Here is a 56,795-nt window from a genome sequence, read left to right as displayed (position 1 = left end):
GCGTTGACGGGTGATGTCGTCGGTCGCCAGGCGGTTAGCGCCTTCGGCCAGATGCTCCTGAACATCGTGGTAGCTCTGCGACAGCTTCTGCACCAGATTGGCGGTGCTGTTGAAGTGAGTGATCACTTCGTTCTGATAGGTATCGAAACGCTCCTGAACGTCATCCAGCTGGCGCTGAGTCCCGTTAGGCACGGCATTGGGCAGCGCGCGCGCCACGAAGAAACCGATGATCACACCGACCACCAGGGCGATGGTCGGCAGCAACCAAACTAAGAGCGAGTAATCCACGAGTCCTTCCTCTATAAACGGCTTTGCTTTACGTTAACGGCTCGAACCTGCGCTGTATAGCGGCGACGCGTCGCCAGCCTGCCAGCCACAGACAATCAGCTAGACGAGTCGACCCAATTGAAGGTCACGGAGTTCATTCTTGCTCATGCGTGAGACCCCTGTATTCATCGATGGCCCGGTGGGCCAACTCGAAGCGTTGTACCTTGATCTGGACGAGCCCAAGGGCATCGCGCTGATATGCCATCCTAACCCGGTTCAGGGCGGCACCATGCTCAATAAAGTGATCTCGACCCTGCAGCGCACCGCGCGTGATGCTGGTCTGATTACGCTGCGCTTCAACTATCGCGGCGTCGGCGCCAGCGCTGGCAGCTCGGACATGGGCGAAGGCGAAGTCGACGATGCACAGGCTGCCGCAAAGTGGCTGCGGGATAAACATCCCGATCTGCCCATGACGTTGTTCGGCTTCTCCTTCGGCGGTTTCGTGGCGGCTACCTTGGGCGGGCGTCTTGAGGCTGAAGGCGAAACCCTGAAGCATGTGTTCATGGTCGCACCCGCCGTAATGCGGATTGCCAACGTAGAGGCGTTGCCGCAGAAGGGCGCGCTGACGCTGATTCAGCCGGAAACCGACGAAGTCGTTGACCCACAACTCGTGTACGCATGGTCTGACACGCTTCAGCGTCCCCATGAGCTGCTGAAAGTGGCAGAATGCGGGCACTTTTTTCACGGCAAGCTGACTGATCTCAAGGATCTGATTCTGCCGCGCCTTTCGAATTGATCGCAGCACCCAAATAAGCGACTAGCCATGACCACTCGTATCCTGACCGGTATCACCACCACCGGCACGCCGCACCTGGGCAACTACGCCGGCGCCATCCGCCCGGCCATCGTTGCCAGCCGCCAGAGCGACGCTGACTCTTTCTACTTTCTGGCCGACTACCACGCGCTGATCAAATGCGATGACCCGCTGCGCATTCAGCGCTCGCGTCTGGAAATCGCCGCGACCTGGCTCGCGGCAGGGCTGGACGTCGAGCGCGTCACGTTCTATCGCCAGTCCGACATTCCGGAAATTCCCGAGCTGACCTGGCTGCTCACCTGCGTTGCCGGCAAGGGCCTGCTCAATCGCGCCCACGCCTACAAAGCCTCGGTGGACAAGAACGTCGAAGCCGGTGAAGACCCGGACGCTGGCATCACCATGGGCCTGTTCAGCTACCCGGTGTTGATGGCCGCCGACATCCTGATGTTCAACGCCCATCAAGTGCCTGTCGGTCGCGATCAGATCCAGCACGTCGAAATGGCGCGCGATATCGGTCAGCGCTTCAATCACCTGTTCGGCAACGGCAAAGAATTCTTCGTGATGCCGGAAGCGCTGATCGAGGAAAGCGTCGCGACACTCCCTGGCCTGGACGGCCGCAAGATGTCGAAGAGCTACGACAACACCGTGCCGCTGTTCACCAGCGCCAAAGACATGAAGGAAGCAATATCCCGCATCGTCACGGACTCTCGTCTGCCGGGCGAGGCCAAGGATCCGGACAATTCGCATCTGTTCACGCTGTACCAGGCATTTGCTACCAAGGAACAGGGCGACGAGTTCCGCGCCGACCTGCTCCAGGGGTTGGGTTGGGGCGATGCCAAGCAACGCCTGTTCCAGTTGCTGGACGCGGAGCTGGGCGAGGCACGGGAGAATTACCATCGCCTGATCGAGCGGCCAACCGACCTGGAAGACATTCTGCAAGCGGGCGCCGAGAAGGCCCGTCGTGTGGCCACGCCGTTTCTGGGCGAGCTGCGTGAAGCGGTTGGCCTGCGTTCATTCCGTACCGCTGCGCAAACCGTCACGGCGACCAAGAAGAAGGCCAGCAAAGGCCCTCGCTTCATCAGTTTCCGCGAAGACGACGGCAGCTTCCGCTTCCGCCTGCTGGCGGCCGACGGCGAGCAACTGCTGCTGTCGCGCAGTTTCACAGACGGCAAGGCGGCCGGCGCCGTGACCAAACAGCTGCAGCAGGGCGGTGAGCTGGACATTCGGCCCGAAGGCGATGCCTTTACCCTGTGGCTGAGTGATGCCTGTGTCGCCGACAGCCCGGCGTTCGCCGATGCCGCCGCCCGCGACGCCGCGATCGAGAGCCTGAAACTGGCGCTCGCGCCACAACAGGATTAATTGCCATTCCAATGGGCCATCGCTACAGTGACGGCCCGTTTTTGCTCCCTTGCAAGCGACTATGACCCCTCTAGAACGATACCAAGCTGACCTGAAGCGTCCGGACTTTTTCCACGACGCCGCGCAAGAGAATGCGGTGCGCCATCTGCAGCGTCTGTACGACGATCTGGTCGCCGCCCATGACCGCAAGCCGGGATTGCTGGGCAAGCTGTTCGGCAAGAAAGAGGCCCCGATTGTGAAGGGGCTGTATTTCTGGGGCGGTGTGGGCCGGGGCAAGACCTACCTGGTCGACACATTCTTCGAAGCGCTGCCGTTTGAAGACAAGACGCGCACGCACTTCCACCGCTTCATGAAGCGTGTGCACGAGGAGATGAAAAACCTCAAGGGCGAGAAGAACCCGCTGACCCTGATTGCCAAGCAATTCTCTGAAGAAGCGCGGGTGATCTGTTTCGACGAATTCTTCGTATCGGACATTACCGACGCGATGATCCTCGGCACGCTGATGGAAGAGCTGTTCAAGAACGGTGTGACCCTGGTCGCGACGTCGAACATCGTTCCCGACGGCCTCTACAAGGACGGTCTGCAGCGTGCGCGTTTCCTGCCGGCGATTGCGCTGATCAAGCAGAACACCGAGATCGTCAACGTCGACAGCGGCGTCGACTATCGACTGCGCCATCTGGAGCAAGCCGAGCTGTTCCACTTCCCGCTGAACGAAGCGGCGGAGGAGAGCCTGCGCAAAAGCTTCCGCGCGCTGACTCCTGAATGCACCAAGGCCATCGAGAACGATGTGCTGATCATCGAGAATCGGCAGATAAAGGCGATCCGTACCTGCGACGACGTGGCGTGGTTCGACTTCCGTGAGCTGTGCGACGGGCCGCGTAGCCAGAACGACTACATCGAACTCGGCAAGATCTTCCATGCGGTGCTGCTCAGCGGCGTCGAGCAGATGAGCGTGACCACCGACGACATCGCGCGCCGGTTCATCAACATGGTCGACGAGTTCTATGACCGCAACGTCAAGTTGATCATCTCGGCGGAAGTCGAATTGAAAGACCTGTACACCGGCGGCCGCCTGAACTTCGAATTCCAGCGCACGCTCAGCCGGTTACTGGAAATGCAGTCCCACGAATTCCTGTCGCGGGCGCATAAGCCCTAGGTGGCAGCTGCAAGCTTCTAGCGGTAAGCCGCAAGTGGTCACACCGCCACTTGCCGCTTGAAGCTGCTTTCAGGCCGCCTGCTGAAACTGCTGCCGGTATTGGTTCGGTGACAGGTCGGTGTGTTGGCGGAACAGGCGCGCGAAGAAGCTGGCGTCGTCGTAGCCCACTTCATAGCTGATGGTCTTGATGCTCTTTCGTGAGCCTGACAGCAAGCCCTTTGCGGTTTCGATGCGCAGCCGTTGCAGATAATGCAGTGGCTTGTCGCCCGTTGCCGTCTGGAAGCGGCGCATGAAGTTGCGGATGCTCATGCCGTGCTCCCGGGCCACATCCTCGAAACGGAATTTGTCGGCGAAGTGCTCTTCAAGCCAGTGCTGAATCTGCAGGATGATCACGTCCTGGTGCAGCTTCTGCCCGCCAAAACCAATCCGTCCCGGTGCGTAGCTGCGCTGCACTTCATAGAGAATGTCGCGGGCGACGGTCTGCGCGACATGGGCGCCGCAGAAGCGCTCGATCAGGTAGATGTACAGATCACACGCTGAAATCGTGCCGCCTGCGCAATACAGGTTATCGGCGTCGGTGAGGTGCTTTTCCTGATTCAGCAGCACGTTCGGAAAGCGCTCGGCGAATTCGTTGAAGAACCGCCAGTAGGTGGTCGCTTCCTTGCCGTCGAGCAATCCAGCGTCTCCCAGCCAGAATACGCCGCTGGCTTCACCGCAGAGCACGGCGCCCCGTGCATGCTGCTCACGCAGCCACGGCAGGATTTGCGGATAGCGCTCGCGCAGGGTGTCGAAGTCTTCGACAAAGGCGGGAAGGATGATGATGTCGCTGTGTTCAAGCACGCCGTCTACAGGGATCACGACGTCGCTGAAACTGCGGACTTCCTTGCCGTCCGGGCTGACCAGTCGGGTTTCAAACGCCGGCTTGAAGCCCTGTCCCAACTGCTTGCCGTAGCGCAGGCTGGCGAGGTGAAAGAAGTCTTTGGCTTGCATGAGCGTGGAGGCAAAAATTCCATCGATCGCAAGAATGCTGACACGCCGCAACGGCGCGTTTGGTTGGATAGACATAGTCTTTTGTTCTTATATGGGAAAGTGGTCAAGCAACGGCGTGATCGTCTTATTTTTTGTCGGATGTGTCCAGTGTCGCCGTCAACCGGCTGCGCCTACGCTCTGCTGACGTTTTGTCCGACAATCCTTCGCATCAGGTGCAGCCATGCTTCCCAGAACACTCTTCAGCTCGGAGCACGAGCTTTTCCGAAATAGCGTGCGCAAGTTCTTCGAACAGCACGCTGCGCCCTTTCATGCCCAGTGGGAGAAGCAGGGCCACATCGACCGCACGCTGTGGAACCGGGCGGGGGAGCAGGGCATGTTGTGTTCGCATTTGCCGGAAGAGTACGGCGGCATGGGCGCGGACTTTCTCTACACCACGGTGGTGATCGAAGAAATTTCCCGCCTCGGCCTGACCGGCATCGGCTTCTCCCTGCATTCGGACATCGTCGCGCCGTACATCCTGCATTACGGAAGCGAGGCGCTGAAGCTCAACTATTTGCCCAAGCTGGTTTCGGGGGAGCTGGTCACTGCCATCGCGATGACCGAGCCTGGCGCGGGTTCCGACCTGCAAGGGGTCAAGACCACTGCGGTGCTGGATGGCGACGAGTACGTTATTAATGGTTCGAAGACGTTTATCACCAATGGCTTTCTCGCCGATCTGGTGATCGTGGTCGCGAAGACCGACCCCAAGGCAGGCGCGAAGGGCACCAGTCTGTTTGTCGTGGAAGCAGGCACGCCCGGTTTTGCGAAGGGCAAGCGACTGGAGAAGGTCGGCATGAAGGCGCAGGACACGTCGGAATTATTCTTCCAGGACGTGAGAGTGCCCAAGGAGAACCTGCTCGGTCAGGCGGGGATGGGTTTTGCGTATCTGATGCAGGAACTGCCCCAGGAGCGTCTGACGGTCGCCATCGGGGCCATTGCTTCCGCCGAAGCGGCCTTGCAGTGGACGCTCGATTACACGCGTGAGCGCAAGGCGTTTGGAAAGGCCATCATCGACTTCCAGAACACCCGCTTCAAACTGGCCGAAATCGCCACCGAAGTTCAGATTGGTCGTACGTTCATCGATCGGTGCCTGGAGTTGCATCTGGAAGGCAAGCTGGATGTGCCGACGGCAGCCATGGCGAAATACTGGTCAACCGACCTGCAGTGCAAGGTGCTGGATGAATGCGTGCAGCTGCATGGCGGCTACGGCTTCATGTGGGAGTACCCCATTGCCCGGGCGTGGGCCGATGCGCGGGTGCAGCGGATTTATGCCGGGACCAACGAAATCATGAAAGAGATCATCGCCCGGTCTCTGTAATCCTGTGCGGAACCGCAGAGGGGCCGTGTAAAGACCCTCTGCGGTTCCACAGTCAATCAGCGATCACGCAATCACCGATCAAGGCGCAGGATTCGGTTGATCCTTGTGAATCGCGTCAATGCCCGCCAGTACTTCATCCGACAGCACCAGTTCCGCGCTCGCCAGGTTGCTTTCCAGCTGCTCCAGCGTCGTTGCACCGATGATGTTGCTGGTGACGAAGCTGCGCCCGGTCACGAACGCCAGGGCCATTTGAGCCGGATCAAGACCGTGCTCGCGAGCCAGCGCAACATAACGCGCGCAGGCCGCTTCCGATTGCGGATTGAAATAGCGCGTGAAGCGGCTGTACAGGCTCAGACGGCCCTTGGCAGGACGGGCGCCGTCGGCGTATTTGCCAGACAACATCCCGAAGGCCATGGGCGAATAGGCCAGCAGGCCGCATTGCTCGCGAATCGCCACTTCCGCCAGACCCACCTCGAAGCTGCGGTTGAGCAGGTTGTAGGGGTTCTGAATCGACACCGGGCGCGTCAGACCATGGGCGTCGGACTCAGCAAGAAACTTCATGGTGCCCCACGGCGTTTCGTTGGACAGACCGACGTGGCGGATCTTGCCGGCCTTGACCTGCTCGTCCAGCGCTTCAAGCACTTCCAGCAGCGGGGTGAAGTGCTCCTCGCTGTGGTTGTAACCGAGCTTGCCGAAGAAGTTGGTGCTGCGCTCAGGCCAGTGCAATTGATACAGATCGAGGTAGTCGGTCTGCAAGCGTTTCAGGCTCGCATCCAGCGCTGCGACGATGTGATCGCGGTTGAATTTCAGCTGGCCGTCACGAATGTAATCAATGCCGTTGCCGGGACCGGCTATCTTGCTGGCGAGGATCCAGTCAGCGCGGTCGCCGCTCTGCTTGAACCAGTTGCCGATGATGGTCTCGGTGCTGGCGTAGGTTTCTTTCTTCGGCGGGACCGGATACATCTCCGCGGTGTCGATGAAATTGATGCCAGCGGCCTTGGCCCGTTCGATCTGCGTGAAGGCCTCGGACTGGCTGTTCTGCTCGCCCCAAGTCATGGTGCCGAGGCAGATTGCGCTGACATTGAGGTCGGTTCTGCCCAGTTGGCGGTAGTCCATTTGGCTCTCCTGTTTAAAAGAGCCATAAAAGCAGGTTGAAATTTTTTTCGCAATCTGCATAATTCCGCTCCTCTTTGTCGCTGGAGTGATGCCCCGCGCCAAAAGAAACCGCTGCGATCGAACGCGCTGACCCGAGCCCCCTATAGCGTTCGTGCCCGGCGGCCTTTGACTTGTCAAAGACCGTACTAATGAGTATGCTCCGCCGTCTATTTTTCAGGGCGGCCTTTGAGGCTATAAAGAATGAAAACTTTTACCGCTAAACCGGAAACAGTAAAGCGCGACTGGTTCGTCGTCGACGCTGCTGGTCAGACCCTGGGTCGTCTGGCCACTGAAATCGCGAGCCGTCTGCGTGGCAAGCACAAGCCGGAATACACTCCGCACGTTGACACTGGCGACTACATCGTCGTGATCAATGCCGAGCAGATCCGTGTGACCGGTGCCAAGACCACCGACAAGATCTACTACTCTCACTCCGGTTTCCCGGGCGGGATCAAGTCGATCAACTTTGAAAAGCTGATCGCCAAAGCTCCTGAGCGCGTGATCGAGACCGCGGTCAAAGGCATGCTGCCTAAGAACCCGCTGGGTCGCGACATGTATCGTAAGCTGAAAGTCTATGCGGGCGCTGCACACCCTCATACTGCTCAGCAGCCCCAAGAACTGAAGTTTTAACGGAATAGTTCATTATGTCGGCGACTCAAAATTACGGCACTGGCCGTCGCAAGACCGCAACCGCTCGCGTTTTCCTGCGTCCGGGCACCGGTAACATCTCCATCAACAACCGTTCCCTGGACTCGTTCTTCGGTCGCGAAACTGCCCGCATGGTAGTTCGTCAGCCGCTGGAACTGACTCAGACTGTCGAGAAATTCGACATCTACGTCACTGTCATCGGCGGTGGTGTGAGTGGTCAAGCTGGCGCAATCCGCCACGGTATCACCCGCGCTCTGATGCAGTACGACGAAACCCTGCGCGGTGCTCTGCGCAAAGCAGGCTTCGTCACTCGCGATGCTCGCGAAGTTGAACGTAAGAAAGTCGGTCTGCGTAAAGCGCGTAAGCGTCCGCAGTACTCGAAGCGTTAATTCGCTTCCGTTCAAAAAGAACGCTCAGTTTCTATACGAAGCTGGGCGTTTTTTTATGGCTGTCTTTTATTGATTCCGAGGGCCTGGTCAAGGAGATCTCGGATGCTGACGGGAGAGGGCGCCATGGGCAATGACGGCGTAAACACGGGCCGGCGTCGCTTCCTTGTGACGGCCACGTCTGTGGTGGGCGCAGCAGGGGCGGTCGGCGCCGCCGTGCCGTTCGTGGGCTCATGGTTCCCGAGCGCCAAGGCCAGGGCTGCGGGAGCGCCTGTCAAAGTCAACATCAGCAAGATCGAGCCCGGCCAGCAGATGATCGCCGAATGGCGCGGGCAGCCGGTGTTCGTTGTCCGTCGTACGCCCGAGATCCTTTCCCGTCTGGGCCAGCTTACCGGCAAGCTCTCCGACCCCGAGTCAAAGGCCTCCACCCAGCCTGGCTACGTCGATCCGGTGGTGCGTTCCATCCGGCCGGAAATCCTGCTGTTGGTCGGCATCTGTACCCATCTCGGCTGCTCACCGACGTTTCGCCCCGAAGTCGCCCCCGCTGACTTGGGCAAGGACTGGGTCGGCGGATATTTCTGTCCCTGCCACGGCTCCCGTTACGATTTGGCCGGACGCGTGTACAAGGCGCAGCCTGCACCGCTGAATCTGCCAGTGCCGCCGCATTCCTACGAGTCGGACTCAATCATCGTCATTGGCGTGGATCAGGAGGAAGCGTGATGAGCAGGCTCATGGACTGGATCAATGCGCGCTTGCCGGTGACCTCAATGTGGGAAAGCCACCTCAGCAAGTACTACGTGCCCAGAAACCTGAATTTTTTCTATATATTCGGCGCGCTGGCATTGCTGGTGCTGGTCAACCAGATCCTCACGGGCATCTGGCTGACGATGAATTACACGCCCACGGCAGAGGGCGCCTTTGCCTCGGTCGAGTCCATCATGCGCGACGTCGAATACGGCTCGATCCTGCGGTTGTTGCATTCGACCGGCGCGTCAGCGTTCTTCATCGTCATCTACCTGCACATGTTTCGCGGCCTGCTGTACGGCTCTTATCAGAAGCCGCGGGAGTTGGTCTGGATCTTCGGCATGCTGATTTATCTGGCGCTGATGGCCGAGGCGTTCACAGGCTACCTCCTGCCGTGGGGGCAGATGTCGTACTGGGGGGCGCAGGTGATCATTTCCCTGTTCGGCGCCATTCCGTTGATCGGCAACGACCTCGCACAGTGGATCCGCGGTGATTACCTGGTCTCCGGGATCACCCTCAACCGCTTCTTCGCGCTGCACGTCGTGGCGCTGCCAATCGTGATCCTCGGGCTTGTGGTGCTGCATATTCTGGCGCTGCATGAAGTGGGCTCGAATAACCCCGACGGCGTCGACATCAACAAGTACAAGGACGAGAACGGCAACCCGCTGGACGGCATTCCCTTCCACCCGTACTACACGGTCAAGGATCTGCTCGGCGTCGTGGTGTTTCTGTTCATCTTCTGCTCGGTGGTGTTTTTCTTCCCGGAGATGGGGGGCTACTTTCTCGAGCAGCCCAACTTCGAGCCAGCGAACCCACTCAAGACCCCGGAGCACATTGCGCCGGTCTGGTATTTCACGCCGTTCTACGCGATCTTGCGCGCCATCCCGGACAAGCTTCTCGGCGTCATGGCCATGGGCGCGGCCATCGCGGTGCTGTTCGTGCTGCCGTGGCTTGACCGCAGCCCGGTCAAATCGATGCGCTACAAGGGCTGGCCGAGCCGCGCGGGGCTAACGGTGTTTTGCGTGTGCTTCGTGACGCTCGGGGTGCTGGGCGTTCTTCCGCCGAGCCCCGGGCGCGCATTGCTGTCACAAGTCTGCACCTTCACGTATTTCGCCAACTTCATCCTGATGCCGTTCTACACGCGCATGGAGCGGACGAAGCCGGTACCGGACAGGGTGACCGGCTGATGAAAACCCTGCTCGTTGTCTTGCTCATGGCGCTGTTGCCGGCGCTGTCGTTCGCGGATGAGCATGGCGCGGGCCTTGAGAGCGTTGATATCGATGTGTCCGACAAGTCCGCCCTGCAGGATGGCGCGCGGACGTTCGTTGATTACTGCATGGGTTGCCACAGCGCCAAATTCCAGCGCTATGAACGCGTCGCGGACGATTTGGGCATTTCCCACGAGCGCATGCTGGAAAAGCTGGCACCTGCCGGAGCGAAGATCGGCGATCACATGACCATCGGCATGCAGCCGGCGGATGCGAAAACCTGGTTTGGCGCAGCACCGCCCGATCTGACCCTTGTCGCCCGCGTTCGCGGAACTGACTGGCTCTATGGCTATCTGCGTTCGTTCTACGAGGACCCGACGCGGCCCTGGGGCGTGAATAACACCGTTTTCCCCGGCGTGGCCATGCCCAACGTGCTGGAAGGGCTTCAGGGGCGTCAGAGGCTCGCCTGCAAGGAGGTTCAGCGCGTCGAGGATGGGGGAAAACACACCGACACGCCCCTGAATCACGAAGCCTGCGATCAGCTGATCATCGTGCCCAACACTGGCACGTTGACCGAAGCGCAGTTCGACGAGAAGGTGAAGAACCTCGTCACCTTCCTCGCTTACTCGGCCAATCCGGACAAGCTTCAGCACCGGCGCATCGGCACCTACGTGCTGCTTTACCTCGCCGTGTTGTTCATCCTGGCCTGGCTGCTCAAGCGGGAATTCTGGAAAGACATCCGTTGAGCAGGCGTCTGATTCGCGTGTCTCGGCCACCTGCTGCTGCGCTGTTTCAGGTAATGGAGGCAGAGCGGGTATAGTGGCGGGCTGAAGATTGCAGAATCTACCTTGAGTAAATGAGCTATCTTGTCGCCCGCGTTGAACACCCGAACATCGTGGACGTCGCCGAAAGCGCCCTCGCGGCGCATCCGTATTTCTGCTTTTTGAATATCTACAAGCGAGGAGGACCGCCATGGGCGTGACCAATCGGTTGGCCTGTTACTCCGACCCCGCCGACCACTATTCCCATCGCGTGCGCATTGTGCTCGCCGAGAAAGGTGTCAGCGCCGAGATCATTGAAGTTGTCGAGGGCCGTCATCCGCCCAAATTGATCGAGGTGAATCCGTACGGCAGCGTGCCGACCCTGGTTGATCGTGACCTGGCGTTGTACGAGTCGACGGTGGTAATGGAATACCTGGACGAGCGTTATCCCCATCCGCCGCTACTCCCGGTCTATCCGGTGGCGCGTGCCAACAGCCGCTTGCTGATCCACAGGATTCAGCGCGACTGGTGCGGTCTGGTGGATCTGATTCTGGACCCGCGCAGCAAAGAAGCCGCACGTGTTCAGGCGCGCAAGGAGCTGCGCGAAAGTCTGACCGGCGTATCGCCGTTGTTCGCGGATAAGCCTTTTTTCCTGAGCGACGAGCAAAGTCTGGTCGACTGCTGTCTATTGCCCATACTCTGGCGCCTGCCGATTCTGGGTATCGAATTGCCGCGGCCCGCCAAGCCGCTGCTTGACTACATGGAGCGCCAATTTGCGCGTGAGGCATTTCAGGCAAGTCTGTCTGGTGTCGAACGCGACATGCGCTAAGGCCTTAGGAGCCGTTTGATGAACTCCAGTCGCCCTTATCTGATCCGCGCGCTGTATGAGTGGATCGTCGATAACGATTGCACACCGCACGTACTCGTCAATGCCGATTACCCAGCGGTGCAAGTCCCGCAAGGCTTCGCCAATGACGGGCAGATCGTTCTGAACATCTCGCCAAGCGCCGTGCGCCATTTGCACATGGACAACGACGCGGTGAGTTTCGAAGGCCGCTTCGGCGGCGTTCCCCACAGCCTGTACGTGCCGATTGCCGCGATCATGGGCATTTATGCCCGCGAGAACGGGCAGGGCATGGTCTTCGACCTGGAGCCTGCTGTGGATGAAGACGAAGATCTGGACGTCGAAGACGACATGCCGCCACCGAACGACGAGCCACCACGCCCTACGGGCCGGCCGAGTCTGAAAGTGGTCAAGTAAGTCGCTTCTGCAGCAACGAAAAAGGCGATCCCGAGGGATCGCCTTTTTTGTGTGTGCCGATTGGCGGTTGCCCATCCAAGCCTGGTTCAGGTTCGCTGAATCGTGTATGTCACTTTGCGCTTTCCGTAGATTTCAATTTTGATGACCTCGTTGCTGACGCTGGCAGCTTCAGCAACTTTGATGAGCTTAGTCATGCTGTTGATCGCGCTCGTCTTCGACCGATATTTAAACCGTTCAATTTCGGCCACCGAGCACGCCCGATATGCAGTTCGGATCACGCCGCTTTTCTCTAGCAGATCAATTTTCTCTGGCGAAATCCATGAAATCAGCTCGACAATTTTGTCGATTTTTTCATGTAAATGAGCCACTGCTTGCTGCTCGTCCGTAACGCCGAAGCGCTTCCAGGCCGGCTCATGGTGGAACACTCGGTTACGAAAGTTGCGAACAAGCGAAACGCGGTTTTTGCACACCTGAAGCATGCTCGCACTCGTAGGCCATGTGCCTCTAAACACTTGTCCCAGATTCTTCGGCCAAATGAGATTGTTGCCCATGAATTCATTATCAAGGACGAATTCCCACGTGGAAAAATCGGCTTGTGAAACGATCTCTTGGTGATCGGGAGCGCCACCGCTGCCCGGTCGTTTCCCTTTTTCCCTTCTGGCGATCTTGAAGGCTGACTGGAAATTATTGGTCAAATATTCAACAGGCTGCGGAGTTTTTACGACTCCTGCGGTATAGCTTCTGTAGCGAAGTTTGCCTTTTTTCCACCAGAATTTACCGATGTCAGCCGTGAGCGCAGAGTCAATCGCATTCCTCAGCGTGACTTCAGCTGCACTGAGTAGGGGGTAGAGGGAAGCGCAGACATGGGAATTCCATAGGTAAGCGCCAACCAGCTCTACGTCATTGCTAACGGAGAAAACTTTGGCGTAGCTGGAGATTCGGTGAGAGCTGATGATTTGATCAATCAGCACGGGTCTGTACTGGACGGTGTGCGGCATGCTCGGCTTCCTTTCAGCGAGGCGCCTGTAAGAATGTGGGTTGACATAGATGTCACCCACCCATAGCATCACTCCCTAGGTTGGCAATGAGCTCCAATGGGCGAAAGCTTAAGACTTTTTGCAAAGACCACGAAACACCCACCCCGGCCTCGAGTCGGGGTTTTTGTTTCTGGAGATTTGCCAGCTCGCGTCTGCGCCGGTTCTATTTGCTTGCCATCCGGGTGAGTAGCGAACGCGTCTGGAGGCTGAGGCGGCTCCGACAGTCTGCCAGGGCTACCATCGATGTAGCCCCACTTCTCGTTAAATGCTGCTGGCACTCGGACCAAAAGCGCTGCAATAAAAAGCCCCCACGTGGAGGGCTTAAAAACCTTCGGCAAATCTGCCACACCGTCAGTCAATGTACTCAAACAGCTTCACGATCTTCTGCACGCCGCCGACGCCTTGCACCAGGTTGGTGGCGCGGGTGGCTTCGGCCTGGGTCAGCAGGCCCAGCAGGTAAACGATGCCGTTTTCAGTCACGACCTTGATGCGCGAGCCCGGGATGGCGCTGTCGGTGAGCATCTCGGTTTTGATCTTGCTCGTCAGCCAGGCGTCATTGCTGCGCGCCAGCATCGAGGACGGGCCGGTGACCTGCAGCTCGTTGTTGACCTTCTTGACCTTCTGCACCTGGCTGGCGGTTTGCTCCGCCAGTTGCTTGAGGTCGGCGCGCGGGGTCTGGCCGGCCAGCAGGACGATGCCGTTGAAGCTGGTCACGACGATGTGCGACGCGTTGTCCAGATCAGGGCTGGCCTTGGCGATGTTGACCGCGACCTTGGTCTCGATCAGCGAGTCGTCGATCTTGCTGCCGAAGGTGCGTGTACCGCGATCGTCATCGATCGGCGCTTCACGGCTAGCGTTGATCACCGAGCTGCATCCGCTGATGCCCAGGCAGAGCGTCAGGGCCAGCAGGCTAAGACGTTTGGATATCATTCTTCACTCCCGAACAGTTGGCTGTCGATCAAGTCGCAAAGGCAGTGGATCGCCAGCAGGTGGACTTCCTGAATACGTGCGGTGACTTTCGCCGGGACGCGGATTTCAACGTCCTCCGGCAACAGCAACGACGCAACGTCGCCGCCATCGCGACCAGTCAAGGCTACGACAATCATTTCACGATCATGTGCGGCCTGGATGGCCTGAATAATGTTCGCCGAATTGCCGCTGGTGGAAATCGCCAGCAGCACATCGCCCGGCTGACCCAGCGCACGAATCTGTTTGGAAAAGATTTCGTTGTAGCTGTAGTCGTTGGCGATGGAGGTGATGGTGGAGGTGTCAGTGGTCAGCGCTATGGCGGGCAGGCTCGGTCGCTCGCGTTCGAAACGGTTGAGCAGCTCCGAGGAAAAGTGCTGGGCATCGCCAGCCGAACCGCCATTACCGCAGGCGAGCATCTTGCCCTCGTTGAGCAGGGCGTTGACCATCACTTGGCTGGCTTGCTCGATGTGGGGTGCAACAACATCCATCGCCTGTTGCTTGGTGTCGATGCTGGCCTGAAAAAGCTGGCGAATTCGGGATTGCATGTCCATCTATGAAAACCTTAATAGGGGCGGCTGGTCGGGGCGGCGTCCGATAAGTCATCGGCGTCCCGGCACAAAACTGTGCAGCCCGCAAAGCAAAGAGCAAAAGAGCCAGTGTGGTTCGTTGGGTTGGTGCAGTAGGACCGGCTTTAGCCGGGAAGGCGGCCGATCTTACGCTGCAATCCCACGGAATCATCGCGTTTTCAGCAATCGAAAGCGTTGGTCAGCCAGTTAAGCGCGGGTGATGTGCCGGGAGCGCCATTGATCGCGACGACGTCGAAGCGGCACGGCGAATCGGCCCAGCGCACCTCGCTTTGCAGAAAGGACTGAGCTGCCAGCGTGAGCTTTTCCTGCTTGCGAAAATCGACGCTTTCCAGCGCACCACCCCAGCCGGCGTGGCGACGATACCGAACTTCGACGAATACTACTGTATCGCCGTCGAGCATGACCAGATCAAGCTCGCCGCGTTTGCATGACCAGTTGCGGGTAATCAGCCGCAACCCATGCTGTTGCAGGTGACGCAGGGCGTAGGCTTCGGCCTCGCGCCCTGCGGTTTGACGGGTCGTGCCTGAGGTCAAGGCGCGGTGTCCGGCAGGCGCTGGACCTTACCGTCTACGAACTCTGCCCATGGCAGTTGACGCTCGATGCGTTGGCCCTGGCCGATCGCCAGGCTGCCGGACAGGCCGTCGATGCGGCTCTCAGGCAGCGTTTTCAACTGGGTCAGTCGTGGCGCCAGACGATACGCGTCGATGCCCATGGCGTAGAGGCGGCCAAGGCTGCCGGAGGCTTGTGGCCATTGCGACGTCACTTGCTGGCGCAGTGGGTCGTTGGCGTTCAGCAGCCACGGGGTTTCGCAGAAGCGCACGCCGTTCAGGTCGTTGTACATCGCCGGGTCGCCGCTGTTGGTGAACAGGTGCGAAGTGGCATAGACCGGAACATCGCCAGCGTACTGGAAGACCATGGTCGGCTTGATCTGCTGAGCCTGTTGAGGCGTTGCAGCGAGGAACATGAAGTCCACATCCTGGCGACGGGAAGGCTGAGCAGCCATCTGCGTGCCAGTAGCGCCTTGCACGCGCTGGGCGCGACCTTCGCTGTTGCGCAACTGGAACAGATCGGCAACCTGTTGAGCGAGTGCGACCGGCTGGTCGATGCGCTCAGCACCCAGCAAGGTGCCGCCTTTGGCCTGCCAGCTTTGACGGAAGGCCTCCAGCACGCGATCACCCCATTCGCCCTTCGGCACCATGGCAACCGCACTGCGCTTGCCATCGGCCCAGGCACGGCGGGCCACTTCGCGGGCTTCGTCTTCCGCTGCCAGACCGAACTGGAACAGCTCGGCAGGGCCCTGGGTTCCGGAATCGCTGTAGTTCAGCGCCAGCGTGGTGATCGGCAGTTGAGGGCGAGCGCTCAGCTGTTTAACCAGTGGCTTCTCCAGCGGACCCACTACCAATTGCACGCCTGCAGCCTTGGCTTGCGCATAAAAGGCGTCCATCGAGGTCACGCGGGAACTGTCGAATACTTCGATTGCAGGTGGCTTCTCGCCGGCCTGTTGCGCTTGATAGTTCGCGGCCATGAAGCCGTCACGCAGGGCGCGTGATACCGAGGCGAGAGGACCGTCTTGCGGCAGCAGCAGCGCAATCTTGGTCAGCGGCTGGCTCTTCAGGTCACGCAGCTGCGCGAGGGCAGTCGGCAGCTGGCGCGCAGCCGGGTGTTGCGGGTTCTGCGCCTTCCAGTTGTCGATGGCCGCCTGTTGCTGTTCCAGCGTGCCGGCGCCTTTGACCGCGCGGGCCAGGCTCAGCCAGCCGCCCATGTCATCGTTGGCCGAGCTTTGCAGCTGCTCGGGTGGCAGCGCAGCAACCAGCGTCCAGATGGCGTCGTTATTGGCGTTCAGGGCGTCGCCTTGCAGCAACGGGCCCATGAACACGCGCTCGCTCGCAGCAGCGAGGGTCTGACCATCGGCTTCAAACGCTCGGGCGCGAACGGTGTGGGTGCGGGTCTGCAGGTCAACCGGCATCTCGCCCAGATGCTGCATGCTCGGGTGGTTGAGCGCCGTCAGCGCGGCTTTCGGCTGGCTGCGACCCAATGCCAGTTCGGCAGACAGGGTGTTGGCGTAGATTTGCTTGTCGGTCTTGAGCTGATCCATCTGGACCTGCTCGAGAATGCTCGCGGCGCGGCTCGGGTTGTTCTGACGCGCTGCAAGGTCGGCTGCCGTCAGTTTCAGCAACGCTGCCTGATCAGGCGATTTTGCCGCAGCGGCCTGTTCGAGCAGTTGTTCGATGCTGGCATCGGGGGAGCGAGGCAATTCGCCAAGGCTGGAGGAGGGCGAACCGGCACAGGCAGCCAGAAGGGCAGCGAGGCAGAGGGCAGAGAACAGCCGCAGGCAAGCGATCATGTGTATGTTCCTGATACTCGAGCAAATTAGCGTGGAAGTGTACCCAAGCACTGGCCGGGGCGCGACGTTGAAGGCGTTAAAGCGGCGATATTGATCGTCTCCGGGCGCGTCAGTTGACGTGAGTCGGACTGTCGCGGAGTCGCTGCCATGTTGCGGGTGTTCGAGCTGCTTTTCTGGACTCACGGGGTGCGACGTCCTGTTTTGTCGGCCGCAGCCTGTACAATGCAGGCTTTTACACAACATGAGGTGTGCGCTTTGACTGCTCCGGGTGCTTCGAATTCCACTACAGGCGCGCTTTATGTGGTGGCCACGCCGATCGGCAACCTGGATGACATCAGCGCCCGCGCCTTGAAGGTGCTGCGCGATGTTTCGCTGATTGCCGCAGAGGATACCCGCCACTCGTTACGGCTGATGCAGCACTTCGGCATTCCGACGCCATTGGCGGCCTGTCATGAGCACAACGAGCGCGAGGAGGGGAGCCGCTTCATCACGCGCCTGCTGGCCGGCGATAACGTCGCGCTGATTTCCGATGCCGGCACGCCGCTCATTTCTGACCCCGGTTATCATCTGGTGCGTCAGGCCCGGGCAGCGGGTATTCAAGTGATCCCGGTCCCGGGCGCCTGCGCCTTGATCGCGGCGCTCTCTGCGGCGGGGTTGCCCTCGGACCGCTTCATCTTCGAAGGCTTCTTGCCGGCCAAGTCGGTGGGCCGAAAGGCGCGGCTCGAACTCGTCAAGGAAGAACCGCGCACGCTTATCTTCTATGAAGCGCCCCATCGCATTCTCGAATGTCTTCAGGACATGGAAGCAGTCTTCGGTCCGGACCGTCCCGCCGTGCTGGGCCGCGAATTGACCAAAACGTTCGAAACCCTCAAGGGGCTGCCGCTGTCCGAGCTTCGTGCCTTTGTTGAGGGCGACAGTAATCAGCAGCGTGGCGAGTGCGTGGTGCTTGTGGCGGGCTGGAGTGAGCCCGAAGGCGAAGATGTGATTGGCGCCGAAGCGCGGCGGGTGCTGGATCTGCTGCTGGAGGAAATGCCCCTCAAGCGTGCCGCCACACTGGCAGCAGAGATCACCGGCGTGCGTAAGAACCTGCTCTATCAGGTGGCGCTGAATAAACAGAAAGGCGTGTGACGGGATGTCGCGGGCAGCTCTGCAAATGGCGCGAGAGCCGATTAAAGCTTGTTCTTGAGCCGCCCTCCCATTAACCTTGGCGGCGGAGAGTCGATTGGACAGTCGCTGCCTTTCATTGTTCTGCAATGAAGGGGGGAGGAAAGTCCGGGCTCCATAGGGCGGAGTGCCAGGTAACGCCTGGGGGGCGTGAGCCTACGGAAAGTGCCACAGAAAATAACCGCCTAAGCACTTCGGTGCCGGTAAGGGTGAAAAGGTGCGGTAAGAGCGCACCGCACGTCTGGCAACAGTTCGTGGCTAGGTAAACCCCACTCGGAGCAAGACCAAATAGGGTTCCAAGGCGTGGCCCGCGCTGGAACCGGGTAGGTTGCTAAAGATGTCCAGTGATGGCCATCGTAGAGGAATGACTGTCCTCGACAGAACCCGGCTTACAGATCGACTCTCCACCTCCTTTTCTTCCCCTCGTTTGTACGATTTATCCCCTTCCGTAATACCAAAAAAATCTTAAACCTCACAAATCACTTTAACTTCAGACCTCATCTGTTTGTTCATCCTCGGAAATATCCGTAGGGCCGGTCTGAAATCCGCTACATCTCCTGCGTAAGTGCTCCTAAATATCCGTCCTGTAAGGGTTTTCCTCGTGAAGTCGCCTTGACGGTGTGGTGGGCGCATTCCTATAGTGTGCGCGAGTGGCGGAAAGTGGCGTGAAGTGGGTTTTTTAGGCTCAAAAAGATAATATCTGGAGATCGCGCCTGTGTTCCGTGGTGCAAACGCAATCAATCTCGACGCAAAGGGCCGTCTCGCTATGCCGAGCCGGTACCGTGACGAGTTGGATTCGCGTAGCGCAGGACAACTGATCGTCACCATCGATACCGTCGACCCGTGCTTGTGCATCTATCCGCTTCCCGAATGGGAGCTGATTGAGGCCAAGCTGCGCGAGCTCGCCACATTCCGTGAAGAAAACCGTCGCCTGCAGCGGCTGTTGATCGGTAATGCGGTTGATCTGGAGTTGGACGGCAGCGGGCGTTTCCTGGTGCCGCCACGTTTGCGTGAATACGCCAAGCTCGATAAGCGAGTGATGCTGGTAGGCCAGCTCAACAAGTTTCAACTGTGGGATGAGGACGCCTGGAACGCACTTGCTGATGCGGACCTTGCGGCCATTCAAAAACCGGGTGCGATGCCCGATGAACTGCGTGATTTGATCCTGTGACTACGAATAGCGGCTTTACCCACATCACCGTACTGCTCGAAGAAGCCGTCGAGGCTCTCGCGGTGCGCGCCGATGGCTGCTATCTGGATGGCACATTCGGTCGTGGCGGACATAGCCGCCTTATATTGCAGAACCTGGGGCCGGAGGGTCGGCTTCTCGGATTCGATAAAGATCCCCAAGCGATTGCCACCGGGCAAACGCTGGCGGCCGAAGACGGCCGCTTTGTCATTGTGCAGCGCAGCTTTGCTGAACTGGGCGCCGAAGCTCAAGAACGCGGGTTGACGGGCAAGGTCAGCGGCATTCTGCTGGATCTCGGTGTGTCGTCGCCACAACTGGACGACCCCGAGCGCGGCTTCAGCTTCATGAACGATGGCCCCCTCGACATGCGCATGGACCCGTCCCGCGGCATCAGCGCAGCCGAGTTCGTCAACACTGCGCCCGCCGAAGAAATTGCCCGCGTATTCAAGGAATACGGCGAAGAGCGTTTCTCCCGCCGCATGGCCGGTGCTGTCGTGGCCCGCCGCGAGACTCAGCCGTTCGAGCGCACCGGCGATCTCGCCGAAGTGCTGAAAGTCGCCAACCCGGCGTGGGAAAAGGGCAAGAACCCGGCGACCCGCGCGTTCCAGGGCCTGCGCATTCACGTCAACAACGAACTGGGTGATCTGGAAGCCGGCCTTGACGCTGCGCTGGACGCCCTTGAAGTGGGCGGCCGCCTGGTGGTCATCAGCTTCCACTCGCTGGAAGATCGCATCGTCAAATTGTTCATGCGCAAGCTGGTCAAGGGCGAAGCCGACAACCTGCCGCGCAACCTGCCGATCCGTCATCAGGCCTTCGAGCCGCGTATCAAACTGATCGGCAAGGCGCAGTTCGCGTCCGATGATGAAACCCGCGCCAATCCGCGTTCGCGCAGCGCCGTCATGCGCGTCGCGGAGAAACTCCGATGAACCGCGGTTTCTTCAAGCCCCTGCCGGGCGGCAGCTTCTTCATGCTGATGCTGTTTATCGCCGTGCTGGTGTCAGCGATCGGTGTGGCGTACAGCGCGCACTGGAACCGTCAGCTGCTCAACTCCCTTTACGGTGAACTCAGCGTGCGCGACAAGGCGCAGGCCGAGTGGGGTCGCCTGATTCTTGAGCAGAGCACCTGGACTGCCCACAGCCGTATCGAGGCCCTGGCCACTGATCAGCTGAAAATGCGCATCCCGAACGCCGCCGACATCCGGATGGTGTCGCCATGATGAAACTCGAAGGTGCGCTCTACCCGTGGCGGTTTCGCGTCGTGGTCGGCCTGCTGTCGGTCATGGTCATCGCGATCTGCTACCGCATCGTCGACCTGCAAGTCATCGATCACCGTTTCCTCATTGAACAGGGCGATGCACGCAGCCTGCGCACCGTTTCGATTCCCGCCCACCGTGGTCTGATCACCGACCGCAACGGTGAGCCGCTGGCCGTCAGTACGCCGGTCACCACCATCTGGGCAAACCCGTCCGAAATGCAGGCCGACAAGACCAAATGGTTCCAGCTTGCGCAAGCATTGGGGCAGGATCCCAAGGCGTTGACGGATCGCCTCAATGAACAGGCAAGCAAAGAATTCATCTATCTGGTCCGTGGCCTGACCCCGGAGCAGGGTCAGTCGGTGCTTGATCTGAAAGTCCCGGGCGTTTACGGCAAGGAAGAATTCCGCCGTTTCTACCCTGCGGGCGATGTCACCGCGCACATGGTCGGCTTTACCGACCTCGACGATCACGGCCGTGAAGGCGTAGAGCTGGCCTACGAAGACTGGCTCGCCGGCGTCCCCGGCAAGCGGCAGGTCATCAAGGACCGGCGCGGCAGGATGATCAAAGACCTGCAAGTGAAGAAAAACGCCAAGGCCGGCAAGACCTTGGCTTTGTCTATTGATCTGCGCCTGCAATACCTGGCGACCCGCGAGCTGCGCAACGCCATTCAGGAAAACGACGCCAAGGCCGGCAGCCTGGTGATCATGGACGTGAAAACCGGCGAAGTACTGGCGATGGTCAATCAGCCGACGTACAACCCGAACAACCGTCGCACCATGGTGCCGGCGGCGATGCGTAACCGCGCGATCATCGATGTGTTCGAGCCGGGTTCGACCATGAAGCCGATCTCCATGACCGCCGCACTGGAAAGCGGCCGCTGGAAGCCGAGCGACAAGGTCGAGGTGTACCCGGGCACGTTGCAGATCGGCAAATACACCATCCGTGACGTGACCAAAACCGAAGGCCCGATCCTCGACCTGACCGGCATTCTGATCAATTCCAGTAACGTCGGCATGAGTAAAGTCGCGTTCGACGTGGGTGGCGAAGCGATTTTCCACGCCATGCAGCGTGTGGGCCTGGGCCAATACACCGGCCTCGGCTTCCCGGGCGAGCGCGTCGGCAACCTGCCGAACTACCGTGAGTGGCGCAAGGCTGAAACCGCAACGCTGTCGTACGGCTACGGCCTGTCGGTGACGGCGCTGCAGTTGGTCCACGCATACGCGGCGCTGGCCAACAACGGCAAGATCGTGCCGCTGACCATTCTCAAAACTGATAATCCAGCCGAGTCGGTTCAGGCCATTCCCGAAGCAACGGCCAAGACGGTGCAGGGCATGTTGCAGCAAGTGATCGAAGACCCGCGTGGCGTTTACCGTGCGCGCGTTCCGTCGTATCACGTGGCAGGCAAGTCCGGTACCGCGCGTAAGACATCCGTGGGCACCAAGGGCTACGCGGAAAACTCCTACCGTTCGCTGTTCGCCGGTTTCGGCCCGATGAGCAACCCGCGTTACGCGGTCGTTGTGGTCATTGATGAACCAAGCAAAGGCGGTTACTTCGGTGGTCTGGTTTCCGCGCCTGTATTCAGCAAGGTGATGTCGGGCACGCTTCGCTTGATGAACGTGCGCCCGGACAACCTCGCGCCGATTCCGCCTGAGCAACAAGCCAACGCTGTGCCCGCCGCCCCAGTCAAGGGAGGACGTGGCTGATGTCTTTGAATTTGAGCAAGCTGTTTGCGCAGTGCAACCGCGATCTGCTGATTCGCGAACTGACCCTGGACAGCCGCAAAGTGCGTCCGGGCGATCTGTTTCTGGCAATTCCGGGCCTCAAGGTTGACGGCCGTGAGCACATCACCGACGCCATCGCCCACGGCGCGGCGGCCATTGCTTACGAGGTCGGAGGCGCCAAGGTGCTGCCGATCACCGATATCCCGATGATTCCGGTCAAGGGTCTGGCAGCGCAGTTGTCCGACATTGCCGGGCGCTTTTATGGCGACCCGAGCCGCAACCTGAACCTGATCGGTGTGACTGGCACCAACGGCAAAACCAGCGTGACTCAATTGGTCGCACAGGCGTTGGACAAGCTCGGCCAGCACTGCGGCATCATCGGCACACTGGGCACTGGCTTCTATAGCGAGCTGAAAAGCGGCATCCACACCACGCCGGATCCGATCTCCGTGCAATCGACCCTTTACGATCTGAAAAGGGCCGGGGCCAAAGCGGTTGCCATGGAAGTTTCGTCCCACGGGCTGGATCAGGGCCGGGTTACTGCGTTGGCTTTCGACGTGGCAGTGATGACCAACCTGTCCCGTGACCATCTCGATTACCACGGCACCATGGAGGCTTACGCGGCTGCCAAGGCCAAGCTGTTCGCCTGGAATGACCTGCGCTGCCGTGTGGTCAATCTTGACGACGGGTTTGGTCGCCAGCTCGCCGCTGCGCCGCACCCTTCGCGCCTGATTACCTACAGCCTGGAAGACAGCAGCGCTTACCTGTTTTGCCGTGATGCGCAGTTCGATGACGACGGCGTGCGCGCGACTCTGGTTACGCCCCAGGGCAGCCATGCGTTGCGCAGTAGCCTGCTGGGCCGTTTCAACCTGAGCAACGTGCTGGCTGCGGTCGGCGCGTTGATGGGGCTTGATTACCCGCTGGATGACATTCTCAAAGTCCTGCCAACGCTGGAAGGCCCTGCGGGCCGGATGCAGCGGCTGGGCGGTGGCTCGCGTCCGCTGGTGGTGGTCGATTACGCCCACACCCCTGACGCGTTGGAAAAAGTGCTTGCCGCCTTGCGCCCACACGCAAAAGGCCAACTGACCTGCCTGTTCGGCTGCGGCGGCGATCGCGATCGCGGCAAGCGTCCGCTGATGGCGGAAGTGGTCGAGCGTCTGGCCGACAAAGTGCTGGTCACCGACGACAACCCGCGCAGCGAAGACCCGGCCCGTATTTTCGATGACATCCGTGCTGGCTTCGTCTCGGCAAACGCAGTCGATTTCGTTGCCGGGCGCGGTCAGGCGATCGCGCAGATCATCGCCCAGGCGTCCGCTGCCGATGTGATCGTGCTGGCCGGCAAGGGCCATGAGGATTACCAGGAAATCGACGGCCAGCGTCAGCCGTTCTCCGATCTGGAAGAAGCCACCAAAGCGCTCGACGCCTGGGAGGCTGCACATGCTTAAGCCGCTCTCGTTCAGTGAACTGCTGGTGCCGCTCGACGCACGTCGTGTCGGCCATGACTGCAGTTTTTCCGGTGTCAGCATCGACAGCCGCGCAATCACGCCCGGCCAATTGTTCGTGGCGCTGACCGGCCCGCGCTTCGACGGTCACGACTATCTCGATCAAGTCGCTGCCAAAGGCGCAGTCGGCGCGTTGGTTGAACGCGAGGTCCCGGGCAGTTCGCTGCCGCAGTTGATCGTCACCGACACCCGCAAAGCCCTCGCGCAACTCGGCGCGATGAACCGTAATGCCTTCATAGACAAGCCGGTCGCTGCGATCACCGGTTCCAGCGGCAAGACCACCGTGAAGGAAATGCTGGCGAGCATCCTGCGCACCCGCGGTCCTGTGCTGGCGACCCGCGGCAACCTGAACAACGAATTGGGCGTACCGTTGACGCTGCTGGAGCTCGCGCCGGAATTCGACGCCGCCGTCATCGAACTGGGTGCGTCCCGGGTGGGCGAAATCGCTTTCACGGTAAGCCTGACCAAGCCCCATGTCTGTGTCCTGACCAACGCCGGGACTGCCCATGTCGGTGAGTTCGGCGGTCCGGAAAAGATCGTCGAAGCCAAGGGCGAGATCATCGAAGGCCTGGACGCTCGCGGTATTGCGGTATTGAACCTCGACGACAAGGCATTCGACATCTGGGTGGCCCGTGCCGGCTCACGCAACGTGTTGAGTTTCGCGCTCAACAACAGCCGTGCTGACTTTTACGCCAGCGACCTGGGCATTGATGCGCGCGGTTGCCCGGCATTCACGTTGAACACCCCGAACGGCTCCGCGCCGGTGCAGTTGAATCTGCTGGGCACGCACAACGTTGCCAATGCGTTGGCCGCGGCGGCTGCTGCCCATGCGCTGGGCGTTTCGCTCGCGGGCATCGTCACCGGGCTTGACGACGTACAGCCGGTCAAGGGCCGCACCGTCGCGCAACTGGCGCCGAACGGCATGCGCGTCATTGATGACACCTACAACGCCAACCCCACTTCCGTGGCTGCCGCGACCGACATCCTCACCGGTTTTCCGGGCCGCAGGGTTCTGGTGCTGGGCGACATCGGCGAGCTGGGCGCCTGGGCGGAGCAGGGCCATCGCGATGTCGGCGAATACGCGGTCGGCAAAGTCGACGCGCTGTATGCCGTCGGTCCGCTGATGGCCCATGCGGTCAAGGCTTTCGGGCAGGATGCCCGCCATTTTGAAACTCAGGCCGAGCTGATCGAAGCGCTTGGCGCCGAGCACGATAAAAACACCACCATTTTGATTAAAGGTTCACGCAGCGCTGCGATGGAAAACGTCGTAGCGGCCTTATGCGGAACACGCCTGGAGAAACATTAATGCTGCTGCTGCTGGCCGAGTATCTGCAACAGTTCTACAAAGGCTTCGCGGTCTTTCAGTACCTGACCCTGCGCGGGATTCTGGGCGTGCTCACTGCACTGTCACTTTCCCTGTGCCTGGGCCCGTGGATGATCCGCGCCCTGCAGAGCAAGCAGATCGGTCAATCCGTGCGTAACGACGGACCCCAATCGCACCTGTCCAAATCCGGCACGCCGACTATGGGTGGCGCGCTGATTCTGTCTGCAATCGGCATCGCCACGTTGTTGTGGGCTGATCTGAGCAACCGTTATGTGTGGGTCGTGCTGATCGTCACGCTGCTGTTCGGCGCCATCGGCTGGGTCGACGACTACCGCAAGGTGATCGAGAAGAACTCGCGCGGGCTGCCGAGCCGCTGGAAATACTTCTGGCAATCGGTGTTCGGCCTGGGCGCGGCGATCTTCCTTTATATGACTGCGCAATCGCCCGTGGAAACCACGCTGCTGATCCCGATGCTCAAAGACTTCAGCATCCCGCTGGGCATTGGCTTCGTCGTGCTGACCTACTTCGTGATCGTGGGCTCCAGCAACGCCGTGAACCTCACGGATGGCCTGGACGGTCTGGCGATCATGCCGACCGTGATGGTCGGCGGCGCACTGGGGATCTTCTGCTACCTGTCGGGTAACGTGAAGTTCGCGGAATACCTGCTGATCCCTTACGTGCCGGGTGCGGGCGAATTGATTGTGTTCTGTGGCGCGCTGATCGGTGCGGGGCTGGGTTTCCTCTGGTTCAACACCTACCCGGCTCAAGTGTTCATGGGTGATGTCGGGGCGCTGGCCCTGGGCGCGGCATTGGGCACCATCGCGGTCATCGTCCGTCAGGAAATCGTCCTTTTCATCATGGGCGGCGTCTTCGTAATGGAAACCCTGTCAGTCGTCATTCAGGTCGCATCCTTTAAATTGACCGGCCGCCGCGTTTTCCGCATGGCGCCCATCCATCACCACTTCGAACTCAAGGGCTGGCCCGAGCCGCGCGTGATCGTCCGTTTCTGGATCATCACCGTGATTCTGGTGTTGGTCGGCCTTGCCACGTTGAAACTGAGGTAGAACGAGTGTCACTGATCGCTTCTGACCACTTCCGCATCGTTGTCGGCCTCGGCAAGAGCGGCATGTCCCTGGTTCGCTTTCTGGCGAACCGGGGTGTGTCGTTTGCTGTCGCCGATACGCGGGAGCATCCGCCAGAACTCGAGACATTGCGCCGGGACTACCCGCAGGTCGAAGTGCGTTGTGGTGAGCTGGACGTTGAATTTTTGTGCCGCGCCGATGAGCTGTATGTCAGCCCCGGTCTGGCGCTGGCAACCCCGGCCCTGCAACAAGCGGCGATGCGCGGCGTGAAGCTCTCCGGCGATATCGAGCTGTTCGCTCGCAACGCCAAGGCGCCAATTGTGGCCATCAGCGGATCGAACGCGAAGAGCACGGTCACCACGCTGGTGGGCGAGATGGCGGCGGCAGCGGGCAAGCGTGTTGCGGTCGGCGGCAATCTCGGCACGCCGGCGCTGGACCTGCTCAGCGACGACGTCGAGCTGTATGTGATGGAGCTGTCGAGCTTCCAGCTGGAAACCACCGATCAGCTTGGCGCTGAAGTGGCGACCGTGCTGAACATCAGTGAAGACCACATGGACCGTTACAGCGGCCTGCCGGCTTATCACCTGGCCAAGCACCGGATCTTCCGCGGCGCGCGCCAAGTGGTGGTGAATCGTCAGGACGCGCTGACCCGGCCGTTGATCGGCGAAGGCGTGCCGTGCTGGACCTTTGGTTTGAACAAGCCCGACAGAAACGGCTTCGGCTTGCGCGAAGAGAACGGCGAGAAATATCTGGCCTTCCAGTTCGACAACCTCATGCCGGTCCGCGAGCTGAAAATCCGTGGTGGCCACAATCAGGCCAACGCCCTGGCCGCACTGGCCCTGGGTCATGCGGTGGGTCTGCCGTTCGACGCCATGCTTGCCAGCCTCAAGACATTTGCCGGTCTGGTTCATCGCTGCCAATGGCTGCGTGAGCTCAACGGCGTGAACTACTACGACGACTCCAAAGCGACCAACGTCGGCGCCGCGCTGGCAGCGATCGAAGGCCTGGGCGCCGACATCGACGGCAAGCTGGTGCTGATTGCCGGCGGCGATGGCAAAGGCGCGGATTTCACCCCGCTGCAAGCCCCGGTTGCTGCCCATTGCCGCGCCGTCGTCCTGCTGGGCCGCGATGCGGATTTGCTCGCCGCGACCTTCGGCGATTCGGTGCCTCTGGTACGCGTCACTACATTGGAAGAAGCCGTGCAACGTGCTGCTGATATCGCGCAGGAAGGGGATGCCGTGTTGCTGTCGCCCGCCTGCGCAAGCCTGGACATGTTCAAGAATTTCGAAGAGCGCGGACAACTGTTCGCCCGGGCGGTGGGGGACTTGTCATGATTTTCGGCGTGATCAAGCCGTACCCGTCGCCGATCATCAGCGGCCGTGGCGTTGACGTCGATTTCCCGATGCTCGCCGGCTGCCTCGCGTTGCTGGGCCTGGGCCTGGTGATGATCACTTCCGCGTCGTCGGAAGTGGCCGCCGTTCAGTCGGGCAACGCGCTGTACATGATGACCCGTCACCTGATCTATCTGGTGCTGGGCCTGATCGCCTGCGTCGCGACCATGATGGTGCCGGTCGCTACCTGGCAGCGCCTTGGCTGGCTGATGCTGATTGGCGCGTTCGGTCTATTGATCGCGGTGATCGTGCCCGGCATCGGGCGTGAGGTGAACGGTTCGATGCGCTGGATCGGCTTCGGCATGTTCAACGTGCAGCCGTCGGAAATCGCCAAAGTCTTCGTGGTGATTTTCCTGGCCGGTTACCTGATTCGTCGCCAGCAGGAAGTGCGCGAGAGCTGGATGGGCTTCTTCAAGCCGTTCATCGTGCTGCTGCCGATGGCGGGCCTGCTGCTGATGGAGCCGGACTTCGGTGCCACGGTCGTGATGATGGGCGCGGCGGCGGCGATGCTGTTCCTCGGCGGCGTCGGGCTGTTCCGTTTCAGCTTGATGGTCGCGCTGGCAGTGGGTGCCGTGTTCGTGCTGGTTCAAGCGCAGCCGTACCGGATGGCGCGTCTGATTACCTTCACCGACCCGTGGTCCGATCAGTTCGGTTCTGGCTACCAGCTGACCCAGGCGCTGATCGCCTTCGGTCGCGGTGAATGGTTCGGCGTCGGCCTTGGCAACAGCGTGCAGAAGCAGTTCTACCTGCCGGAAGCCCACACCGACTTCGTGTTCTCGGTACTGGCTGAAGAGTTGGGCGTGGTGGGTTCCCTCGCCACGGTCGCGCTGTTCGTGTTCGTCAGTATCCGGGCGATGTATATCGGCATGTGGGCCGAGCGCGCCAAGCAGTTCTTCGCTGCGTACACCGCGTATGGCCTGGCCTTCCTGTGGATTGGTCAGTTCCTGATCAACATCGGCGTGAACGTCGGTCTGCTGCCGACCAAGGGTCTGACCCTGCCGTTCCTCAGCTACGGCGGCAGTTCGTTGATCATCTGCTGCGCCAGCCTGGGCCTGTTGCTGCGCATCGAGTGGGAATCGCGCAACAACATGGGCAGTGAAGAGGCCGAGTTCCAGGAAAGCGACTTTGCCGAGGAGCCGACCCATGGCCGCCGGTAACGTTTTGATCATGGCGGGCGGCACCGGCGGACACGTGTTCCCGGCGCTGGCGTGCGCCCATGAGTTCCAGGCCCGCGGTTACACCGTGCACTGGCTCGGAACGCCGCGCGGCATCGAAAACGAACTGGTGCCCGCCGCAGGGTTGAAGCTGCATCTGATCAACGTCACCGGTTTGCGTGGCAAGGGCCGGCTGTCGCTGCTGAAAGCGCCGTTCATGTTGATCAAGGCTTTGCTGCAGGCGCGCAAGATCGTGGGTGAGTTGAAGCCGGTCTGCGTCGTCGGTTTCGGTGGCTACGTGACAGGCCCTGGCGGTCTGGCGGCGAAGCTGGCCGGCGTGCCGCTGATCATCCATGAGCAAAACGCAGTAGCGGGCACGGCCAATCGCAGTCTTGCATCGTTCGCCGCACGCGTCTGTGAAGCGTTCCCGCAGACCTTCGCCGCGTCGGCCAAGCGTCGCACCACCGGTAACCCGGTGCGCGCCGAGCTGTTCTTCGAAACGCCGCGCCAGACGCTGATTGGCCGCCGGCCTCGTTTGCTGGTGCTGGGTGGAAGCCTGGGCGCCGAGCCGCTGAATAAATTGCTGCCGGAAGCCCTGGCGCAAGTGCCTGCCGACATCCGCCCTGAAGTGTTCCATCAGGCCGGCAAGCATCACGATGAAGTCACCGCCGAGCGTTATCGCGCTGCCGGTGTCGAGGCGCAGGTTGCCCCGTTCATCAAAGACATGGCCCAAGCCTATGGCTGGGCGGATCTGGTGGTCTGCCGCGCAGGTGCGTTGACCGTCAGTGAACTGGCTGCCGCCGGGCTGCCATCGTTGCTGGTGCCTTTGCCCCACGCGATCGACGATCACCAGTCACGCAACGCCGACTATCTGGCTCGCGAGGGCGCTGCCTTCGTCATGCCGCAAGCGACAACTGGCGCCGCCGAAATGGCCGCTCGCCTGAAAGAGGTTTTGATGCAACCCGAACAATTGAACCGCATGGCCGTCACGGCTCGCCAACTGGCCAAGCCTGACGCCACCAACACCGTCGTCGATATCTGCCTGGAGGTGGCCCATGGTTGAGAATCAACGCGCCATGCCACAGCCGGAAATGCGCCGTATCCGTCGTATCCACTTCGTGGGCATTGGCGGCGTGGGCATGTGCGGTATCGCCGAAGTGTTGCTGAACCTGGGCTATGACGTGTCCGGTTCCGACCTCAAGGCTTCGCCGGTCACCGAGCGTCTCGAATCGTTTGGCGCGCAGATCTTCATCGGCCATCGTGCAGAAAACGCCTCGACGGCGGACGTGCTGGTGGTCTCCAGCGCTGTGAACACCTCCAACCCGGAAGTGGCGACTGCCCTTGAGCGTCGCATTCCTGTGGTGCCGCGCGCTGAAATGCTGGCCGAGCTGATGCGCTATCGCCACGGTATCGCGGTCGCTGGTACCCACGGCAAAACCACGACCACCAGCCTGATCGCCTCGGTGTTCGCGGCGGGTGGCCTTGATCCGACCTTCGTGATTGGCGGGCGTCTGAACGCTGCCGGCACCAACGCGCAGCTCGGCACCAGCCGTTACCTGATCGCCGAAGCCGACGAAAGCGACGCCAGCTTCCTGCACCTGCAGCCGCTGGTGGCCGTGGTCACCAACATCGACGCCGACCACATGGCGACCTACGAAGGCGACTTCAACAAACTGAAGAAGACCTTCGTCGAATTCCTGCACAACCTGCCGTTCTACGGTCTGGCCGTGGTCTGCATCGACGATCCTGTCGTGCGCGACATCCTGCCTTCGGTCAAGCGTCCGATCATGACCTACGGCTTCGATGACGCCGCCGACGTGCGCGCGATCAACGTGCGCCAGGACGGCATGCACACACACTTCACCGTGCTGCGTCGTGACCGCGAGCCACTGGATGTCTCGGTCAACATGCCGGGCAAGCACAACGTGCTGAACTCGCTGGCAACCATTGCCATCGCCACTGACGAGAGCGTCTCTGACGAAGCCATCGTTCAGGGGCTGTCCGGCTTCCAGGGCGTTGGCCGTCGTTTCCAGGTATACGGCGAACTGCCGGTGGAAGGCGGCAACGTGATGCTGGTCGACGACTATGGTCACCACCCGCGTGAAGTGGCTGCCGTCATCAATGCCGTGCGCGGTGGCTGGCCGGACCGTCGTCTGGTCATGGTCTACCAGCCGCACCGTTACAGCCGCACCCGCGATCTGTACGACGATTTCGTGCAGGTGCTCAACGAGGCCAACGTGTTGCTGCTGATGGAAGTCTATCCGGCCGGTGAAGAACCGATTCCGGGTGCGGACAGCCGTCAGTTGGCCCACAGCATTCGTCAGCGCGGTCAGCTTGATCCGATCTATATCGAGCGTGGCGTCGAACTGGCGCCGCTGGTCAAACCGCTGCTGCGCGCCGGTGACATCCTGCTGTGCCAGGGCGCCGGCGACATTGGCGGCCTTGCACCACAGCTGCTGAAAAGCCCGCTCTTCACCGGCGCCATCGTGGCCTCAACCGAAGGTAAGCTGAAATGACAGCCGCCCTGCAGTCCGCCCTGTTCTCGACGCTGGAGCCGAAACGCTTCGGTCGCGTCGCCGTGCTGTTCGGCGGCAAGAGCGCGGAGCGGGAGGTTTCCCTGAAATCCGGCAGCGCAGTGCTTGAAGCCCTGCAAAGCGCAGGCGTCGACGCGTTCGGTATCGACGTGGGCGAGGATTTCCTGCAGCGGCTGGTCAGTGAACAAATTGATCGGGCGTTCATCGTCCTCCACGGTCGGGGCGGCGAAGACGGCACCATGCAGGGTCTGCTTGAGTGTCTGGAAATTCCCTACACCGGCAGCGGCGTGCTCGCGTCGGCGCTGGCGATGGACAAGCTGCGCACCAAGCAGGTCTGGCAGAGTCTCGGCTTGCCGACGCCGCGCCACGCCGTGCTGAGCAGCGAGGCGGATTGTATTTCTGCGGCGACGGAACTGGGCTTTCCTTTGATCGTCAAACCCGCCCATGAAGGTTCCAGTATCGGTATGGCCAAGGTGACCGGCGTCGACGAATTGATCGCCGCCTGGAACGCCGCCCGTACCTACGATTCGCAAGTGTTGGTCGAACAATGGATCGAAGGTCCGGAGTTCACCATCGCCTCTCTGCGTGGGCAGGTATTGCCTCCCATCGGTCTGGGTACTCCCCACAGTTTTTACGACTACGACGCCAAATACCTGGCTTTCGATACCCAGTACCGGATTCCGTGCGGCCTCGATGCAGCCAAAGAAGATGAACTCAAGGCACTCACGGCTCGGGCGTGTGAAGCGGTCGGCATTGCCGGCTGGGCGCGCACCGATGTCATGCAGGACGCCGACGGCAAATTCTGGCTGCTGGAAGTCAACACCGTGCCCGGCATGACCGACCACAGCCTGGTGCCTATGGCGGCGCGTGCGGCCGGGCTCGATTTCCAACAGTTGGTGTTAGCGATTCTGGCCGACAGCGTCCAGGTGCGAGGGTAGATCATGCACGGCGCAACGGTTCGTCATCAGCAATCCGCTACCGGCCGCAACAAGCCGGTGCCGCGGGGTGCCAGCCGCATGGTTGCCAAGGAGCCCATGTCGTCGCGCATGCCACGACCGAATTTCGGTTTCCTGCGCAGCCTGATGTGGCCGGTGCTGCTGGTGGTGTTTGGTTTTGGTACGTACGAAGCCGCTCAACGCCTGCTGCCTTACGCCGACCGGCCGATCTCGCGGATCAACGTGCAGGGCGATCTGAGCTACATCAGTCAGCAAGCCGTGCAACAGCGGATCGCGCCGTTCGTGGCGACCAGCTTTTTCAACATTGATTTGGCCGGCATGCGCACCGAACTTGAGCAAATGCCGTGGATTGCCCACGCCGAGGTCCGCCGCGTCTGGCCGGATCAGGTGGTGATCCGTCTGGAAGAACAACTACCGGTTGCGCGTTGGGGCGATCAATCCCTGCTGAACAACCAGGGTCAGGCATTTACCCCGCGTGAGCTGGCCAACTACGAACACCTTCCGCAGTTGTTCGGGCCTCAACGTGCTCAACAGCAGGTGATGCAGCAGTACCAGGTCCTGAGCCAGATGTTGCGCCCGCTGGGGTTCTCCATCGCTCGCCTGGAACTGCGTGAGCGAGGCAGCTGGTTTCTGACCACCGGCGCAGGCACTGCAGGCCCAGGCTTGGAGCTGCTGCTGGGACGAGGCAATCTGCTTGAGAAGATGCGCCGCTTTATCGCCATCTACGACAAAACACTGAAAGACCAGATCACGAACATTGCGCGCGTCGACCTTCGTTACAACAACGGCCTTGCCGTTGGTTGGCGCGAACAGGCAGCGGCGCCAACGACGGACAAACCCGCCGTCGCGAAGAATTGATAAGAGGCAGGACCCATGGCAAACGTGCAAAGCGGCAAAATGATCGTCGGATTGGATATCGGCACCTCCAAGGTGGTGGCGCTGGTAGGCGAAGTCGCGGCTGATGGCACGCTGGAAATCGTCGGTATCGGCACTCATCCGTCCCGCGGCCTGAAGAAGGGCGTGGTGGTGAATATCGAATCCACCGTGCAATCGATCCAGCGCGCAGTAGAAGAAGCGCAGCTGATGGCCGGTTGCCGCATCCACTCGGCGTTCGTCGGCGTGGCGGGCAACCACATCCGCAGCCTGAACTCCCACGGCATCGTGGCGATTCGCGACCGTGAAGTGAGCTCCGCTGACCTTGAGCGCGTGCTCGACGCTGCCCAGGCCGTGGCGATCCCGGCTGACCAGCGCGTGCTGCACACGCTGCCACAGGATTACGTCATCGATAACCAGGAAGGCGTTCGCGAGCCACTGGGCATGTCGGGCGTGCGTCTGGAAGCCAAGGTTCACGTGGTGACCTGCGCGGTGAATGCGGCGCAGAACATCGAAAAATGCGTGCGCCGCTGCGGGCTGGAAGTCGACGACATCATCCTCGAGCAGCTGGCCTCGGCTTACTCGGTGCTGACCGACGACGAGAAAGAACTGGGCGTGTGCCTGGTGGACATCGGCGGCGGCACCACCGACATCGCGATCTTCACTGAAGGCGCGATCCGTCACACCGCGGTGATCCCGATTGCCGGCGACCAGGTCACCAACGACATCGCCATGGCGTTGCGTACACCGACTCAGTACGCCGAAGAAATCAAGATCCGTTACGCCTGCGCCCTGGCCAAACTGGCCGGCGCCGGTGAGACCATCAAAGTGCCAAGCGTTGGCGACCGTCCGCCCCGTGAACTGTCCCGTCAGGCCCTCGCCGAAGTGGTCGAGCCGCGCTATGACGAGCTGTTCACCCTGATTCAGGCCGAACTGCGTCGCAGCGGCTATGAAGACTTGATCCCGGCCGGCATCGTGCTGACCGGTGGCACCTCGAAAATGGAAGGCGCGGTCGAACTGGCCGAAGAGATCTTCCACATGCCGGTCCGCCTCGGCGTGCCGCACAGCGTCAAAGGGCTCGCGGACGTCGTTCGCAACCCGATCTACTCAACCGGCGTCGGCCTGTTGCTGTACGGACTGCAAAAGCAGTCTGACGGCATCTCGCTGTCCGGCCTTTCCGGCTCCGGTAGCAGTTATAGCGATGAACCGAAGGCCCCAGTGTTAGAGCGTGTCAAGCGCTGGGTTCAGGGGAATTTCTAAGATTCAAAAAGTGGTAGGCAGGCAACAGGCGACATAAAACTAGAGAACTGAAGGAGAGGGAACATGTTCGAGCTCGTAGACAACATCCCACAAAGCCCGGTAATTAAAGTTATCGGCGTTGGTGGTGGCGGCGGCAACGCAGTCAATCACATGGTCAAGAGCAACATCGAAGGCGTCGAGTTCATCTGCGCCAACACCGATGCTCAGGCCCTGAAAAACATTGGCGCACGTACCATTCTGCAACTGGGTACCGGCGTGACCAAAGGCCTGGGCGCAGGTGCGAATCCTGAAGTCGGCCGTCAGGCTGCACTGGAAGACCGCGAGCGCATCGCTGAAGTGCTGCAAGGCACCAACATGGTCTTCATCACCACCGGCATGGGCGGCGGTACCGGTACCGGTGCGGCTCCGATCATTGCCGAAGTGGCCAAGGAAATGGGCATTCTGACCGTTGCGGTCGTGACGCGTCCGTTCCCGTTCGAAGGCCGCAAGCGCATGCAGATCGCCGATGAAGGCATCCGCGCGCTGTCCGAAAGCGTCGACTCGTTGATCACCATTCCCAACGAGAAGCTGCTGACCATCCTGGGCAAAGACGCCAGCCTGCTGTCGGCTTTCGCCAAGGCTGACGATGTGCTGGCCGGTGCCGTCCGCGGTATCTCCGACATCATCAAGCGCCCAGGCATGATCAACGTCGACTTCGCCGACGTACGCACCGTGATGTCCGAAATGGGCATGGCGATGATGGGCACCGGCTGCGCCAGCGGTCCGAACCGAGCGCGTGAAGCCACTGAAGCGGCCATCCGCAACCCGTTGCTGGAAGACGTGAACCTGCAAGGTGCTCGCGGCATTCTGGTCAACATCACTGCCGGTCCTGACCTGTCTCTGGGTGAGTACTCCGACGTGGGTAGCATCATCGAAGCGTTCGCCTCCGAGCACGCCATGGTCAAGGTCGGTACGGTTATCGATCCGGACATGCGCGACGAGCTGCACGTCACTGTGGTTGCCACCGGCCTGGGTGCGAAAATCGAGAAGCCTGTGAAGGTCATCGACAACACCATGCAGACCGCTCAAGCCGCACCTGCACAGCAGCACGCCGCACGCCAGGAGCTGCCTTCGGTCAATTATCGCGATCTGGACCGTCCAACCGTGATGCGCAATCAGGCACACGCGGGCGCAACAGCCGCAGCGAAGATGAACCCGCAAGACGATCTGGATTACCTGGACATTCCGGCGTTCCTGCGTCGTCAGGCTGATTAATGGGTTCTATCAGGGGTATAAGGGTGATTGGTGTTCAGCAAAGGCGGGGTCTGCTATCATCGCCAGCCTTTGTTGATACTAATTCGCGATACGCGCTGAAGCGGCCAATGCCATGATTAAACAACGCACCCTGAAAAATATTATCCGTGCCACAGGTATCGGCCTGCACTCGGGGGAGAAGGTTTACCTGACCCTCAAACCAGCACCTGTGAACGCTGGCATTGTGTTTTTCCGTACCGACCTTGAGCCGGTGGTCCAGATCAACGCTCACGCGTTGAATGTGGGTGACACCACGCTCTCCACGACGCTGTTCAATGGCGACGTGAAGGTCGATACGGTCGAGCACTTGCTGTCGGCCATGGCCGGCCTTGGCATCGATAACGCCTACGTTGAACTTTCTGCCTCCGAAGTTCCAATCATGGATGGCAGCGCAGGTCCCTTCGTATTCCTGATTCAATCGGCTGGCCTGGAAGAACAGGACGCACCGAAGAAATTCATCCGCATACTTAAAGAAGTGTGCGTAGAAGAAGACGGCAAGTCCGCCAAGTTCTTACCGTTCGAAGGGTTCAAGGTCGGGTTCGAGATCGATTTCGATCACCCGTATCTTAAGAACCGCACGCAAACGGCTTGTGTGGATTTTTCCAGCACTTCGTTCGTTAAAGAAGTGAGCCGTGCGCGGACATTCGGTTTCATGAAAGACATCGAGTATCTGCGTAAACATAACCTGGCTCTGGGCGGCAGCGTTGAAAACGCGATCGTCGTGGACAAGGACGGCGTGTTGAACGAAGACGGTCTTCGTTATGAAGACGAGTTCGTGAAGCACAAGATTCTGGATGCCATCGGTGACCTGTATCTGTTGGGCAACAGTCTGATCGGCGAGTATCAGGGCTTCAAGTCGGGACACGGTCTGAACAATCGTTTGCTTCGTGCGTTGATCGCTCAGGAAGACGCTTGGGAAGTTGTGACCTTCGAAGATGCCAGCACCGCACCGATCTCTTACATGCGCCCTGTAGCGGCGGTGTAAACAGTCTCTTCTTCCTAGTTTTGATGTTTTCAGGCCACCTTCGGGTGGCCTTTTTTATGAGCGTCGATTAGATAGCGGGCATATCCGTTTTTTGTGTTTGCTGGAGTTATGGTTCCGCCCTTACGGCGGGTCACATTTGGCAAAAGCGCCCGGATTGCCGGCCCAGCCAAAAGTAACCAAAAACGCTTTGCTCCTGGTTGGGCCCGACTTCGTCAGGTTCCTTCACTCCGGTCTCGCTCCGTGGGCCCGCGCCGAACGGACATCCATGTCCGCAACGGCGCTCTCGCCGCATCCATGCGGCTCGGCCCACTGCGCGAGACCTGCGTTCAGCCTGCACCCAAGTCGCGATGGCTGTCGTCTGAGCTTTTTGCGTATGAAGATCAAGATCAAAAGCAGATCAAGAACACATCAAAAGCTTCCCGGCTGAAGCCGGTCCTACGGGGGGCGCCGCCGGCCCAACTGGCTGCACGCGGTGTTGTTGTAGGACCCGCTTTAGCCGGAAGGGGCCAGTGAAAACGCCGGCATCCTGCAGGTTTACGAATCCCCAGCCTCTTCAGGCACAGCATGCGCGGCCAGCCGTTCGAGCGCAGCACGCAGTTTCGGGTCGGTGATGCCTTCCGCTGTCGCGGTAATGGTCTCGGCCGCTGCAACCGAAAGATCGCGCGTATGCCCGGCAGCGATCCGATGGGTTCTTGCGGGCTGTACCTTCAATTGCAACCGGGTGAGGTTGGCGAATTCCTTGAACGCAACCAGTTGCCGTTGCAAACGCTTCTGTTGATAACGCAATCGAGTGGCCCAGTGGCCATCGGTGACGATGAGCAGCAGTGTGCCTTCGCGCCATGACGCGACGTGGCAGTGCTCGCGCGCGGCGGGTTGTAGCTGGCTTTCCAGCAGACGCTGCAAGTGCGCGAGGCGTTGGGCGTGGTTGAAGATGGCTTTGAGGGGCCGGGCTTCGCGCAGAAGCACAGCCGGTGCGCGGGCGGGGAGGGGACGGAATGCCATGATGAGGTGCCTTGTGTTGCCAGGGCGTGATCTTAGCAGAATCGGTAGAAGCACCTTTGCGTCAGGCGCCCAGGGTGCAAACAAGCCGCGCAATCATGAAAAAACATTAATAAAACTTCGCACTCCCATGGGTTGAAGTCACGGGAAATGACCCTATTGTACTTCTGCCCCGTAACATTGCTGTGCCAGCATCGTGGAATAACGCCACTTTCCTCACCACCATTTCCGGGTAGAATGCTCGTTCGCATGCGGCCATGAGGGCTGCTCGGGCGACTCACGGGGCCGCCCTCCATCCCTATGTGTGGAAGATCCTTTCGATATGTTTGCACCTTTGTTAAAAAAACTTTTCGGAAGCAAGAACGAGCGCGAAGTGAAGCGCATGCTCAAGACGGTCCAGGTCGTCAACAGCTTCGAAGAGCAAATGCTCGCCCTCTCGGACGAACAGCTGCGCGCCAAGACCGACGAGTTGAAGGCCCGCATAGCCAAAGGTGAGACCCTCGACCAGCTCTTGCCCGAAGCCTTCGCGGTCTGCCGCGAGGCGGGTAAACGCATCATGGGCATGCGTCACTTCGACGTACAGCTGATCGGCGGCATGACGCTGCACGAAGGCATGATCGCCGAGATGCGTACCGGTGAGGGTAAAACCCTCGTCGCGACCCTCGCGGTCTACCTCAACGCACTGTCCGGCAAAGGCGTGCACGTGGTCACGGTGAACGACTACCTGGCCCGTCGTGACGCCAACTGGATGCGCCCGCTGTATGAATTCCTCGGTCTGACCGTAGGCGTGGTCACGCCTTTCCAGCCGCCGGAAGAAAAGCGCGCCGCCTACGCCTCCGACATCACCTACGGCACCAACAACGAATTCGGTTTCGATTACCTGCGCGACAACATGGCCTTCAGCCTGGAAGACAAATTCCAGCGTGAACTGAATTTCGCCGTGATCGACGAAGTCGACTCGATCCTCATCGACGAAGCCCGTACGCCGCTGATCATCTCCGGTCAGGCCGAAGACAGCTCCAAGCTCTACACCGAGATCAACAAGCTGATCCCCAAGCTTGAGCAGCACATCGAGGAAGTGGAAGGCCAGGTCACCCAACAGGGTCACTACTCCATCGACGAGAAGTCCCGTCAGGTGGAGCTGAACGAGTCCGGTCACCAGTTCATCGAAGAGATGCTCACCGAAGTCGGCTTACTGGCTGAAGGCGAGAGCCTTTACTCGGCGCACAACCTCGGCCTGCTGACCCACGTGTATGCCGGTCTGCGTGCCCACAAGCTGTTCCATCGCAACGTCGAGTACATCGTTCAGGACGGCCAGATCCTGCTGGTCGACGAACACACCGGCCGTACCATGCCGGGTCGTCGTCTGTCCGAGGGCCTGCACCAGGCCATCGAAGCGAAGGAAGGCCTGAATATTCAGGCCGAGAGCCAGACCCTGGCTTCTACCACCTTCCAGAACTACTTCCGTCTCTACAACAAGCTGTCCGGCATGACCGGTACGGCGGACACCGAAGCGTTCGAATTCCACCAGATCTATGCACTGGCCGTGATGGTCATTCCGCCGAACAAGCCATTGGCGCGTAAAGACTTCAACGACCTCGTGTACCTGACCGCCGAAGAGAAGTACGCGGCGATCATCACCGACATCAAGGCCTGCCTGGCCGAGCAGCGTCCGGTGCTGGTAGGTACAGCGACCATCGAAACCTCGGAGCACATGTCCCGCCTGCTGGTGCAGGAAGGCATCGAGCACAAGGTTCTGAACGCCAAGTTCCACGAAAAAGAAGCCGAGATCATTGCCCAGGCCGGTCGTCCGGGTGCGCTGACCATTGCCACCAACATGGCCGGTCGCGGTACCGACATTCTGTTGGGCGGCAACTGGGAAGTTGAAGTGGCCAGCCTGGAAGACCCGACCCCAGAGCAGATCGCGCAGATCAAGGCCGACTGGCAGAAGCGCCATCAGCAAGTGATCGAGGCGGGCGGCCTGCACGTTATTGCCTCCGAGCGTCACGAATCCCGCCGTATCGACAACCAGCTGCGTGGTCGTGCCGGTCGTCAGGGTGACACCGGTTCGAGCCGTTTCTACCTGTCGCTGGAAGACAGCCTGATGCGCATCTTCGCCTCTGACCGGGTGAAGAACTTCATGAAGGCGCTGGGCATGCAGTCGGGCGAAGCGATCGAGCACCGCATGGTGACCAACGCGATCGAAAAAGCGCAGCGCAAGGTCGAAGGCCGCAACTTCGATATCCGCAAGCAGCTGCTCGAGTTCGACGACGTTTCCAACGAACAGCGCAAAGTGATCTACCACATGCGTAACAGCCTGCTGGCTGCGACCAACATTGGTGACACCATTGCCGAGTTCCGCGAAGAAGTCCTCGATGCCACCATCTCGGCGCACATTCCGCCGCAGTCCTTGCCTGAGCAGTGGAACGTGGCCGGTCTGGAAGCCGCGCTGAACAGCGATTTCGGCGTGAAGCTGCCGATTCAGCAGTGGCTCGACGAAGACGATCACCTGAACGAAGACACCCTGCGTCCAAAGTTGATGGAAGCCATTCTGGCGGCCTACAACGAGAAAGAAGACCAGGCCAGTGCCGAGGCGCTGCGCACCTTCGAGAAGCAGATTCTCTTGCGCGTGCTGGACGACCTGTGGAAAGACCACCTGTCGACCATGGATCACCTGCGTCACGGTATTCACCTGCGCGGCTACGCCCAGAAGAACCCGAAGCAGGAATACAAGCGCGAGTCGTTTGCCCTGTTCCAGGAGCTGCTCGATTCGATCAAGCGCGACGCCATTCGTGTGCTGTCCCACGTCCAGGTTCGCCGCGAAGATCCGGCCGAGGAAGAGGCGCGTCTGCGTCGCGAAGCCGAGGAGTTGGCGCAGCGCATGCAGTTCCAGCACGCCGAAGCGCCGGGCCTGGATCAGCCGGACCTGCTCGCCGAAGAGGGCGAGGACGTTGCGGTAGCTGCTGCCGCCGCACTGTCGCCGGTTCGCAACGACCAGAAGCTGGGTCGCAACGAATTGTGCTGGTGTGGTTCGGGCAAGAAATTCAAGCACTGTCACGGCCAGATCAGCTAATTCGCCCACCGCGAAGAGCTGTAGCTGACCTGTAATATCACGCCGCGACCGGCTCAGCCGTCGCGGCGTTTTTCAATCAATCGAGCCGTGTCGGCGATGCCGCGCGGTGTGACTGTCTTTCAAGGAGCGCACTTCATGGCTGTTGGTCTTGGTCCTTTGCCGACGCTGCACCCGGTTCCCGGTTTTGAACTTGGCATCGCTTCCGCCGGCATCAAGCGCCCGGGGCGCAAAGATGTTGTGGTGATGCGCTGCGCCGAAGGCTCCAGTGTCGCGGGCGTGTTCACCCTGAACGCGTTTTGCGCAGCGCCGGTGATCGTCGCCAAACAGCGCGTGCAAGGCACCGTGCGTTATTTGCTGACCAACACCGGCAACGCCAACGCCGGCACGGGTGAACCAGGGCTGGCGGCTGCCGAGCGCACCTGCGCGAAGCTGGCCGAGATCACCGGGGTGGATGCCAGCGCGGTGCTGCCGTTTTCCACCGGCGTGATCGGCGAGCCGTTGCCCGTCGAGAAGATCGAAGGCGCGCTGCAGGCCGCGCTGGATGATTTGTCAGTCGATAACTGGGCCGCAGCGGCCACCGGCATCATGACCACTGACACTCTGCCCAAAGGCGCGAGCCGTCAGTTCGTGCTCGATGGCGTGACGGTCACCGTGACCGGCATCAGCAAAGGCGCGGGCATGATTCGTCCGAACATGGCGACCATGCTGGGCTACATCGCTACCGACGCCAAGGTGGCGCCGAGCGTGCTGCAGGACCTGATTCGCGACGGCGCCAACAAGTCGTTCAACCGCATCACCATCGACGGCGACACGTCGACCAATGACTGCTGCATGCTGATTGCCACCGGCCAGGCCGACCTGCCCGCGGTGACTGAAGCCAAGGGCCCACTGTTTGAAGCGCTGAAAAAAGCCGTCTTCGAGGTGTGCATGGACGTCGCCCAGGCCATCGTCCGTGACGGCGAGGGCGCGACCAAGTTCGTGACCGTCGAAGTCAACGGCGGCGGCAATCACCAGGAATGCCTGGACGTGGGTTACACCGTGGCCCATTCGCCGCTGATCAAAACCGCGCTGTTCGCGTCAGACCCTAACTGGGGCCGGATCTTGGCGGCCGTAGGGCGTGCGGGCGTGCCGAACCTGGACGTCAGAAAGATCGACGTGTTTCTGGGTGACGTCTGCATCGCCAGCAAAGGCGCCCGCGCCAGCACCTACACTGAAGAGCAAGGCTCGCTGGTGATGGCACAGGAAGAAATCACCATCCGCATCGAACTGGGCCGTGGCGACTGCAGCGAAACCATCTGGACCACCGACCTGTCGCACGAGTACGTGAAAATCAACGCGGAATACCGCACTTAAGTCACGAGTGAGTCCACCGGTTTCAACGGAGCCAAGACATGAGCCTGCACCTGATCATCGGCGACAAACGTTATTCCTCCTGGTCGCTGCGTCCGTGGCTGGTGCTTGCGCTGACCGGCGAGGCGTTCACCGATCAGGTGATTCGCCTGAATCAGGCTGACACCACGCGCCTGATTCTGGAGCATTCGCCGACCGGTAAAGTCCCTGTGCTGAAGTGCGAGCACGGCACCATCGTTGATTCTCTGGCGATCTGTGAATATCTGGCGGAGCGCTTCCCCGATGCAGGTCTGTGGCCGGCAGAGGTCGCCGCCCGCGCTCAGGCCCGGTCGGCGTGCGCGCAAATGCACAGCGGCTTTGTCGGACTGCGCTCGCGCTTGCCGATGGATTTGCGTCAGGACGAGGCGCTGGAAGTGATTGCGGTCGAAGCTCAGGCCGATATCGACCGCATGGTTGCGCTGTGGCGCGAATGCCGCGCGGTGTCGGGCGTGAGCGAAGGTTTTCTGTTCGGCACGCCGGGCATCGTCGATGCGTTCTTTGCACCAGTTGCCGTGCGCTTTCGTACCTATCACGTCGAGCTGCCTGCGGACGCGGCCGCCTACGTCGAAACGATTTATCAGTGGCCTGAGTTCAAACGCTGGCAGCAGGCAGGTCTGGAGGAAGGTTGAACGTGAAACGCATCCATGTGGCCGCGGCGGTTATCCGTGGCACCGACGGCAAGATCCTCATCGCCCGACGCGCCGACAAACAGCATCAAGGCGGCTTGTGGGAGTTTCCCGGCGGCAAGGTTGAACCTGGTGAATCGGTCGAGGCCGCGCTGTCCCGCGAGCTGCACGAAGAGCTCGGCATCATCGTTACTGCGGCGCGTCCGCTGATCAAGATCAAGCACGACTACCCGGACAAACAGGTGTTGCTGGACGTGTGGGAAGTCTCGTCGTTTACCGGCGAGCCCCACGGTGTCGAAGGGCAACCGCTGGCCTGGGTATCGCAGCGGGAACTGGCGGAGTATGAATTTCCGGCGGCCAATCGGCCGATCGTGGCCGCTGCGCGTTTGCCGGGTGAATACCTGATCACCCCGGACGATCTGGAAACGCCCGAACTGCTGCGCGGCATACGCACGGCGGTGGCTGGCGGCATCAAGCTGGTTCAGCTGCGTGCGCCGAATATGTACGACCCGAAATACCGTGACGTTGCGGTGGACGCGGTCGGTCTGTGCGCGGGCAAGGCGCAGTTGATGCTCAAAGGTCCGAGGGAATGGCTGGGTGACTTTCCGGCGGCGGGCTGGCACCTGACCAGCGAACAGCTGCGCAAATACGCCAGCAAGGGCCGTCCGTTTCCTGAAGATCGCTGGCTGGCAGCCTCCTGTCACGACGCTGAAGAGTTGAGTCTGGCCGAGCAGATGGGCGTGGATTTCGTCACCCTCTCGCCTGTGCTGCCGACGCAAAGCCATCCGGACGCACAGCCGCTGGGTTGGGAAAAGGCTCGCGATTTGATTGAGAGCTTCAGCAAGCCGGTTTATCTGCTGGGCGGGGTAGGGCCGACGGATCGTCAGCACGCGTGGGAATGTGGCGCGCAGGGTGTGGCGGGGATCAGAGCGTTCTGGCCGCAGGGCTAAAAGCTGTTCCGATCTGAGTTCGAGAACAAAGGTTGCTACACCGCAGATTCAACGGCGAATGAAGCCCCTGTGGGAGCGAGCTTGCTCGCGAAGCTTTATCAGTCGCCGCATCTCTAGCGGCTGAAACGCAGTCTTCGCGAGCAAGCTCACTCCTACAGGATCCCTGTTTTGCCAGTCAATTGCGACGTAGCAGGACAATTCGGCCATCCAATCACTGCGGCTTCTTCGCAGGCTCCCACAAAATCTCCGCTACACCCTCACGCCGGGCAATGATCCGTGCCGCGACAAACAGCAAATCCGACAGCCGATTGATGTACGCCAGACCAACCCCGGCCAGTGGCTCGACCGCGTTCAGGTGCTGACAACGCCGCTCCGCCGTACGCGCCAGGCTTCGGCAAACGTGGGCCTGGGCGATCAGCGTCGAGCCGCCCGGCAGGATGAAGTTTTCTAGCGGCCCCAGCTCCTCATTCCAGTGATCGATGGCCGTTTCCAGGCGCTCGATCTCCGCCGCATTCAGCGCCTTGTATTCCGGCATCGCCAGCTCGCCGCCCAGGTCGAACAACCGATGCTGACACGGCGCCAATACGTCGATGACTTCCTGCAGCGCCGGATGAGTCGCGACCGCCGCCGAAAGGCCCGCCAGCAACACGCCGACCTGACTGTTCAGCGAATCGACTTCCCCGATGGCCTCGACCCGCGGGTGATCCTTCGGCACTCGGCGACCATCGCCCAGGCCCGTTTCGCCGGTGTCACCCGTGCGCGTGTAAATTTTCGACAAGCGAAATCCCATGGCTCTACTCCCGGTCGTTCTGACCAATGACCTGTGGTGCAGGCATATCTATCGAATTGTCCACCAGCGGCAGGCGCAAGGTGAAACAGGTGCCCTGGCCGAGGGTGGAATGCACTTCCATCTGGCCTTTGTGGTTGTTGGTGATGATGAAATACGACACCGACAGCCCGAGGCCCGTGCCCTGGCCGATCTCCTTGGTGGTGAAAAACGGCTCGAAGGTGCGCTTGCGCACGCTCTCGGACATGCCGATGCCGTTGTCCTCGACCTGGATTTCCGCCCAGGGCGGGTTCAGGCGTGTGCGCAAAATGATGCGCCCCGGCTCGCTGGCGTTCTCGCGCTGGTGAATAGCCTGAGCGGCGTTCTTCAGCAGGTTGAGCAGCACTTGCTCCAGTTCGTTGGCCGTCGCAGGCACCGGGCCCAGAGCAGGATCGAACTGGCGAATGATGTTCTGGCCCTTGAAGTCAAAACCGATGGTCAGATCGAAGTCGTTGCTGGCGATCTCCACGGCCTGATCAATCAGTGCCGGCAGATCACAGGGCGCCAACTGCCGGTTGCTGCGTCGACTGAAGCTGAGCATGTGGCTGACGATCTTCGCCGCCCGCGCTCCGGCCGACTGAATGCCGTCCAGCAACTGCGGCACTTCGCGGGCGATCAGGTATTGATTGACCGCGGCCAGCTCGATGCCTTCCTGCTGGGCCTGTTCCAGGTTCTTGGGCAGATCGGGCGACAGCCGACGGCGGATGTTCTGCACGTTGTGCATGATCGCGCCGAGGGGGTTGTTGATCTCGTGAGCCATGCCGGCCGCCAGACCACCCACCGAGAGCATCTTCTCGGACTGCACCATCATTTCCTCCAGCGACAGGCGCTGGGTAATGTCATCGATGCGGATCACCGCGCCACGTCCTGCATCGCCGGTCAGCGGATAGAAGGTGAGGGCGTAATGACGCGACTCTTCGCCCTTGACCCAGGTGACACGCTCAATCTTGGTGACGGTGTGACGCTCGACGGTCTGTTTGATCTGCGGCAAGAAGGCGCGCATCGGCGGGAACGCCGAGTAGATGGGCTGGTTCAGCGCCTCGTCCAGCGGCGTACCCGACAGGGCGCCGGCTTCCTGATTCCACTGGGTGACGTACAGCTGCTCGTCCAGGGCGATCAGCGCCGACGGCATGGAGTCGATGATGCTGTTGAGGTAGTTCTGAAACCCCGTGAGCTTCTTCTCGATCTTGCTGCGCACCTGCACTTCCAGCTCCAGCTTGCGGTTGGTGTGACGGGTTTCCTCCGCCAGACCCTGCGCCTGATCGTAGGCGTCCTGGGATTCATCGCGGGCGCGTCTGAGCTGCTGCTCACGTGCCTCCATGCGCGAGAGCATGGTGTTGAACGCCTCGGCGAGCGAACCGATCTCGTCCTTGTTGCCGGGCGTCGCCCGCAGCGCGTAGTTCTCCTCGCGGGTCACCCGCCGGGACAAATCTTCAAGCTGGTAGATCGGCTCGGTGATGAAGCGCCGAATCTGCCGGGCCACACCGGCCCAAAGCAGGATGCTGAAAATCAGAATGCCAATACTGGCGGTCAGCGTGCCGGTGTAGAACGCCGTCGGCAGTTCGCTGCTCGCGACCAGCAACAGATGCCCCGGCGCTTGCCCTGCTTTGGGAATGGGCATGACCTGAGTGTTGCGAAACTCGGTAATGCGCCAGCTCTCCAGATCGCGGTAATGGTCGGGCATGCGCAACTTGTCGCCCTGCTGCATCTGCGCCAGACGCGTACCGCTGCTGTCGTAAACAGCCGCTGCCCGCAACGGGCCGTAATTTTTCAGTTCCTTGAGCAGCGCCTGGGCGTTGTAGGTCGAGGATAAGGCTTGCTCGGACAGCCCCGGATTGCTGATCAGTCGACCGATCGTTTGCAACGCCTGGGGCGCCATCGCTTCCTGAGAGATGTAGTAGGCGGCGCTGATGAAGGTCAGGTTGGCGACCACCAGCACGGTGGTGAGCAATACCAGCAAGGCGGCCAGAAGTTTTTGACCGACCGGCAGGTTTTCGAGGCGCTGGCGCAATGGCATGGGGCAGGTCACCGGAAGGAGGAGCGGGCAGGTTAGCGCTGTTCCGCCCGTGAGCAAACCCGTCAGTCGCTGGGCAGGCCTCGGGCGTTGAGGTGTTCGATCAGGCGCAGGCGCAACAGGTTCAGTGTGGGTGCCGGGCAATCAAGCGCCGCCGCCGTGGCGCAGACATGCCCGAGCAGGTAGCGGATCTCGGTGCGGCGGCCTTGGGCGACATCCTGATACATCGAGGAATAATTCGCAGCGGTGGCGGCAATCACCTGTTGCACTTGATCCAGCAACCCTTCCGCCGTGCCGGGCTGACCGCAGCAGTGCAGCACCTGGCCGAGCTCGGCGCACAGCGCCGTCACTTCCTCGGCATGAGCCTGCAGCTCGCCGTTGCGGCATTGGTGCAAGACGGTCAGCGGGTTGATGGCGCAGTTGAGCGCGAGCTTGCGCCAGAGGCGTTCGGCGATGTCAGCGGTCCACTGATGGGGGATGCCCGCTTGCTTGAGTTCGTCCAGCCAGACCGGCGCCGCGCCTTGCGGCGTGTCGCCCAGCCAGTTGAAACCCTGTCCGGCGAACACCACGCTCCCGTCTTCATGGCGGTAGGCACCTTCGGTGCTGGAGACAAAGATGCAGCGTGCCTCAGGAATCATGGCGGCCACGGCGTCCTGGCTGCCCAGCCCGTTTTGCAGCAGGAGCACCTCGGCCCTGTCGGTCAGTCGATGGGCGACGGCTGCAACGGCGCGTTCGGCGTCGTAGGCTTTGCACGCCACCAGCAGGCGCTGGATGGGCTCCCCTGCGCTGACCGTCTGCGCCGGAATGGCAAACGTCTGGCGCTGACCGTTTTCGTTGAGCGTCAGACCGGCTTGGGTGTTGTAGGCCGCCAGTCGGGCCTCGTCGCGCACGATCAGGCGCACCGGCAGATCCGCCCGGGCCAGTCGCGTGGCCCACAGACTGCCCAAGCTGCCCGCGCCCAGCACATGCCAGCAAACGCGACTCAAAAGAAATCACGCCCGATGACGAAGATCTCGGTGCGCAAGGAAAACCAAATCAACATCGCAGGCTCACATGAACGTGGGAAAAGTCTCGTTATAATGACCGGGCTTTCATACCGTCAAGTCAGGCGTGCTCCATCCACATGTCGAGCCGCGCCGTATCAATTGGAGAATCTAAATGCCCTCGTTCGACGTAGTGTCTGAACTGGATAAACACGAAGTCACGAATGCCGTCGACAACGCGATCAAAGAGCTGGACCGCCGCTACGACCTCAAAGGCAAAGGCAGCTTCGAGTTCACGGAAAAAGACCTGCTGATCAAGATGACCGCCGAAGAAGGTTTTCAGCTCGAAGCCATGATCGAGATCCTCAAGCTGGCCCTGGTCAAGCGCAAGATCGACGTGCAGTGCCTGGAACTGAAGGACCCCTTCGCGTCCGGCAAGGTCATGAAACAGGAGGCCACGCTCAAGGAAGGCATCGACAAGGAGCTGGCGAAGAAGATCGTCGCTCACATCAAGGAAGCCAAGCTCAAGGTTCAGGCTGCCATTCAGGGCGAGCAAGTGCGCGTCACCGGCAAGAAGCGTGACGACCTGCAGGAGGCGATCGCTGCGCTGCGTGGTCACGAGTTCGGCATGCCGCTGCAATTCAACAACTTCCGCGACTGATTCCCCCGCGATTTGCCCTGCGATTTCATGTTGGCTCAGGAACCCGAGGGGTTCCTGTGCGTCCGAATGCAGGTCTGGCTGAAATAACGAGCCCACTTGGCGCCGTTGCTTCAGCCTTCCATGTCGCGACCCCGAGGAGAAATAGATGGACTTGGATTTAAACGGCCAGGTAGACCATCTGGTGAAAGCGTCTCAGGCCTGGATCCCGATGGTCATGCAATACGGCAGCAAAGTGCTGCTGGCAGTGGTCGTCCTGCTGGTCGGCTGGTGGCTGATCAATAGACTGACGTCCCGAGTGGGCGCGCTGTTGGCGCTGCGCCACGTCGACCTGGCGTTGCAGGGCTTTATCAGCAGCATCACCAACATCATTCTGAAGATCCTGCTGATTGTCAGCGTCGCCTCGATGATCGGGGTTGAAACCACCTCGTTCGTGGCCGCGATCGGTGCGGCGGGTCTGGCCATCGGTCTCGCGTTGCAGGGCAGCCTGGCGAACTTTGCCGGCGGCGTGTTGATTCTGCTGTTCCGTCCGTTCCGCATTGGCGACTGGATCGAAGCGCAAGGTGTGTCGGGCACCGTGGACGGGATTCAGATCTTCCACACCGTGCTGCGCACCGGCGACAACAAGACGGTGATCCTGCCCAACGGCAACCTGTCCAACGGCATCATCACCAACACCAACCGTCAGCCGACGCGCAAGATCACCTTCGACGTGGGCATCGATTACGACGCCGACCTCAAGCAGGCGCTGCAAGTGCTGATGGACATGGCGGATGATCCGCGCATCCTGAAGGATCCGGCGCCCCAGGCGGTAGTCGCGGCATTGGGCGACAGCTCGATTACCGTGTCCCTGCGTGTGTGGACCAAGACCGGTGATTTCGGTGAAGTGTCGAACCGCTTCAACGCTGAAATCCGCGACCGCCTGCGCGCGGCCAACATCGATATCCCGTTTCCGCAGCGGGTGATTCGTGTGGTGCAGGATGAGCAGCCCGCAAAGGCGTAACGCTCGATCGCAGAAACCAAAAAGCCCCGACTCGTGAGAGTGCGGGGCTTTTTGTTGAGTGGGAAAGGCTATCTGACGATGGACCTCGCTGCTTTGTACGCGCTCACTCTCGTTCAGACGCCGCGCTGTCGTGCATAAACGCGGTCCCACAGGATAGGGTTCGCCAGCGAATCTTTTTACAGAACCGAATCCGCAGGCTTGGTTTGCTCTTCGGGTTCTGCCGCTTCTTCCCGCGCTTCTCGGCGTGCTTCCTGCGCCCAGTGCAGGGCGATCATGAACAGCGTTGGCACGCCCATCAGCGCGGTCGCCAGGAAGAAGTTGTGGTACCCCAGCTTCTCCACCATGACCCCGGAGTAGCCACCGATCAGGCGCGGCAACAGCAGCATGATCGAGCTGAGCAGCGCGTACTGAGTGGCCGAGAACTTGAGGTTGGTCAGGCTCGACAGATAAGCCACGAACGCCGACGTCGCAAGGCCCGAGCTGAAGTTGTCCAGCGAGATCGTGACGATCAGCATCTTCAGGTTCGGGCCCATGTCGGCCAGCATCAGGAACAGCAGGTTGGTCGCTGCCGAGGTCACACCGCCGATGAACAGGATCGGCAGAATGCCGAAGCGCACGATCGCCAGACCGCCAAACGCCGCGCCGGCCAGCGTCATCACCAGCCCGAAGATCTTGCTGACGCTGGCAATCTGATCCTTGGTAAAGCCCTGGTCGATATAGAACACGTTCGCCATGACGCCCATGACTGTGTCGGACATGCGATAGGTGGCGATCAGCCCCAGTAGCAGAAAGGCCTGCCAGCGATAACGCAGGATGAAATCGTTGATCGGCGTCAGCACCGGCGCCAGGCCGCGGCGGCCCATGGACGACAGGCAGGCCACGGTCAGCAGCGTGTAGAGGATCGCGCGCAGAAAGGCGCGGTCTTCCATCAGCAGGTCTTTCCAGGTGGTGCCCTGAAACAGCACGCTGGCGAAATCGGTGTTGTACAGCTGGGTAAACATCGCCGGCACCGAGACCAGCAGAATGATCAGCACGAACACCGAGGCCAGTTGATGGGCGAAGCCGTAGCGCACGGCCGCCAGCTGGGTGCGGATCGGCACGGACGGTTCACGCATGATCAGGCTGGTGATCAGCGCAGGCACCATGAGCAGGCCGAACAGCACGTAGGTGCCGGCCCAGGCCGAGTGCTTGTAGGCAAAGCCGGTCGAACCGAAGCCTTCGGCGAAGTACAACGCGCCGGCAGTGGCGAGGAGGGCGGCGACGCGGTAGCCGGCCATGTAGCTGGCGGCGAGAGTCGCTTGCTGGCTGTCGCTGGCGATTTCCAGGCGGTAGGCGTCGATGGCGATGTCTTGGGTTGCGGAGGAGAACGCGACCAGCACGGCAATCGCGATCAGCCACGACAGATGCTGCTGCGGGTCACAGAACCCCATGCCGATCAGGCCCAAGGTCACCAGCGATTGCGAAAGCACCAGCCACGAGCGACGTCGGCCGAGCCGGCCCAACAAAGGCAGGCTCCATTGATCGAGCAGCGGCGACCAGACCCATTTAAAGGCATAGGCCAGGCCAATCAGGCTGGCGTAGCCAATGGTTTCACGCGCGACGCCGGCTTCACGCAGCCAGACCGAGAGCGTGGAGAACACCAACATGTAGGGCATGCCCGCGGCAAAGCCGAGCAACAGGAGCACAAACGTAGAGGGGCTGGCATATGCGGCGAGCGCGGCGCGCCAGGTTTTGCGGGGCATGGGCTGGAATCTGCCTCAGGTTACGTAAACAAAGCGCGCACTCTAACCGTTGTGCTCTGTCGGGCGCCAGCCATGACGCTGCATATCCACACGATTGTTACGGATGGTCACGCCCTCGGCCCGCAAGCGCGCCCGTTGCTCCTCGCCCGACACGGTTCCGGGGGCCAGGCTGATGCGCCCGCCGGCGCCAATCACGCGATGCCAGGGCAGGCTGCTGCCGTCCGGCAACTGGCTCAACGCTCTGCCAACGAAACGCGCCGCTCGTCCCAAGCCGGCCAGCTCGGCCAACTGACCGTAACTGACCACCTTGCCTTCCGGCACTTGATGCAGTGTGAGGTATAACGCCGCGCGCCGTGCCTCGGCGGGAGAGAGGCCGGCAGGGTCGTTTTGAGCCGATGATTGTTCGATCACGCATTCGTTCCTGTAAAAGGGATGAACGGGAATTTTCGATAAGGAACTAGGGAAACTTCCTACTGTCAGTGTTACCTGTGTCGGCGGTCTGCCGATTGCCAACCCGTTATCTATCCGGATAATGCCCGATTCTCCGCGAACCAGAGCCTTGTCGTTGCTTATGTTGTCCAGAACCCTGTTGTGCGTTGCTGTTGCTACTGCTTCTACCCCATTGCTCGCCGACACCGTCTGGTTGAAAAACGGCGACAAGATGACCGGGACTATCAAGTTCTTCGACGGCGGCAAGCTGCTGATCAATACCAAATATGCAGGCGACGTCCCGCTGGACTGGAAGGAAATCAAGACGCTGGAAAGTGACCAGCACCTTTTGGTAAAGCAGGACGCCACCACTGGCGAAGTGTCCAAGTCGTTGCAGCCGGCCGAAGATGGCAAGGTCACGCTGGCCAATGGCGATGCGCCGAAGACGGTTGAACTGGCGAGCATCCAGCAGATCATCAAGCCCAAGCCGGTGGTCACCGATCTGGTCTGGAAGGGCAACGTCGATGCTGCACTGGACTTCCAGCGCGCCGAGAACGACACCGACGATTACAACATTGCCTTCAAGACCTCCGCGACCCATGGCCAGTGGCGCCACAACGCCAAGGGCGAGTACAACCGCGAATCGCAGGACAGCCTGACCACCACCAATAACTGGGACGCCGAATACTCGGTCGACCGGTTCTTCACGGACAAGTGGTTCTGGGACGGTCGTATCACCTACAAGCGTGACACCATTGAAGACCTGGCCCGTCAGCGCACCGTGGGTACCGGTCCGGGCTACCAGTTCTGGGACGACGAACTGGGCGCATTCAAAATCGGCGCGCTGCTTAACCGCACCGATTTTGAATATTCCAACGGCGAGAAGGACAACTTCTATTCCGTGTCCGGCACCTGGGACTACAACCGTTACCTGATCGGCAAGAAGGTCGAGTTCTTCACCAACGGTGAAGTCGGCAAGCCTATCAGCGGCGTGGCTGACTACAGCCTTGAGACAGAAGTGGGCCTGCGCTACAAAGTCACCGAATGGGCGTCGCTCAACCTCAAGGCCGAGAAAGACATCATCAGCGGCTCCGACAACGGCGACCTGGACAAGACCCGCTACACCGCCGGTTTTGGTGTTTCCTGGTAAAACAGACTTATCAATGCCTGAGCGTGCGCAGATCACGACCTGATCTGCGTACGTTGGCTTGTCTCATTTTCAAGCGTTTGCTTCTTACGCGAATCCTCCGCGAAATCGTCACCCCCGCTCAATCTGGCACCTTCCTACGATAACGATTATCGTGGGGCCTGCGTCGCCGTCTGCTGCTTCGCGTCCTTCGATGCCTTCGTTTTACTGTTCAGGAGCCTCACATGAGCGCCAGCGCCAACCGGCAAGCCCGTACCTTGCTGCTCAAGGAATACCGCGGCGTGTTATCGACCCATTCCAAGTCGATGCCCGGTTACCCGTTTGGCTCGGTGGTGCCTTATTGCCTGGACGACCAGGGCCGTCCATTGATCCTCATCAGCCGCATCGCGCAGCACACCCACAATCTGCAGCTCGACGCCAAGTGTTCCTTGCTGGTGGGCGAGCGCGGCGCCGAGGATGTGCAAGCGGTGGGGCGCGTCACGCTGATGGCCGAAGCCGAGAAGATCAGCGACGAGGCGCAGATTGAAGCGGCCGCTCAGCGTTACTACCGTTATTTCCCTGAATCCGAGAGTTACCACAGTGCTCACGATTTTGATTTCTGGGTGCTGAAGCCGGTGCGCTACCGGTTTATCGGCGGGTTTGGCGCGATTCACTGGCTGGACGACGCGGCATTGGCCAATCCCTTCGCCGGGGCTGCGGAGGTCAGCATGGTCGAGCACATGAATGCTGATCACGCCAAGGCCATCGCCCACTACGTCGAGCTGGCCGGTTTGCCACAGACCGAGCCCGCCACGCTGGTGGGCATCGACAGCGAGGGCATGCACCTGCGCGTGGGCCAAAGTCTGCACTGGTTGGCCTTCCCGGAGCCCTGTAATACGCCGATACACGTCCGCCAGGCCTTGGTTCACCTGGCTCACGCTGAAAAATGGCCCACACTTGAACAGGCCGAGGCTTGAATTAACGACTTTGCGACGTCACGTAAGGTCTACTGGAAGCCTTCTTCCGTCTAGGAACTCACTTTGATGCGCGTTTTTCTTCTGCTTTTATTACTTTTTCCGGTGCTCGAGCTGTTCGTGCTGGTGAAAGTCGGGATGTCGATCGGCTTTCTGCCGACCTTCCTGCTGGTCGTTGCCGGGTCGATGCTCGGTGTTTTCGTGGTGCGGATCGCCGGTGTCGCCACCGCGTTGAGTGCCCGGCAGAGTCTGGCCCGTGGCGAGCTCCCTGCCCAGCAGATGCTCGACGGTTTGATGATGACCATCGGCGGCGGTTTGCTGGTGCTGCCGGGTTTTATCAGCGACGTGCTGGGCCTGCTGTTTCTCATGCCGTTCACCCGTCGCATGATCGTCGGCAAGGTGCGTAACCGCGCCGAGGCTCAGGCCGCGCGCCAGCGTGCGTTTGCCGAGAACATGCATGCGGCGAATTCGCCAGGTCCCATGCACCCCGGTGCTGCCCGCCCTGAAGCACGTCGCCCTGAAGTCATTGAGGGTGAAGTGATCGAAGGCGAGTTCGAACCCCTCGATAAAAAGTGATTCAACGTCACTACGACACGGCACCTGCGGGTGCCGTGTTCGTTTTCGCGACCGCCATTCATGCAAAAAATTTCTCGGGTCAGCCTTGAAATCGGCTTGCTCGCCCTTATGTATGGGTCACCGCAAGGTTTCTGGCGCGTTTCGTCAGACCGTATTCTGCGGTTCGCTCGCGAACCGTAACCGGCAAGCCCGGATGTTTTAACCCGCCGGTGTCCGCACCGGGCGTTTAAAAACCATAATTAGGAGATCGACAATGAAGCTTCGTCCTCTGCATGACCGCGTCGTAATCCGTCGCAGCGAAGAAGAAACAAAAACTGCTGGCGGTATCGTGCTGCCTGGTTCGGCTGCTGAAAAACCTAACCGTGGCGAAATCATCGCCGTCGGCAACGGTCGCATCCTGGACAACGGTGAAGTACGCGCGCTGGCCGTGAAAGTGGGTGACAAAGTGGTGTTCGGCCCTTACTCCGGCAGCAACACTGTGAAAGTAGACGGCGAAGACCTGCTGGTGATGAGCGAGAACGAAATTCTCGCGGTCGTCGAAGGCTGAGTTGATACCCCATTTCCCGTTACTACAAAGTATTTAAGGAATAACGATCATGGCTGCTAAAGAAGTTAAATTCGGCGATGCTGGCCGTAAAAAAATGCTCGCTGGTGTCAACGTCCTGGCCGACGCAGTAAAAGCAACTCTGGGTCCGAAAGGCCGTAATGTCATCATCGAAAAAAGCTTCGGCGCTCCGCTGATCACCAAAGACGGTGTGTCCGTAGCCAAAGAAATCGAGCTGAAAGACCGTTTCGAAAACATGGGCGCGCAGCTGGTCAAAGACGTTGCCTCCCGTGCAAACGATGACGCTGGCGACGGTACCACCACTGCTACCGTTCTGGCCCAGGCCATCGTCAACGAAGGCCTGAAAGCCGTCGCTGCCGGCATGAACCCGATGGACCTGAAGCGCGGCATCGACAAGGCGACCATCGCCATTGTTGCCGAGCTGAAGAAGCTGTCCAAGCCTTGCACCGACACCAAGGCAATCGCCCAGGTCGGCACCATCTCGGCCAACTCGGACAATTCCATCGGCGACATCATTGCCGAAGCCATGGAAAAAGTGACCAAAGACGGGGTTATCACCGTTGAAGAAGGTTCGGGTCTGGAAAACGAGCTGTCTGTTGTTGAAGGCATGCAGTTTGACCGTGGCTACCTGTCCCCGTACTTCATCAACAAGCCGGACACTATGGTTGCCGAGCTGGACAGCCCGCTGTTGCTGCTGGTTGACAAGAAGATCTCCAACATCCGCGAAATGCTGCCAGTTCTGGAAGCCGTTGCGAAAGCTGGCCGTCCTCTGCTGATCGTGGCTGAAGACGTTGAAGGTGAAGCGCTGGCGACTCTGGTCGTGAACAACATGCGTGGCATCGTCAAAGTTGCAGCGGTCAAAGCCCCGGGCTTTGGCGACCGTCGCAAGGCCATGCTGCAGGACATCGCTGTTCTGACTGGCGGTACCGTTATCTCGGAAGAGATCGGCCTGAGCCTGGAAACCGCTACCCTGGAACACCTGGGTAATGCCAAGCGCGTTATCTTGAACAAAGAAAACACCACGATCATCGACGGTGCTGGCGTTCGTGCCGACATCGACGGTCGTATCGCGCAGATCCGTCAGCAGATCGGCGACACGTCTTCGGACTACGACAAAGAGAAGCTGCAAGAGCGTCTGGCCAAGCTGTCGGGCGGCGTTGCGGTAATCAAGGTCGGTGCCGGTTCCGAAGTTGAAATGAAAGAGAAGAAAGCCCGCGTTGAAGACGCCCTGCACGCAACCCGTGCAGCCGTTGAAGAAGGCGTGGTGCCTGGCGGTGGTGTTGCTCTGGTTCGTTCGCTGCAGGCGATTTCCGAACTGCGTGGCGACAACGCTGATCAGGACGTCGGTATCGCACTGCTGCGTCGTGCGGTGGAAGCGCCTCTGCGTCAGATCGTTGCAAACTCGGGCGACGAGCCTAGCGTTGTGGTCGACAAGGTCAAGCAGGGCACTGGTAACTACGGTTACAACGCTGCGAGCGGCGAGTACGGCGACATGATCGAGATGGGTATTCTCGATCCGGCCAAGGTGACGCGTTCTGCTCTGCAGGCTGCTTCTTCGATCGCCAGTCTAATGATCACCACTGAGGCGATGATTGCTGATGTGGCTGATGAGAAGGCTGCTGGTGGCGGTATGCCTGATATGGGCGGCATGGGTGGTATGGGCGGCATGATGTAAGCCAGCCGTACCCCAATGTAGAAAAAACCCCGCTTCGGCGGGGTTTTTTTATGGGCTTTTTTTGGGCTTGGTGGGGGGGCATATCCATTATTTGTGGTGTGGCTGATTCACCTTTCCGCCCTTACGGCGGGTCACTTTTTCCAAGAGCCGAAAAAGTAACCAAAAAGGCCCTGCTCCTGGTTTGGCCCCTCCTGCGTCGGGGTTCCTTCACTCCGGTCTCGCTCCGTGGGCCCGCGCCGAACGGGCATCCATGCCCTGACGGCGCTCTCGCCGCATCCCTGCGGCTCGGCCCACTGCGCGAGACCTGCGTTCAGCCTGCACCCAAGTCGCGTTTTGTGTCGTCTGGGCTTTTTGTGTACGAAGATCAAAAGCAGATCAAAGGCAGATGCAGATCAAGGGCTTCCCGGCTAAAGCCGGTCCCACTGGCTGGACACGTTGCTTTCAGTGGGACCGGCTTTAGC

The 56,795-nt window shown here is 60.4% G+C and carries 53 protein-coding genes and 1 other RNA gene (1 of these 54 running past the window's edge); 40 read left to right on the top strand and 14 right to left on the bottom strand.

Annotation, left to right across the window (positions count from 1 at the left end; genetic code table 11):
• Positions 1 to 288, bottom strand: partial view of a YhcB family protein gene (locus tag QMX88_RS10755; RefSeq protein WP_133772171.1) — the 5' portion only. 150 nt of this gene lie to the left of the window's left edge; only the first 288 of its 438 coding nucleotides appear in the window; it begins with the start codon at positions 286 to 288; the stop codon falls past the left edge of the window.
• 145 nt (positions 289 to 433) lie between these two features.
• Between QMX88_RS10755 and QMX88_RS10750 the strand changes: the two genes are divergently transcribed.
• The 3 genes from QMX88_RS10750 to zapE all read left to right on the top strand — a co-directional run bounded on the left by QMX88_RS10750 (position 434) and on the right by zapE (position 3,596).
• On the top strand, positions 434 to 1,063 hold the full coding sequence (locus tag QMX88_RS10750; RefSeq protein WP_192171774.1) for an alpha/beta hydrolase: 630 nt from the start codon (positions 434 to 436) through the stop codon (positions 1,061 to 1,063).
• A gap of 27 nt (positions 1,064 to 1,090) precedes the next feature.
• On the top strand, positions 1,091 to 2,440 hold the full coding sequence (locus QMX88_RS10745) for a tryptophan--tRNA ligase (RefSeq protein WP_282368984.1): 1,350 nt from the start codon (positions 1,091 to 1,093) through the stop codon (positions 2,438 to 2,440).
• A gap of 61 nt (positions 2,441 to 2,501) precedes the next feature.
• Complete coding sequence (gene zapE / locus QMX88_RS10740) at positions 2,502 to 3,596, top strand: cell division protein ZapE (RefSeq protein ID WP_065992112.1); 1,095 nt, start codon at positions 2,502 to 2,504, stop codon at positions 3,594 to 3,596.
• Between the two features lie 69 nt (positions 3,597 to 3,665).
• Here zapE and QMX88_RS10735 read toward each other — a convergent pair whose 3' ends face one another.
• Positions 3,666 to 4,586 carry a GlxA family transcriptional regulator gene (locus QMX88_RS10735; protein ID WP_172612965.1) on the bottom strand — a complete coding sequence of 307 codons (921 nt, stop codon included), beginning with the start codon at positions 4,584 to 4,586 and terminating at the stop codon, positions 3,666 to 3,668.
• Between the two features lie 220 nt (positions 4,587 to 4,806).
• On the opposite strand from QMX88_RS10735, the gene QMX88_RS10730 reads away from it, so the two are divergent.
• On the top strand, positions 4,807 to 5,943 hold the full coding sequence (locus QMX88_RS10730; protein WP_282368981.1) for an acyl-CoA dehydrogenase family protein: 1,137 nt from the start codon (positions 4,807 to 4,809) through the stop codon (positions 5,941 to 5,943).
• Positions 5,944 to 6,021: 78 nt separating this feature from the next.
• On the opposite strand, the gene QMX88_RS10725 is transcribed toward QMX88_RS10730, so the two are convergent.
• Positions 6,022 to 7,059, bottom strand: coding sequence for an NADP(H)-dependent aldo-keto reductase (locus QMX88_RS10725; RefSeq protein WP_282368980.1), 1,038 nt, complete (start codon positions 7,057 to 7,059; stop codon positions 6,022 to 6,024).
• A 240-nt stretch (positions 7,060 to 7,299) separates the two neighbouring features.
• On the opposite strand from QMX88_RS10725, the gene rplM reads away from it, so the two are divergent.
• The 7 genes from rplM (at position 7,300) to QMX88_RS10690 (ending at position 12,106) form a co-directional block, all read left to right on the top strand.
• Positions 7,300 to 7,728 (top strand): 50S ribosomal protein L13, encoded by a 429-nt coding sequence (rplM, locus tag QMX88_RS10720; protein WP_019693576.1) that lies wholly within the window; start codon positions 7,300 to 7,302, stop codon positions 7,726 to 7,728.
• Between the two features lie 14 nt (positions 7,729 to 7,742).
• Positions 7,743 to 8,135, top strand: coding sequence for a 30S ribosomal protein S9 (rpsI, locus tag QMX88_RS10715; protein WP_065992123.1), 393 nt, complete (start codon positions 7,743 to 7,745; stop codon positions 8,133 to 8,135).
• A 123-nt stretch (positions 8,136 to 8,258) separates the two neighbouring features.
• Positions 8,259 to 8,852: a ubiquinol-cytochrome c reductase iron-sulfur subunit gene (petA, locus tag QMX88_RS10710; protein WP_192171891.1), complete on the top strand. Its 594-nt coding sequence runs from the start codon at positions 8,259 to 8,261 to the stop codon at positions 8,850 to 8,852.
• Positions 8,852 to 10,063, top strand: a complete 1,212-nt coding sequence (locus QMX88_RS10705) for a cytochrome b (protein ID WP_282368976.1) — start codon at positions 8,852 to 8,854, stop codon at positions 10,061 to 10,063. The genes petA and QMX88_RS10705 overlap by 1 nt, the downstream gene beginning before the upstream one ends.
• Positions 10,063 to 10,830, top strand: a complete 768-nt coding sequence (locus QMX88_RS10700) for a cytochrome c1 (protein ID WP_282368974.1) — start codon at positions 10,063 to 10,065, stop codon at positions 10,828 to 10,830. Before QMX88_RS10705 ends, QMX88_RS10700 begins: the two co-directional genes overlap by 1 nt.
• 226 nt (positions 10,831 to 11,056) lie before the next feature.
• Positions 11,057 to 11,674: a glutathione S-transferase N-terminal domain-containing protein gene (locus QMX88_RS10695; RefSeq protein WP_037014722.1), complete on the top strand. Its 618-nt coding sequence runs from the start codon at positions 11,057 to 11,059 to the stop codon at positions 11,672 to 11,674.
• An 18-nt stretch (positions 11,675 to 11,692) separates the two neighbouring features.
• On the top strand, positions 11,693 to 12,106 hold the full coding sequence (locus QMX88_RS10690; protein ID WP_192171768.1) for a ClpXP protease specificity-enhancing factor: 414 nt from the start codon (positions 11,693 to 11,695) through the stop codon (positions 12,104 to 12,106).
• A gap of 86 nt (positions 12,107 to 12,192) precedes the next feature.
• Here the strand turns inward: QMX88_RS10690 and QMX88_RS10685 are convergent, their stop codons facing one another.
• The 5 genes from QMX88_RS10685 to QMX88_RS10665 all read right to left on the bottom strand — a co-directional run bounded on the left by QMX88_RS10685 (position 12,193) and on the right by QMX88_RS10665 (position 17,043).
• A complete protein-coding gene (locus tag QMX88_RS10685) occupies positions 12,193 to 13,104 on the bottom strand; it encodes a CAAX protease (protein ID WP_282368969.1) in 912 nt (303 codons plus the stop codon).
• A 390-nt stretch (positions 13,105 to 13,494) separates the two neighbouring features.
• A complete protein-coding gene (locus QMX88_RS10680) occupies positions 13,495 to 14,073 on the bottom strand; it encodes a BON domain-containing protein (protein ID WP_192171767.1) in 579 nt (192 codons plus the stop codon).
• Positions 14,070 to 14,663 carry a phosphoheptose isomerase gene (locus QMX88_RS10675; RefSeq protein WP_065992135.1) on the bottom strand — a complete coding sequence of 198 codons (594 nt, stop codon included), beginning with the start codon at positions 14,661 to 14,663 and terminating at the stop codon, positions 14,070 to 14,072. Before QMX88_RS10675 ends, QMX88_RS10680 begins: the two co-directional genes overlap by 4 nt.
• Positions 14,664 to 14,857: 194 nt before the next feature.
• On the bottom strand, positions 14,858 to 15,232 hold the full coding sequence (locus QMX88_RS10670; protein WP_282368964.1) for a YraN family protein: 375 nt from the start codon (positions 15,230 to 15,232) through the stop codon (positions 14,858 to 14,860).
• On the bottom strand, positions 15,229 to 17,043 hold the full coding sequence (locus QMX88_RS10665) for a penicillin-binding protein activator (protein ID WP_282368962.1): 1,815 nt from the start codon (positions 17,041 to 17,043) through the stop codon (positions 15,229 to 15,231). Before QMX88_RS10665 ends, QMX88_RS10670 begins: the two co-directional genes overlap by 4 nt.
• 222 nt (positions 17,044 to 17,265) lie before the next feature.
• On the opposite strand from QMX88_RS10665, the gene rsmI reads away from it, so the two are divergent.
• The 18 genes from rsmI to lpxC all read left to right on the top strand — a co-directional run bounded on the left by rsmI (position 17,266) and on the right by lpxC (position 36,726).
• Complete coding sequence (gene rsmI / locus QMX88_RS10660; protein ID WP_442969445.1) at positions 17,266 to 18,171, top strand: 16S rRNA (cytidine(1402)-2'-O)-methyltransferase; 906 nt, start codon at positions 17,266 to 17,268, stop codon at positions 18,169 to 18,171.
• Between the two features lie 86 nt (positions 18,172 to 18,257).
• Positions 18,258 to 18,615: RNase P RNA component class A (rnpB, locus tag QMX88_RS10655), an RNA gene on the top strand.
• A gap of 307 nt (positions 18,616 to 18,922) precedes the next feature.
• Entirely contained in the window at positions 18,923 to 19,378 is a 456-nt protein-coding gene (gene mraZ, locus QMX88_RS10650) for a division/cell wall cluster transcriptional repressor MraZ (RefSeq protein ID WP_037017349.1), read from the top strand.
• Positions 19,375 to 20,322 (top strand): 16S rRNA (cytosine(1402)-N(4))-methyltransferase RsmH, encoded by a 948-nt coding sequence (gene rsmH, locus QMX88_RS10645; RefSeq protein WP_282368957.1) that lies wholly within the window; start codon positions 19,375 to 19,377, stop codon positions 20,320 to 20,322. Before mraZ ends, rsmH begins: the two co-directional genes overlap by 4 nt.
• A complete protein-coding gene (gene ftsL, locus QMX88_RS10640) occupies positions 20,319 to 20,612 on the top strand; it encodes a cell division protein FtsL (RefSeq protein ID WP_192171762.1) in 294 nt (97 codons plus the stop codon). Before rsmH ends, ftsL begins: the two co-directional genes overlap by 4 nt.
• Complete coding sequence (locus QMX88_RS10635) at positions 20,612 to 22,354, top strand: peptidoglycan D,D-transpeptidase FtsI family protein (RefSeq protein WP_442969444.1); 1,743 nt, start codon at positions 20,612 to 20,614, stop codon at positions 22,352 to 22,354. The genes ftsL and QMX88_RS10635 overlap by 1 nt, the downstream gene beginning before the upstream one ends.
• On the top strand, positions 22,354 to 23,817 hold the full coding sequence (locus QMX88_RS10630; protein WP_282368952.1) for a UDP-N-acetylmuramoyl-L-alanyl-D-glutamate--2,6-diaminopimelate ligase: 1,464 nt from the start codon (positions 22,354 to 22,356) through the stop codon (positions 23,815 to 23,817). Before QMX88_RS10635 ends, QMX88_RS10630 begins: the two co-directional genes overlap by 1 nt.
• A complete protein-coding gene (locus tag QMX88_RS10625; RefSeq protein WP_282368950.1) occupies positions 23,810 to 25,180 on the top strand; it encodes a UDP-N-acetylmuramoyl-tripeptide--D-alanyl-D-alanine ligase in 1,371 nt (456 codons plus the stop codon). The genes QMX88_RS10630 and QMX88_RS10625 overlap by 8 nt, the downstream gene beginning before the upstream one ends.
• A complete protein-coding gene (gene mraY / locus QMX88_RS10620; RefSeq protein WP_037014691.1) occupies positions 25,180 to 26,262 on the top strand; it encodes a phospho-N-acetylmuramoyl-pentapeptide-transferase in 1,083 nt (360 codons plus the stop codon). The genes QMX88_RS10625 and mraY overlap by 1 nt, the downstream gene beginning before the upstream one ends.
• Before the next feature lie 5 nt (positions 26,263 to 26,267).
• Positions 26,268 to 27,614, top strand: coding sequence for a UDP-N-acetylmuramoyl-L-alanine--D-glutamate ligase (gene murD, locus QMX88_RS10615; protein ID WP_282368944.1), 1,347 nt, complete (start codon positions 26,268 to 26,270; stop codon positions 27,612 to 27,614).
• Complete coding sequence (ftsW, locus tag QMX88_RS10610; protein WP_133772211.1) at positions 27,611 to 28,828, top strand: putative lipid II flippase FtsW; 1,218 nt, start codon at positions 27,611 to 27,613, stop codon at positions 28,826 to 28,828. Before murD ends, ftsW begins: the two co-directional genes overlap by 4 nt.
• Positions 28,815 to 29,888 (top strand): undecaprenyldiphospho-muramoylpentapeptide beta-N-acetylglucosaminyltransferase, encoded by a 1,074-nt coding sequence (murG, locus tag QMX88_RS10605; protein ID WP_282368942.1) that lies wholly within the window; start codon positions 28,815 to 28,817, stop codon positions 29,886 to 29,888. Before ftsW ends, murG begins: the two co-directional genes overlap by 14 nt.
• A complete protein-coding gene (gene murC / locus QMX88_RS10600) occupies positions 29,881 to 31,341 on the top strand; it encodes a UDP-N-acetylmuramate--L-alanine ligase (protein ID WP_282368940.1) in 1,461 nt (486 codons plus the stop codon). Before murG ends, murC begins: the two co-directional genes overlap by 8 nt.
• Complete coding sequence (locus QMX88_RS10595; RefSeq protein WP_282368939.1) at positions 31,338 to 32,297, top strand: D-alanine--D-alanine ligase; 960 nt, start codon at positions 31,338 to 31,340, stop codon at positions 32,295 to 32,297. Before murC ends, QMX88_RS10595 begins: the two co-directional genes overlap by 4 nt.
• A gap of 3 nt (positions 32,298 to 32,300) precedes the next feature.
• Entirely contained in the window at positions 32,301 to 33,173 is an 873-nt protein-coding gene (locus tag QMX88_RS10590) for a cell division protein FtsQ/DivIB (protein ID WP_282368937.1), read from the top strand.
• A gap of 15 nt (positions 33,174 to 33,188) precedes the next feature.
• Complete coding sequence (gene ftsA, locus QMX88_RS10585) at positions 33,189 to 34,448, top strand: cell division protein FtsA (RefSeq protein WP_282368935.1); 1,260 nt, start codon at positions 33,189 to 33,191, stop codon at positions 34,446 to 34,448.
• A 63-nt stretch (positions 34,449 to 34,511) separates the two neighbouring features.
• A complete protein-coding gene (gene ftsZ / locus QMX88_RS10580) occupies positions 34,512 to 35,702 on the top strand; it encodes a cell division protein FtsZ (RefSeq protein WP_074884474.1) in 1,191 nt (396 codons plus the stop codon).
• Positions 35,703 to 35,814: 112 nt separating this feature from the next.
• Complete coding sequence (lpxC, locus tag QMX88_RS10575; RefSeq protein ID WP_065992158.1) at positions 35,815 to 36,726, top strand: UDP-3-O-acyl-N-acetylglucosamine deacetylase; 912 nt, start codon at positions 35,815 to 35,817, stop codon at positions 36,724 to 36,726.
• Between the two features lie 534 nt (positions 36,727 to 37,260).
• Here the strand turns inward: lpxC and QMX88_RS10570 are convergent.
• On the bottom strand, positions 37,261 to 37,728 hold the full coding sequence (locus QMX88_RS10570; protein ID WP_282368926.1) for a DUF721 domain-containing protein: 468 nt from the start codon (positions 37,726 to 37,728) through the stop codon (positions 37,261 to 37,263).
• A 319-nt stretch (positions 37,729 to 38,047) separates the two neighbouring features.
• Here QMX88_RS10570 and secA point away from each other — a divergent pair, with 319 nt between their 5' ends.
• The 4 genes from secA (at position 38,048) to QMX88_RS10550 (ending at position 43,763) form a co-directional block, all read left to right on the top strand.
• Complete coding sequence (secA, locus tag QMX88_RS10565; RefSeq protein ID WP_282368924.1) at positions 38,048 to 40,798, top strand: preprotein translocase subunit SecA; 2,751 nt, start codon at positions 38,048 to 38,050, stop codon at positions 40,796 to 40,798.
• Positions 40,799 to 40,933: 135 nt separating this feature from the next.
• Entirely contained in the window at positions 40,934 to 42,151 is a 1,218-nt protein-coding gene (argJ, locus tag QMX88_RS10560; RefSeq protein WP_282368922.1) for a bifunctional glutamate N-acetyltransferase/amino-acid acetyltransferase ArgJ, read from the top strand.
• A gap of 38 nt (positions 42,152 to 42,189) precedes the next feature.
• A complete protein-coding gene (locus QMX88_RS10555) occupies positions 42,190 to 42,816 on the top strand; it encodes a glutathione S-transferase family protein (protein ID WP_282368920.1) in 627 nt (208 codons plus the stop codon).
• A 2-nt stretch (positions 42,817 to 42,818) separates the two neighbouring features.
• Complete coding sequence (locus QMX88_RS10550) at positions 42,819 to 43,763, top strand: Nudix family hydrolase (protein WP_282368918.1); 945 nt, start codon at positions 42,819 to 42,821, stop codon at positions 43,761 to 43,763.
• Positions 43,764 to 43,974: 211 nt separating this feature from the next.
• Here QMX88_RS10550 and QMX88_RS10545 read toward each other — a convergent pair whose 3' ends face one another.
• From QMX88_RS10545 to QMX88_RS10535, 3 genes are all read right to left on the bottom strand, one after another.
• Positions 43,975 to 44,553: a cob(I)yrinic acid a,c-diamide adenosyltransferase gene (locus tag QMX88_RS10545; RefSeq protein WP_065992164.1), complete on the bottom strand. Its 579-nt coding sequence runs from the start codon at positions 44,551 to 44,553 to the stop codon at positions 43,975 to 43,977.
• 4 nt (positions 44,554 to 44,557) lie between these two features.
• Complete coding sequence (locus QMX88_RS10540) at positions 44,558 to 46,606, bottom strand: sensor histidine kinase (RefSeq protein WP_282368914.1); 2,049 nt, start codon at positions 46,604 to 46,606, stop codon at positions 44,558 to 44,560.
• Positions 46,607 to 46,668: 62 nt separating this feature from the next.
• A complete protein-coding gene (locus QMX88_RS10535) occupies positions 46,669 to 47,589 on the bottom strand; it encodes a putative 2-dehydropantoate 2-reductase (protein ID WP_282368912.1) in 921 nt (306 codons plus the stop codon).
• Positions 47,590 to 47,761: 172 nt separating this feature from the next.
• Between QMX88_RS10535 and QMX88_RS10530 the strand changes: the two genes are divergently transcribed.
• On the top strand, positions 47,762 to 48,247 hold the full coding sequence (locus QMX88_RS10530; protein ID WP_065992166.1) for a YajQ family cyclic di-GMP-binding protein: 486 nt from the start codon (positions 47,762 to 47,764) through the stop codon (positions 48,245 to 48,247).
• 151 nt (positions 48,248 to 48,398) lie between these two features.
• On the top strand, positions 48,399 to 49,247 hold the full coding sequence (locus QMX88_RS10525; RefSeq protein ID WP_282369045.1) for a mechanosensitive ion channel family protein: 849 nt from the start codon (positions 48,399 to 48,401) through the stop codon (positions 49,245 to 49,247).
• 176 nt (positions 49,248 to 49,423) lie between these two features.
• Here QMX88_RS10525 and QMX88_RS10520 read toward each other — a convergent pair whose 3' ends face one another.
• Both QMX88_RS10520 and QMX88_RS10515 read right to left on the bottom strand, forming a co-directional pair.
• On the bottom strand, positions 49,424 to 50,989 hold the full coding sequence (locus QMX88_RS10520) for an AmpG family muropeptide MFS transporter (RefSeq protein WP_282368908.1): 1,566 nt from the start codon (positions 50,987 to 50,989) through the stop codon (positions 49,424 to 49,426).
• Positions 50,990 to 51,031: 42 nt separating this feature from the next.
• Complete coding sequence (locus tag QMX88_RS10515; RefSeq protein ID WP_282368905.1) at positions 51,032 to 51,400, bottom strand: MGMT family protein; 369 nt, start codon at positions 51,398 to 51,400, stop codon at positions 51,032 to 51,034.
• Positions 51,401 to 51,560: 160 nt separating this feature from the next.
• Here QMX88_RS10515 and QMX88_RS10510 point away from each other — a divergent pair, with 160 nt between their 5' ends.
• From QMX88_RS10510 to groL, 5 genes are all read left to right on the top strand, one after another.
• Positions 51,561 to 52,568 (top strand): DUF481 domain-containing protein, encoded by a 1,008-nt coding sequence (locus tag QMX88_RS10510; protein ID WP_065992174.1) that lies wholly within the window; start codon positions 51,561 to 51,563, stop codon positions 52,566 to 52,568.
• Between the two features lie 221 nt (positions 52,569 to 52,789).
• On the top strand, positions 52,790 to 53,521 hold the full coding sequence (locus QMX88_RS10505) for a HugZ family pyridoxamine 5'-phosphate oxidase (protein ID WP_282368901.1): 732 nt from the start codon (positions 52,790 to 52,792) through the stop codon (positions 53,519 to 53,521).
• A gap of 66 nt (positions 53,522 to 53,587) precedes the next feature.
• A complete protein-coding gene (locus QMX88_RS10500) occupies positions 53,588 to 54,094 on the top strand; it encodes an FxsA family protein (RefSeq protein ID WP_192171743.1) in 507 nt (168 codons plus the stop codon).
• 253 nt (positions 54,095 to 54,347) lie between these two features.
• Complete coding sequence (locus QMX88_RS10495; RefSeq protein WP_065992178.1) at positions 54,348 to 54,641, top strand: co-chaperone GroES; 294 nt, start codon at positions 54,348 to 54,350, stop codon at positions 54,639 to 54,641.
• Between the two features lie 49 nt (positions 54,642 to 54,690).
• Positions 54,691 to 56,334: a chaperonin GroEL gene (gene groL / locus QMX88_RS10490; protein WP_133772246.1), complete on the top strand. Its 1,644-nt coding sequence runs from the start codon at positions 54,691 to 54,693 to the stop codon at positions 56,332 to 56,334.
• The last annotated feature ends 461 nt before the right edge of the window (positions 56,335 to 56,795 follow it).

It is taken from the genome of Pseudomonas sp. PS02290 (genome assembly GCF_029960075.1).
In the GTDB taxonomy this organism is placed as follows: Bacteria; Pseudomonadota; Gammaproteobacteria; order Pseudomonadales; family Pseudomonadaceae; genus Aquipseudomonas.
The sequence above is the reverse complement of the archived record's forward strand: the minus strand, read 5'-3'. Positions and strand labels throughout refer to the sequence as shown.

Excerpts from the sequence above, each read along its gene's own strand:
- rplM (WP_019693576.1), top strand. The coding sequence starts at position 7,300 with ATGAAAACTTTTACCGCTAAACCGGAAACAGTAAAGCGCGACTGGTTC.
- ftsA (WP_282368935.1), top strand. The coding sequence starts at position 33,189 with ATGGCAAACGTGCAAAGCGGCAAAATGATCGTCGGATTGGATATCGGC.
- murG (WP_282368942.1), top strand. The coding sequence starts at position 28,815 with ATGGCCGCCGGTAACGTTTTGATCATGGCGGGCGGCACCGGCGGACAC.
- QMX88_RS10595 (WP_282368939.1), top strand. The coding sequence starts at position 31,338 with ATGACAGCCGCCCTGCAGTCCGCCCTGTTCTCGACGCTGGAGCCGAAA.
- QMX88_RS10570 (WP_282368926.1), bottom strand. The coding sequence starts at position 37,728 with ATGGCATTCCGTCCCCTCCCCGCCCGCGCACCGGCTGTGCTTCTGCGC.
- QMX88_RS10685 (WP_282368969.1), bottom strand. The coding sequence starts at position 13,104 with ATGCCGCACACCGTCCAGTACAGACCCGTGCTGATTGATCAAATCATC.
- mraY (WP_037014691.1), top strand. The coding sequence starts at position 25,180 with ATGCTGCTGCTGCTGGCCGAGTATCTGCAACAGTTCTACAAAGGCTTC.
- QMX88_RS10540 (WP_282368914.1), bottom strand. The coding sequence starts at position 46,606 with ATGCCATTGCGCCAGCGCCTCGAAAACCTGCCGGTCGGTCAAAAACTT.
- ftsZ (WP_074884474.1), top strand. The coding sequence starts at position 34,512 with ATGTTCGAGCTCGTAGACAACATCCCACAAAGCCCGGTAATTAAAGTT.
- QMX88_RS10510 (WP_065992174.1), top strand. The coding sequence starts at position 51,561 with ATGTTGTCCAGAACCCTGTTGTGCGTTGCTGTTGCTACTGCTTCTACC.
- QMX88_RS10680 (WP_192171767.1), bottom strand. The coding sequence starts at position 14,073 with ATGATATCCAAACGTCTTAGCCTGCTGGCCCTGACGCTCTGCCTGGGC.
- secA (WP_282368924.1), top strand. The coding sequence starts at position 38,048 with ATGTTTGCACCTTTGTTAAAAAAACTTTTCGGAAGCAAGAACGAGCGC.
- murC (WP_282368940.1), top strand. The coding sequence starts at position 29,881 with ATGGTTGAGAATCAACGCGCCATGCCACAGCCGGAAATGCGCCGTATC.
- lpxC (WP_065992158.1), top strand. The coding sequence starts at position 35,815 with ATGATTAAACAACGCACCCTGAAAAATATTATCCGTGCCACAGGTATC.
- QMX88_RS10635 (WP_442969444.1), top strand. The coding sequence starts at position 20,612 with ATGAAACTCGAAGGTGCGCTCTACCCGTGGCGGTTTCGCGTCGTGGTC.
- QMX88_RS10725 (WP_282368980.1), bottom strand. The coding sequence starts at position 7,059 with ATGGACTACCGCCAACTGGGCAGAACCGACCTCAATGTCAGCGCAATC.
- QMX88_RS10695 (WP_037014722.1), top strand. The coding sequence starts at position 11,057 with ATGGGCGTGACCAATCGGTTGGCCTGTTACTCCGACCCCGCCGACCAC.
- ftsW (WP_133772211.1), top strand. The coding sequence starts at position 27,611 with ATGATTTTCGGCGTGATCAAGCCGTACCCGTCGCCGATCATCAGCGGC.
- QMX88_RS10665 (WP_282368962.1), bottom strand. The coding sequence starts at position 17,043 with ATGATCGCTTGCCTGCGGCTGTTCTCTGCCCTCTGCCTCGCTGCCCTT.
- QMX88_RS10530 (WP_065992166.1), top strand. The coding sequence starts at position 47,762 with ATGCCCTCGTTCGACGTAGTGTCTGAACTGGATAAACACGAAGTCACG.
- QMX88_RS10555 (WP_282368920.1), top strand. The coding sequence starts at position 42,190 with ATGAGCCTGCACCTGATCATCGGCGACAAACGTTATTCCTCCTGGTCG.
- argJ (WP_282368922.1), top strand. The coding sequence starts at position 40,934 with ATGGCTGTTGGTCTTGGTCCTTTGCCGACGCTGCACCCGGTTCCCGGT.
- QMX88_RS10625 (WP_282368950.1), top strand. The coding sequence starts at position 23,810 with ATGCTTAAGCCGCTCTCGTTCAGTGAACTGCTGGTGCCGCTCGACGCA.
- QMX88_RS10545 (WP_065992164.1), bottom strand. The coding sequence starts at position 44,553 with ATGGGATTTCGCTTGTCGAAAATTTACACGCGCACGGGTGACACCGGC.
- QMX88_RS10505 (WP_282368901.1), top strand. The coding sequence starts at position 52,790 with ATGAGCGCCAGCGCCAACCGGCAAGCCCGTACCTTGCTGCTCAAGGAA.
- zapE (WP_065992112.1), top strand. The coding sequence starts at position 2,502 with ATGACCCCTCTAGAACGATACCAAGCTGACCTGAAGCGTCCGGACTTT.
- QMX88_RS10675 (WP_065992135.1), bottom strand. The coding sequence starts at position 14,663 with ATGGACATGCAATCCCGAATTCGCCAGCTTTTTCAGGCCAGCATCGAC.
- QMX88_RS10500 (WP_192171743.1), top strand. The coding sequence starts at position 53,588 with ATGCGCGTTTTTCTTCTGCTTTTATTACTTTTTCCGGTGCTCGAGCTG.
- QMX88_RS10745 (WP_282368984.1), top strand. The coding sequence starts at position 1,091 with ATGACCACTCGTATCCTGACCGGTATCACCACCACCGGCACGCCGCAC.
- QMX88_RS10690 (WP_192171768.1), top strand. The coding sequence starts at position 11,693 with ATGAACTCCAGTCGCCCTTATCTGATCCGCGCGCTGTATGAGTGGATC.
- rpsI (WP_065992123.1), top strand. The coding sequence starts at position 7,743 with ATGTCGGCGACTCAAAATTACGGCACTGGCCGTCGCAAGACCGCAACC.
- QMX88_RS10700 (WP_282368974.1), top strand. The coding sequence starts at position 10,063 with ATGAAAACCCTGCTCGTTGTCTTGCTCATGGCGCTGTTGCCGGCGCTG.
- QMX88_RS10495 (WP_065992178.1), top strand. The coding sequence starts at position 54,348 with ATGAAGCTTCGTCCTCTGCATGACCGCGTCGTAATCCGTCGCAGCGAA.
- QMX88_RS10520 (WP_282368908.1), bottom strand. The coding sequence starts at position 50,989 with ATGCCCCGCAAAACCTGGCGCGCCGCGCTCGCCGCATATGCCAGCCCC.
- rsmI (WP_442969445.1), top strand. The coding sequence starts at position 17,266 with ATGCAGGCTTTTACACAACATGAGGTGTGCGCTTTGACTGCTCCGGGT.
- QMX88_RS10735 (WP_172612965.1), bottom strand. The coding sequence starts at position 4,586 with ATGCAAGCCAAAGACTTCTTTCACCTCGCCAGCCTGCGCTACGGCAAG.
- QMX88_RS10630 (WP_282368952.1), top strand. The coding sequence starts at position 22,354 with ATGTCTTTGAATTTGAGCAAGCTGTTTGCGCAGTGCAACCGCGATCTG.
- petA (WP_192171891.1), top strand. The coding sequence starts at position 8,259 with ATGGGCAATGACGGCGTAAACACGGGCCGGCGTCGCTTCCTTGTGACG.
- ftsL (WP_192171762.1), top strand. The coding sequence starts at position 20,319 with ATGAACCGCGGTTTCTTCAAGCCCCTGCCGGGCGGCAGCTTCTTCATG.
- QMX88_RS10730 (WP_282368981.1), top strand. The coding sequence starts at position 4,807 with ATGCTTCCCAGAACACTCTTCAGCTCGGAGCACGAGCTTTTCCGAAAT.
- QMX88_RS10750 (WP_192171774.1), top strand. The coding sequence starts at position 434 with ATGCGTGAGACCCCTGTATTCATCGATGGCCCGGTGGGCCAACTCGAA.
- QMX88_RS10705 (WP_282368976.1), top strand. The coding sequence starts at position 8,852 with ATGAGCAGGCTCATGGACTGGATCAATGCGCGCTTGCCGGTGACCTCA.
- groL (WP_133772246.1), top strand. The coding sequence starts at position 54,691 with ATGGCTGCTAAAGAAGTTAAATTCGGCGATGCTGGCCGTAAAAAAATG.
- QMX88_RS10590 (WP_282368937.1), top strand. The coding sequence starts at position 32,301 with ATGCACGGCGCAACGGTTCGTCATCAGCAATCCGCTACCGGCCGCAAC.